The following is a 55,141-nucleotide window of genomic DNA, read 5'->3' as shown; positions in this document are numbered from 1 at the left end:
TCGAGGCGGCCGCCGCCGGCTTGTCCTCGAACTCCAGGAACAGCTCACGCCAGTCGGGCCCGAGCCGCTCCTCCAGCACGGCGTGCACCGTGCGCGTCGGCATCGGCGGAGCCGCTTCCTGAAGCTTCGTCAGCGCCGCCCGGTAGGGCCCGGCGACCTCCTCGGGGAGCGCCGACTCGAAGACGGACAGCGCCTGTCCGAACTTCATGGCCCCGCCCTTGAGCTCGCCGAGCACCTTGAACAGCTGCTCGGCGGTGCGCTGCTGGAGCTCGCGGGCGACCAGCTCCGCCGATCTGCCGCCGATCCGCTTGCCCAGGCCCCAGGTGGCCCGGCCCGCGAAGCCCAGCGGCAACGCGGCCAACTTGGCGGTCCGGGTGACCGCCTTCCGGGGAAGATCAGACATACGCCCCTCCAAAACCGAGCCTGCCGTGCCGCGCAGGGCCGTTACCCCGCCATTGTGTCGTGTGCGTCCGTCGCCGCCGAGGCGCGCACCCCCTCTCCGTCGCCCGCCGCGCCGCAGGGGCAGCCAGGATGGGGTCTCAGCCGCTCCGCCCGCCAGGCGAGGGACGGCAGCGACGCCTCCCACCGGGCGCCCGTGCTCGCCGGGAGGTCCCCGTCCAGGAAGGCCAGCGCGTGCGCGGCTGCCAGCCCGGCCACCGCCGTGGCGAGCCCCACGTCACAGGCGGGCAGCGGATGCGGGGCACCGGACCGCCACTGGGCCAGCATCCGGGGCGCCACCGGGTCCCGGTCCGTCCTCTCCTCCTGGAGGCACCGCGCGCAGGCCGTGGCACCGGGCAGCACGAGCGGGCCGACCACCCCGGTCGCCTCCAGCACGCCCGCGTACAGATGGGGGGTGCCCGTGGAGAGCCACGGCTCGGCGGGCAGCGGATCCGGGACGTACGCGCCGAGACCGTCCCGAGGCGTCACCACGACGAGTGAAAGGCCGGGCCCGCCGAGGCCGTCACCCGATCCGCCCGGGCGCCGGGCGCGGCCGGGCTCCCGGGCCCAGCGGCCCACCAGACGCCGGGCCGCCGTCGCCCGGCGCTCGCCGACGGAATCGGGCGGCAGTCCGCCCGGGGCCGTCTCCCAGGGCTCGACCCGGCCCTCGTCGAGGACCTCCACCGAGCCCACTCCGGCCGCCGCGAGCAGCGCCGCCACCGTCGCGCCGACCCGCCCCGCGCCCCGGACCCGGACGCGGTGGGCCCGCCGGGCCGCCAGGGTCCGGGCCGCCCGCTCCGGCTCGGGGTGGACCACCGAGAGCGAGGCCAGGTCCGCGCGGAGCGGATCGAGCCCCGCGTCCACCGCGCCCCCGGCCGGGCCCGCCCTCCCCGGCCGTCCGCTCGCGGCGTCCGTGAGCAGCCCGGCCGACGCCAGCCTGCCCAGGAGCGCGTCCAGGCGGCCGTCCGGCAGCCCGAGGGCGCGGGCCTCGGCCCGCAGCAGCGCCGTCCCGCGGGTGCCGTCGAGCAGTCCGAGCACCGCCTCCGTCGCGGGGTCGACCGGGTCGAGCACCACCGCGTGCGCGGGGGCGACGCCGAACTGGACGCACCGCAGACTCCGCCACGCCCGGCGCAGCGCCGGTTTCACCATCGGATGCATTTCCCCGCCCCCGTCCGTCCTCCGCAGGACCGCATTCATGATCGACAACGGCATTCCGTCGTCCCGTTGTGAGAATGCCCCGCCGCCGTGACGGCCGCCGAAAGTTGTCCACAGGCCCGGGGATTAGTCATTCGAATGCTGCGCGGAGGGGTCGGATCGTTCCCGAAACCACTCGGGAGGCGGGACTTCCCGCGGCGGCAACGGGTAACGTCGGGCCCGTGCCCGCCGACCCACAGCGCAGCGTGACCAGCGAACCGCCCCGCGGGGCGGGAACGAGTGCGGTCGAGGTCCGCCGAAGCCCACGGCGCAGGAGGACGGTGTCCGCCTACCGCGAGGGGGACCGGACCATCGTGCTCATCCCGGCCCGCATGTCGGAGGCGGAGGAGCGCCGCTGGGTCGGCGTCATGCTCGACAAGCTGGCCGCGCAGGAGAGCCGGAGCGTCCTCGGCGACCAGGAGCTCACCGAGCGGGCCCTGCGGCTCTCGGAGCAGTACTTCGGCGGCCGGGCCCGCCCCGGCTCCGTCCGCTGGGTGACCAACCAGAACACCCGCTGGGGCTCCTGCACCCCCTCCGAGGGCAGCATCCGCCTCTCCCACCGGCTCCAGGGCATGCCCGAGTACGTCGTCGACTACGTCCTCCTGCACGAGCTGGCCCACCTCCTCGTCCCCGGGCACGGCCCGCGGTTCTGGCAGCTCCTGGAGGCCTACCCCCGCACCGAGCGGGCACGCGGCTATCTGGAGGGCGTCGCCGCCGCCGGACGCCTGCCGCACCTGGACGCCGGCCGCGAGGAGTGACGGCGCTCCGCCCCGGGAGAACCGGTGCGGCCCCTCGCGGAGCGTGACGGGGTCGGTGCGCGGGTTTCCCGATTCCGTACCGAAAACGACCTGGCCTGTCTCAATGTCGTGCCCAGCGGTTAGCCTGTCGCGAGCATTCGCCATTCGGGATGGGGGACGGTCGTTACGCATGGCCAGGGAATTCCAACGCGGCCACAAGGCCAAGATCAGTGATCTGACCGCGGGAACCGATCTGTACGTCGGTGTGCAGATCGCGGCGCCCGGACTCACATTCGACATCAGCTGCTTCGGACTCGACGCGGACGAGCGGCTCTCCGACGACCGCTACTTCGTCTTCTTCAACCAGCCGAAGTCGCCCGAGGAGTCCATCCAGCTGCTCGGCGCGCAGTCCGGCGACACCGAGTCCTTCCGCGTCACGCTCGACCGCATCCCCGCGAACATCCACAAGCTGTCGTTCACCGCGACGATCGACGGCGCCGGCCAGATGTCCCAGGTCGGCCCCGGCCACCTGAGGATCGTGGCGGGCGGCGAGGAGGTCGCGCGCTACGCGTTCACCGGCGCGGAGTTCTCCACCGAGCGCGCGGTGATGCTCGGCGACTTCTACCTCAAGGACGTGTGGCGGTTCGCCGCCGTCGGCCAGGGCTTCGACGGAGGCCTGGAGGCGCTCCTGCGGAACTTCGGCGGCGAGGTCGCCGAGGAGGAGCCCGCCGCCCCGCAGCAGCAGGCCGCGGCCCCCGGCTTCGCCCCGCCGCCGCAGGCGACGGCGCCCCCGGCCTTCGGCGCGCCCGCCGCGCCCGCGCCGGCCCCCGCCTTCGGCGCGCCTCCGGCCCCGCCCGCGCAGCCGGTCCACACGGCGCCCACGCTGGTCGCGCCGCTGACCCCGACGGCCCCCGTGCCGCCGCCCGCCCCGGCCCCCGCCCCGTACGGGCAGCCGCCGCAGCAGCCGCAGTACGGCCAGGTCCCGGGACAGCCTCCGGCCCCGTACCCGGGCCAGGTGCCCGCCCCGTACCCCGGTCAGGGACAGCCGCCGCAGGCTCCCTACGGGCAGCCCGCCCCCGGCCCGTACGGACAGCAGCCTCCGGGACACGGGCAGCACCCCGGCGTCCCGCAGGGCGTCCCGGCCGGCGGAGCGGGGCTCGCCGCCGCGCTCGCGCCGTACAAGGAGACCGCCACCGGCGCCCGCTGGACCCCGCAGAACCAGCAGCTCATGCGGGTCGACCTCGCCATGGGCGGCACCCCCGTCCTCGCCCGGCAGGGCTCCATGGTCATGTACCAGGGCAAGGTCGACTTCGGCTACAAGGGCGCGGGCTTCGCCGGACGGATCGTCGGCAACGCCACCGGCCAGGAGATGCAGCTCATGCGCTGCACCGGCCGGGGCCAGGTCTTCCTCGCCGAGCAGGGCGCCCACCTGCACCCGATCGAGCTCCAGGGCGACGGCATCTGCGTCTCCGCGGAGAACGTCCTCGCCTTCGACGAGACCCTTCAGTACGAGGTCCGGCGCATCGAGGGGCACGGCATCCCCGGCGGGGCCCTGTTCACCATGCAGTTCCAGGGCACCGGCACGGTCGTCGTGAAGACCCACGGCGTCCCCGTCGTCCTGCCCGTCACGCCGACGACCTTCGCCGACTGCAACGCCGTCGTCGCCTGGTCGGCCGCGTCCCAGGTCATCCTCTCCAGCCAGGTGCGGCTCCGCCGCAACGCCTACCCGGGCCACAGCGGAGAGACCGTGAACCTCCAGTTCCGGGGCGCCCCCGGCAACTTCATCGTCGTCCAGCCCTACGAGGTCTGAGGGAGCCCGTCATGAACCAGCAACTCGCGGGCTACGCCCCGACCCCCGTCGCGGCCCGGATGGAGAACCACGGCCGGACCATGCTCAAGGTCGCCATGGCCACCGGGCAGGACCTGTACGCCCGGAGCGGCTCGATGGTCGCCTACGAGGGCTTCATCAGCTACGAGCCCAACCCGCCCGCCGTCCGCCAGGTCGCCCAGCAGTGGATGACCGGCGAGGGCGCGCCGCTCATGAAGTGCACCGGCGACGGGCTGCTCTACCTCGCCGACTACGGCGCCGACGTCGTCGTCATCAACCTCCAGAACGACTCGCTCTCCGTCAACGGCACCAACCTGCTCGCCTTCGACGCCCACCTCCAGTGGGGCGTCGAGCGCGTCAAGGGCCTCGCCAAGTTCGCCGGCCAGGGCCTGTTCAACGTGGAGATCGCCGGCACCGGCTGGGTCGCGCTCACCTCGCGCGGCACCCCGATCGTCGTCGACTGCGGCCGGGGCGAGGACGAGACGTACGTCGACCCGGACGCGCTCGTCGCCTGGTCGCCCGCGCTCAAGGTCAAGGGCAAGCGCAGCTTCAAGGCCTCCTCCCTCATCGGGCGGGGCAGCGGCGAGGCCTACCAGATGGCCTTCTCGGGCCAGGGCATCGTCGTCGTACAGCCGAGCGAGGACAGCACCGACCGCCTGCGGGTCCGGGGCTGAGGGGGAGCGAGAACACACCATGCAGAGCCCGCTTTTCAACCACGCCGAACAGCAGAGCCAGGAGCGGTACGTCATCCAGAACCCGCAGCTCCTGCGGGTCTCCCTGACCGGCCAGGACGACGTCCTCGCCCGCAAGGGCGCCATGGTCGCGTACCAGGGACTCGTCGACTTCGACGGCGAGTACAAGACGCCCAACCAGCGACGGGCCCAGGCCCGCACCGGTGAGGGACTCGACCTGATGCGCTGCTCGGGCCAGGGCACGGTCTACTTCGCCAACCTCGCCCAGCACGTCCACATCGTGGAGGTGGAGCAGGAGGGCCTGACCGTCGACAGCGCCTACGTCCTCGCGCTCGACTCGACCCTCCACACCGAGGTCATCGCCGTCGACAGCCAGTACGGCGTCTCCGGCACCGGCAAGTACCAGCTCAACATCTCCGGCCGGGGCAAGGTCGCCCTGATGACCTCCGGCCAGCCGCTGATGATGCAGGTCACGCCCGACAAGTACGTGAGCGCCGACGCCGACGCCATCGTCGCCTGGTCCACCGGACTCCGCGTCCAGATGCAGGCGCAGACGACGAACTCCAGCGTCCGCCACCGCCGGGGCAACACCGGCGAGGGCTGGGAGCTCAGCTTCCTCGGCCAGGGCTTCGCGCTCGTCCAGCCGAGCGAGGTCATGCCCCCGCAGAACGCCGCCATCGGCCAGGGCATCGCCGCCCAGTTCGGCGCCGGCCAGCACGGCTCCCACGCCCAGAACCAGAACAACGCCTGGAACTGAGCGGTCACGACCGAGGGGCGGCCTCCACCGGAGGCCGCCCCTCGCACGCGCCCGTCACGCCAGCCGTGCCAGCGTGCCCTTCAGCAGCTCGACCACCGACGTGTCGGCCACACCCGCCACGTCCTCGTACGCGAACCAGCGCAGGTCCAGCGACTCCTCGCTGATCTCCGCCACCGCGTCCGCCGGGGCCAGCGCCGCGTACTGCACGTCCAGGTGCCAGTGACAGGGCGCCGGGATCGGATGCCGGTCCAGCCGCACCGGACCGCCCGGCAGCAGCGTCAGACCCGACGCGATGCCCGACTCCTCGACCGCCTCGCGCAGCGCGGCCGCCTCCGGAGTCGGGTCGCCCTCCTCGCAGTGACCGCCCATCTGCAACCACATGCCCAGCTTCTTGTGCAGGGTCAGCAGCACGCGCCCGCGCGACGGGTCGACCACCAGCGCGCTGGAGGTCAGGTGACCGGCCCCGCAGGGCTTGTACATGCCGTCCGGATGCCGGGCGAGATGGTCCAGATAGACATCGCGCAGCTCCGGCTGGTCCTCGTACCCCTTCAGGACGAGGACCGCTTCGTCGTGCAGGCTCACTTCTCGTCGTCCCCGCTCTCGGGGCTCTCGGGGGCGTCGCCCTTGGCCGCCTCGCCGAGCATCTTGTCCAGCTCGGAGAAGTCCAGGTGCTCGCGGTGCACGAAGCCGTCCGGGTCGTCCAGGTCGGTCGCCGTCGGCAGCATGTCCGGGTGCTCCCACAGCCCGTCCCGGCCGTCGACGCCCCGCGCGTCGGTGAGCGAGGCCCACAGGCGCGCCGCGTCCCGCAGCCGGCGCGGACGCAGCTCCAGGCCGATCAGCGTCGCGAAGGTCTGCTCGGCGGGCCCGCCCGAGGCCCGGCGCCGGCGCAGCGTCTCGCGCAGCGCGTCCGCCGAGGTCAGCCGTGACTTCGCGGCCTCGTGGACCACCGCGTCCACCCATCCCTCGACCAGCGCGAGCGCCGTCTCCAGACGGGCCAGGGCCGCCTTCTGCTCCGGGGTGTCCTCCGGCTGGAACATGCCCTGCTGGAGCGCCTCCTGAAGCTGCTCCGGGTGCGTCGGGTCGAGCTGCCCGACGGCCTCCTCCAGCTTCGAGGTGTCGACCTTGATCCCGCGCGCGTACCCCTCGACCGCGCCGAAGAGGTGCGCCCGCAGCCACGGCACGTGCGCGAAGAGACGCTGGTGCGCGGCCTCGCGCAGGGCCAGGTAGAGCCGCACCTCGTCCGAGGGGACGCCCAGGTCCTTGCCGAAGGCCTCGATGTTCAGCGGCAGCAGCGCGGCGCGCCCGGCCGGTCCCAGCGGCAGGCCGACGTCCGTCGAGCCGACGACCTCACCGGCGAGCGCGCCCACGGCCTGCCCGATCTGCTGGCCGAACATGGCGCCGCCCATGGACCGCATCATGCCGATCAGCGGGCCGGCCATGGCCTGCATCTCCTCCGGCAGGACGTCGCCCATCGCCGAGCCGACCCGCTCGGCGACCGGGTCCACCAGCTGCTGCCACGCCGGCAGCGTCGCCTCGACCCACTCCGCGCGGCTCCACGCCACGGCCGTGTTCGCGCCCGAGGGCAGCGAGGTGACCTCGTCCAGCCACAGGTCCGCCAGGCGCACGGCCTCCTCGACCGCCGACTTCTCGGCCGGGCCCACGCTCGCGTCCTTGGTGCCGTCGGCGGTGCCCTGGGCGACCACCTGGCGCGCGATCTGCTTGGCCATGTCCCAGTTGACGGGGCCGCCCTCGTAGCTCAGCATCTGGCCGAGCTGCTGGAAGGCCGCGCCCAGGTCGTTGGGGTTCAGGGAGCCGAACATCGCGGCGAACGGATTGTCCGCGCCGGCGGGACCCCCCATCCCGGGCAGCCCGCCGAAGCCGAACGGGTTCGCACCGAACGGGTTGCCGCCGGACCCCTGGCCACCTCCGGCGGGGTCCTTCTTCTTGCCCTCGTCGCCGTTCTCCGGCTCCTCCGGCGGAAGGCCGAATCCGAATGGGGTGTCACTCACAGGTTTCCTCGGCTCGTAGGGCCGCCGGCCTCCTGCCGACGGCGACTGCCCGACCAGGGCCTGTCCAGACAGGCCCCGCACACCACCAGCGTAGGTGGTGCCCCGCCGGTCGGGCCGGGCTCGCGGTGTCCGGCACGCGGGCTCGCCGCGGGTGTCGTCGGTCGGCACGGCTCCGCCACGCCTCCCGCATCCGCCCCGCGCTCGCACGCACCCACACACCGCTCCCTGATCCGGCCCGACCGGCGGGGCACCCTCTGACATCCGGGCCGGATATGGGCTCGGTGCTCCGCCGGGCCGTGCCCTGCGGCAGGATGGACGCCACCTGGTCCGTACGCGTCATGCGCGTCCGTACTGAAGACAACCGCTGGAGACGCCCGGTGAGTTCCCCAGATCCACAGGTTCGCGGAGCGCGAAACCCCTCAACCCGGTCCGCCGCGCGCGGCCCCGTCGTCGCGGTCACCGGCGCCGCTTCCGGCATCGGCGACCTGCTGACCAGGCGCCTCGCGGCCTCCGACGAGATCAAGCAGGTCGTCGCCCTCGACGAGCGCCGGGGCGACGTCGCTGAGGCGCAGTGGCACATCCTCGACGTGCGCGACCCGGCCATCGCCGAGAAGCTGCGCGGCGCGGACGTCGTCGTGCACCTCGCCGTCGACCTCGACCTGGAGACCGACCCCGCCGCCCGGACGGCCTACAACGTGCGCGGCACCCAGACCGTCCTGACCGCCGCCGCCGCGGCCGGGGTGCACCGGGTGGTGCTCTGCACCTCCGCCATGGTCTACGGCGCCCTGCCCGACAACGACATCCCGCTCTCCGAGGACGCCGAGCTCAGGGCGACCGCCGAGGCCACCGGCGTCGGCGACCTGCTGGAGATCGAGCGCCTCGGCCGCCGCGCCCCCCGCGCCCACCCCGGTCTGCACGTCACCGTCGTCCGGCCCGCCGTCCTCGTCGGCGGCACGGACACGGCGCTCACCCGCTACTTCGAGTCGCCCCGGCTCCTCGTCGTCGCCGGATCCCGGCCCACCTGGCAGTTCTGCCACGTCGAGGACCTGGTGAGCGCCCTGGAGTACGCGGCCCTGGAGAAGGTCGACGGCGAGTTCGCCGTCGGCTGCGAGGGGTGGCTGGAGCAGGAGGAGGTCGAGGAGCTCTCCGGGATCCGGCGCATGGAGCTGCCCTCCGCGGTCGCCCTCGGCACGGCGGCCCGTCTGCACCGGATCGGGCTGACCCCGTCCCCGGCGGGCGACCTCGCCTACACCATGCACCCGTGGGTGGTGAGCGTCGGACGGCTGCACGACGCCGGCTGGCGCCCGAAGTGGACCAACGAGGAGGTCCTCGCCGCGCTCCTCGCGGAGGCCGAGGGCCGCCACACCGTCGCCGGACGACGCCTGGGCCGCAAGGACGCGACGGCGGCCGGCGCGGCCGGTGCGACGGTGGCCCTGCTCGGCACGGCGGCCCTGGTGCGGCAGATGCGGAAGCGGCGGGGACTGTAGCGCGCGGGACCGCTTGTAGGACCCTCCTACGGACGGTCTCGCGCACAGGTCGAAAGGTCCCTTACCGGATCCCGGAGCCGTGCGGCACCATGGGCCCATGGAGCAGACGCACGACCACCCCGGTGAGCACGCAGCGGACGACCCGATCAAGCTGCTCGCGATCCGTGACACCCCGCTCTCGGTCGACGAGGTCTTCCGGGCCGTCGGAGACGACGCCTCCGGCGGCACCACCCTCTTCGTCGGCACCGTGCGCAACCACGACGGCGGCGCCGACGTGGACGCGCTGGGCTACTCCTGCCACCCCACCGCCGACGCGGAGCTCCGCCGGGTCGCCGAGAAGGTCGTCGCGAACTACCCGGTCCGCGCCCTGGCCGCCGTCCACCGCGTCGGCGACCTGCGCGTCGGCGACATCGCGGTCGTCGTCGCCGTCTCCTGCCCGCACCGCGCCGAGGCCTTCGAGGCCTGCCGGAAGCTGATCGACGACCTCAAGCACGAGGTGCCGATCTGGAAGCACCAGACGTTCTCCGACGGCACCGAGGAATGGGTCGGGGCCTGCTAGGCGGTGTCGTGCCGATCTGGCCGGCTCGCCACGGCATCCCTAGAGGCTGTCGTGCGGGCGCAAGGCGACGCGCCGACGCGGCGTAGCCGAACGCCCGATTTGCGTAACCGCCCCCCGCGCGCGAGCGTTGGTCCCACAGATGACACAGTCTGCTGATCAACTCACTGGGGATGGGAGGTCGGGATGGCAGCGCTGGCCTGGTTGCTGATTCCGCTTTTCGCAGTCGTCGGCGCGGCGATATGGGGAAGCTGGGCTTCGAGGAACAAGACCATAGGTGACGTGGCGGAACTCGCCGGCTACGCCCGCTTCCGGGACGCCATGGAGCGGGCCCACACCACCACCGCCGACTCCGACCGCTTCCGGGACGCCATGGAGCGGGTGCACACCACCGCCGACCCCGCCCGCGCGGAGCGCGAACCGGCCGCGACGGCCTCCGCCGTCACCACCTCGCCCTCGGGCTGACGCGGGCCGCCCCGTACGGACCGCCCCAGGGGTGCACTCACAGTCGAGTCCCGTACTGTCGTTCCATGCCACGCCGCACCGCGACGATGCTCGCCTCCACCCTGGTCCTGATCTGTCTGCTCATCGCGGGCGTTCTGATCCCGGTGCCGTACGCGGAGATGAGCCCGGGCCCCACGGTCAACACCCTCGGCGAGGCCAGGGGAGAGCCGGTCCTCCAGATCTCGGGACGCAAGACCTACCCCACCGACGGCCACCTGAACATGACGACGGTCCGCGTCACCAGCGCGGACTACAAGATGAACGCCGTCGAGGCCGTCTACGGGTGGCTCGCCCACGACAACGTGGTGGTGCCGCACGACACGCTCTACCCGGACGGCAAGACCGAGGAGCAGTCGACCCAGGAGAACGCCGAGGAGTTCAGCCAGTCCCAGGAGAGCGCCAAGGTCGCGGCCCTCGGGGAGCTGGGCGTCCCGGTGGTCGCCCGGGTCGTCGTCGCGACGGTCGTCAAGGGCGCCCCGGCCGAGGGCAAGCTGCACGCCGGAGACGTGATCAAGGCCGTCGACGGCGTGCCGGTCGAGGAACAGAGCGACGTCGCCCGGCAGGTCACCAAGCGCAAGCCCGGCCAGGACGTCACGTTCACGATCGTCCCCGCCAAGGAGGCGGCCGCCGCCGAGAAGGCCCGCAAGGAGCCCACCGTCACCCGGAAGGTGGTCATCAGGACCACCACGTCGGAGGAGGGCGACCGGGCCGTCGTCGGCATCCAGGCGGGCACCGACCACGTCTTCCCGTTCACGATCGACATCAACCTGGCCGACGTCGGCGGGCCCAGCGCCGGCCTCATGTTCGCCCTCGGCATCGTCGACAAGCTGACCCCGGACAGCCTCACCGGCGGCCGGTTCATCGCCGGCACCGGGACCATCGACGACAAGGGCGAGGTCGGCCCGATCGGCGGCATCGAGATTAAGCTGGTCGGCGCGCGCGACGCGGGCGCCCGGTACTTCCTCACCCCGGCCGACAACTGCGAGGCCGCCGCGGCCGACACCCCGGACGGACTCACCCTGATCAAGGTCGACACCATCGGCGACGCCACGAAGTCCCTGGAGAAGCTCCGCAAGGGCGACACGGCGTCGCTGCCGAGCTGCTCCAAGAGCTGAGCCGGCCCGTACGGGGGATCCGTAGGCGCGATCGCCACGCGAGAGGGGCGCCCGGTCACCGACCGGGCGCCCCTCTCCTGGTGTCTCCTCGTGCCGGAGCAGTGTCTGCCCGTACCGGAGCGGCTCAGCTCTCGAAGGTGGCCGTCAGTGCCTCGGCGAGGCCCGGCACCAGGTCGGGGCCGGTCAGGACCTCGGTCGCGGAGTCCTTCTCGCGCAGCCGGATCGCGGCCTCGCGGGTGCCGTCCCGCAGCACCGCCACGGTCATCCGGACCTCCTGGCGGTCCGGGTGCGCGGCGACCCACTTGGCGAGCTGCTTCTCGCCCAGGCCCTGCGGGACCTGGGCCTCGGCCGACGGGGGCAGCATGAGCCGCTCCACGGTCAGGGCGCAGCCGGCCACGGCGGCGGGCCAGGCGATCGTGCCGAGGAACTCGTCGAGGGCCTTGCCGCGCGGCAGCTTGTCCTGCTCGATCGGGGTGTAGGCGGTGGCGTCGTCGCCCAGGCCGAGCTGGGAGGCGAGCTTGGGCTCCTGGGCGCGCAGCCGAGCGGTGTCGACCAGGGCGAACAGGCGGGCGGGCTGGTCCCAGCCGAGGCCCGAGGCGTACTCGTCGATCTCGAGCACCGCGCGGGTGAGGGGGCTCGCGGCCATGGCCGGGCCGGAGGGGGAAAGGTTGGACATGACCAACATCCTGCCTCCTCTTCCCCCGAAGGCGGGAACTAGGTAAAGCCTCAGTAAGTTGCATCAGTGGGCTCTACGATCGCGGGGCCTGCTTTCAGACGCATCAACATCGAGGGGCGCACGTTGGCTTTCCAGATGCCGGACCGTGGCCAAGGCCCGTCCGGGCCGAGGGTGAGAGTCGGCCGGCCGTCCCGGCGGGCCCGCACCCTGCTCATGACACTCGGGGTGCTGGCCGTCCTGGCCATGGCGTTCGTGATGTTCGCCGGGTTCTGGACGGACTGGCTCTGGTACCGCTCGGTCGAGTACTCGTCCGTGTTCACCACGACGCTGTGGACCAAGATCGGGCTCTTCGCGGTCTTCGGCCTGCTGATGGGGCTCGCCGTCGGCTTCAACATCTGGCTGGCGTACCGGCTGCGACCGCCGCTCAGCGCGATGTCGCTGGAGCAGCAGAGCCTCGACCGGTACCGGATGGGTCTCGCCCCCTTCAGGAAGTGGGTGCTCCTCGCGGTCACCACCCTGATCGCCCTGATCGCCGGCGCGTCCGCGTCGGGCCAGTGGCGCACCTGGCTCATGTGGGTCAACGGGGTGAAGTTCGGCCAGACGGACCCGCAGTTCGGTCTCGACGTGTCGTTCTTCGCCTTCGACCTGCCCTGGTACCGGTTCCTGCTGGCCTTCGGCTTCGCCGCCGCCGTGCTGTCGCTGATCGCCGCCGCGCTCACGCACTACCTGTACGGCGGGCTGCGGGTCACCAGCCCGGGCGCGCGCGCCACCGCCGCGGCCACCGGGCACCTCTCGGTGCTGCTCGGCCTCTTCGTCGCGCTCAAGGCCGTCGCGTACTGGCTCGACCGGTACGGCCTCGCGGTGAAGTCGAGTGACTTCAAGGCCACCGGCAACTGGACGGGTCTGCGGTACGTCGACGCCAACGCCTACCTGCCGGCGAAGACCATCCTCTTCTGCATCGCGATCATCTGCGCGCTGCTGTTCTTCGCGACGCTCTGGCGCCGCACCTGGCAGCTTCCGGTGATCGGCTTCGGCCTGATGGTCCTCTCCGCGGTCCTGATCGGCGGCCTGTACCCGGCGATCGTGCAGAAGTTCCAGGTCCAGCCGAACGAGCAGGCCAAGGAAGCGCAGTACATCCAGAAGAACATCGACGCGACCCGCAAGGCGTACGCGATCGACGGGACGAAGCCGGAGAACTACTCGGGCAAGTCGACGGTCAAGGCCAAGGAGAAGCTGCGGGAGGACGCCGACACGGCGGCCAGTTACCGCGTCCTCGACCCGAACATCGTCTCGCCGACGTTCCAGCAGCTGGAGCAGAAGCGGAAGTACTACCAGTTCCCGACGACCCTGGACGTGGACCGCTACAAGGGCAAGGACACCGTCGTCGGTCTGCGCGAGCTCAACATCAAGGGCATCCCGAAGCGGAACTGGATCAACGACCACTTCACGTACACCCACGGCTACGGCGCGATCATGGCCTCGGGCACGACGACGGACGCCAACGGCTCACCGGTCTTCACCGAGTCAGGACTGCCGACCACCGGCTTCCTGCCCACGTACCAGCAGCGGATCTACTACGGCGAGAAGACCGACCAGTACTCGATCGTGGGCGGCCCGCAGAAGGAGCTGGACTACGAGGAGAACGGCGAGAAGACCACCAGCTACAAGGAGAAGAGCGGCGTCAGCCTCTCCAGCACCTTCAACCGCGCCGCGTACGCGGTGGCCTTCAGCGAGCCGCAGATCCTCTACTCTGGAGCCATCGGCGACGGGTCGCGGATCCTGTACAACCGCACGCCCAAGGAGCGCGTCGAGGCCGTCGCGCCCTGGCTGACCATCGACGGCGACGCCTACCCGGCGGTCGTCGACGGCCGGATCCAGTGGATCGTCGACGCCTACACGACGACCAACGGCTACCCGTACGCCTCGCGCACCACGCTCGGCGACACCACGGCCGACTCGCTGACCGTCGGCAACCAGCAGCGCACGGTCGTCGCCCAGCAGAACCAGGTCAACTACATCCGGAACTCGGTGAAGGCCACCGTCGACGCCTACGACGGCACGGTGAAGCTCTACGAGTGGGACACCCAGGACCCGGTCCTGAAGACCTGGATGAAGGCCTTCCCCGGCACCGTCCAGCCGAAGTCCGCGATCAAGGGCGACCTGCTGGAGCACCTGCGCTACCCGCAGGACATGTTCAAGGTCCAGCGCGAGCTGCTCACCCGCTACCACGTCACCGACCCCGCGCAGTTCTACAGCGGCTCGGACGCCTGGCAGGTGCCGGACGACCCGACCAACAAGGACGGCAACGCGGTCCCGCCGTACTACCTGAGCATGAAGATGCCCGGGGACACGGCGCAGCGCTTCTCGCTGACGACGACGTTCACGCCCAACGGGCGGCCCAACCTGGGTGCCTTCATGGCGGTCGACGCCGACGCCACCAGCAAGGAGTACGGCCGGCTGCGACTGCTGCGGGTCACCGAGGACGTCCCGGGCCCGGCCCAGGTGCAGAGCAAGCTCAACGGTCTGCCCTCCGTGGCCACCTTCGTCCGGGACATGAAGGGCGCCGACTCGGACATCCAGTACGGCAACCTGCTGACCGTGCCGCTGGACGGCGGATTCCTGTACGTGGAGCCCGTGTACGCCCAGGGACGCAACGCGCTCTACCCGCTCCTGAAGAAGGTCGCGGTGTCGTACGTGGACGCGGACCAGCCGGACGGTGACACGACCAAGGACACCACGGTGTTCGAGGACAACCTCACCAAGGCGCTCAACGCGGTCTTCGGGGTGGAGGCGCCCACCGCGCCGACGACCCCGCCGGGCACCACGAAGCCGCCCGGCACGACCCAGCCCCCGGCGTCGAACGACGCCGCGCTCCAGCAGGCGATCGCCGACGCCCAGAAGGCGTACGACGCGGGCGAGACCGCGCTGCAGAAGGGCGACTGGACCGCGTACGGCAAGGCCCAGGAGGACCTCCAGGCGGCGCTGGAGCGGGCCGCCGCGGCCGGCGCCAAGCTGAAGACCCCGGGGTCAGGCGGCTGACCTGAGCTTTTCCGTCCCCGCGTCGTGATACTGTGGTTTCACCGACGCGGGGTGGAGCAGCTCGGTAGCTCGCTGGGCTCATAACCCAGAGGTCGCAGGTTCAAATCCTGTCCCCGCTACTCAGGACGAGGGCCCGGATCCATAAGGATCCGGGCCTTTGTCGTGTGTCGGCGTGCCGGGGGGTGCCGAAGAGCGGTAGGGAAGGGGCGAGTTGGCGTGAGTCGTGTTTGACTTGTCTCTCTGTGGGCAAGTCGACAAAACGCTGGGTGACCTCACTGGCTGCGGTATACCAGGTGTGCTCGGGTTGCGGGTGGTGCGACGATGGTATTTATGGGGGACAGGGCAACTCTGTTGGAGACAGGGCGGTTTGTGCAGCGGCACGCCAGAAACGCCGCAGATGAGATCATCGAGGCAGTAGGGGCCGTCGATGCGGCCGTCGACACCACCGCCGAGACCGACGCCGAGAACGAGACCGAGACCGAGGCCCGTCACCGGCGGGCCGCCGAGCGCGGCGACCTCGCCTCGATGAGCGCCCTCGGCGCGCTGCTGCTGCGCCGCGGTGACCTCGACGGCGCCGAGCCCTACCTGCGCGGCGCCACGGCCGAGGGGGACCGGGCCGCCGCCAACAACCTGGGTGTCCTGCTCCACCAGCGCGGATACGCCGAGGAGGCGGCCGGCTGGTGGCGGGTCGCCGCCGTCGCCGGCTCCGCGCCCGCCGCCCACGCCCTCGGCCGCCACCACCGCGAGCGCGGTGACGAGCCGGCCGCCGAGTACTGGCTGCGCCAGGCCGCCGAGCAGGGCCACGCCCTCGGCGCGTACGCCCTCGCCGACCTCCTGGAGCACCGCAGTGACGTTGGCGCCGAGCGCTGGCTGCGGGCCGCCGCCGAGCAGGGCCACCGCGAGGCCGCGTACCGCCTCGCCCTCGCCCTGGAGCGCCGCGCCACCGAGACCACCCGGGGACCGCACGAGACGGGCACCCGGCTCCGGGTCCCCGGCACCCGCGCGGTCGTCGCCCCCGGCGGCGTCCCGGCCGTCGCCGTGCCCGCGATCCCCGGACAGCCGGCCGGGCAGGCCACGGGAGAGGACGCCGAGGCAGAGCAGTGGTTCCGGCAGGCCGCCGCGCGCGGCCACCGCCGCGCCGCGCTTCACCTCGGCGCCATCCTGGAGCACCGCGGCGAGCTGAAGGAGGCCGGCCGCTGGTACCTCAGCTCCGCCAAGGAGGGCGAGGCGAAGGCAGCCTGCGCGCTCGGCTTCCTGCTCCGTGACGCGGGCGACGAGGAGAGCGCCGCCGTGTGGTGGCTGCGGGCCGCCCAGGACGGCGACGGGAACGCCGCCAACGCGCTGGGCGCCCTGCACGCCGCCCGGGGCGAGCAGCAGACCGCCGAGCGCTGGTACCGGGCCGCCATGGACGCCGGCGACGTGAACGGCGCCTACAACCTCGGGCTGCTCTGCGCCGCCCAGGACCGCATCACACAGGCCGAGCAGTGGTACCGGCGGGCCGCCTACGCGGGCCACCGCGAGGCCGCCAACGCGCTCGCCGTGCTGCTCCTCCAGGCCGGCGACGCCAACGGCGCCGAGCCCTGGTTCTCCAAGGCCGCCGAGGCCGGCAGCGTGGACGCCGCCTTCAACCTCGGCATCCTGCACGCCGGCCGCGACGACGACCGCACGGCCCTCGTCTGGTACGAGCGGGCCGCGGCCGCCGGGCACACCGAGGCCGCCCTCCAGGTCGGCATCGCCGCCCTGCGCGACGGCGACGAGCAGACGGCCGAGCGGCACCTGCGCTGCGCGGCGGGCGGCGGCAGCGCCGAGGCCGCCTTCCGACTGGCCTCCGTGCTCGACGCGCGCCGCCCCGAGCCCGGCCCCGCCGTGCTCGGCGCGTCCCGCGAGGAGAAGTCGGAGTGCGAGGAGTGGTACGAGCGAGCCGCCCAGCAGGGGCACCGGCGCGCCCAGGTGCGGGTCGGGATGCTCGCCGCCGGGCGCGGCGACCTCGCCGAGGCCGACCGCTGGTACCGCGAGGCCGCCGAGGCGGGCAGCCGCAACGGCGCCTTCAACCTCGGGCTGCTCCTCGCGCGCGAGGGCAGCGAGCGGGAGGCCGCGCTCTGGTGGACCCGGGCGGCCCGGGCCGGCCACGGTCGTGCCGCGCTCCGGCTGGCCCTGCTCGCCGCGCGGCGGGGGGAGCTCGCCGAGGGGCGCCACTGGTGCGACCGCGCGGTGGAGCTGGGCCCGGCGGAGGTGGCCGAGCGGGCGGCCCGGCTGAGCGAGGCGCTGCACCAGGAGCTGACGGCGTAGCCGTGGTGCGGCGGCCCTATGGATTTGCGCTGGTGACGGGGGTCCCGTAGAGTCGTGTTTACCGACGCGGGGTGGAGCAGCTCGGTAGCTCGCTGGGCTCATAACCCAGAGGTCGCAGGTTCAAATCCTGTCCCCGCTACTCAGTAGCAAGCGAAGGCCCGGATCCGTTCACTGGATCCGGGCCTTCGTCGTGTGCGCATGTGCGGGTGCACAGCACGTGAAAAAGGCCCCCGCCGGAGCGGGGGCCTCTTCCGTGCGGTCGTCAGGCCGTCGTGGCGCAGCTGGGGCAGAGGCCCCGGTAGGTGACCTCGACGTTCGAGATGGTGAAGCCGAAGCGCTCGGCGTCGGGCAGGTCCGCCAGCGGGTCGCCGACCGGGTGCACGTCACGGATGGCGCCGCAGCGCGCGCAGACCAGGTGCTGGTGGGGCCGGTGGGCGTTGGGGTCGTACCGCTTGGCGCGGCCGTCGGTCGCGACCTCCATGACCTCGCCGAGGGTGACCATCTCGCCGAGCGTGTTGTACACGGTGGCGCGCGAGATCTCGGGCAGCTTCGCCACGGCGCGCGCGTGGACCTCGTCGGCGGTCAGGTGCACGTGGTCCCCGTCGAGGACCTCGGCCACGACGCGCCGCTGCGCGGTCATCCGCCAGCCGCGGCCGCGCAGTCGTTCCAACAGGTCACTCATGAGGGTCAGCCTAACAGTCGGGGGTGGGCTTCCGAACCGGTGTGACTTTAGAAGTTCACTTGACTTAGACATTGTCCATTGTAGGATTTGAACCGGCACTGGCGAGCGTCCCACGAGGGCCTCGGCAGAAGGACAGGACACGCAGGACAGGACGCAGGAGGCGCACGTGACGCAGGGACCGCTCACCACGGAGGCCGGGGCTCCGGTCGCCGACAACCAGAACAGCGAGACCGCGGGCGTCGGCGGTCCGGTCCTGGTCCAGGACCAGCTCCTGCTGGAGAAGCTCGCCCACTTCAACCGCGAGCGCATCCCGGAGCGCGTCGTCCACGCGCGCGGCGCGGGCGCGTACGGCACGTTCACGGTGACCCGTGACGTCTCGCGGTGGACGCGCGCCGCGTTCCTCTCCGAGGTCGGCAAGGAGACCGAGACCTTCCTGCGCTTCTCCACCGTCGCGGGCAACCTCGGCGCGGCGGACGCCGTGCGCGACCCCCGCGGCTGGGCGCTGAAGTTCTACACCGAGGAGGGCAACTACGACCTCGTCGGCAACAACACCCCGGTGTTCTTCATCAAGGACGCCATCAAGTTCCCGGACTTCATCCACACCCAGAAGCGCGACCCCTACACGGGCTCGCAGGAGGCGGACAACGTCTGGGACTTCTGGGGCCTCTCCCCGGAGTCGACCCACCAGGTCACGTGGCTCTTCGGCGACCGGGGCATCCCCGCCTCGTACCGCCACATGAACGGCTACGGCTCGCACACGTTCCAGTGGAACAACGAGGCCGGCGAGGTCTTCTGGGTCAAGTACCACTTCAAGACCGACCAGGGCGTCAAGAACCTCACCCAGGACGAGGCCAACCGCCTCGCCGGCGAGGACCCGGACTCGCACCAGCGCGACCTGCGCGAGGCCATCGAGCGCGGCGACTTCCCGACCTGGACCGTGCAGGTCCAGATCATGCCGGCGGCCGACGCGGCGACATACCGCTTCAACCCGTTCGACCTCACCAAGGTGTGGCCGCACGAGGACTACCCGCCGATCGAGATCGGCCGCCTGGAGCTCAACCGGAACCCGGAGAACATCTTCGCCGAGGTCGAGCAGTCGATCTTCAGCCCCGCGCACTTCGTGCCGGGCATCGGCCCCTCCCCGGACAAGATGCTCCAGGGCCGGCTCTTCGCGTACGGCGACGCCCACCGCTACCGCGTCGGCATCAACGCCGACCACCTGCCGGTGAACCGCCCGCACGCCACCGAGGCCCGCACCCACGCGCGGGACGGCTTCCTCTACGACGGCCGCCACAAGGGCGCGAAGAACTACGAGCCGAACAGCTTCGGCGGCCCGCACCAGACCGACCGGCCGCTCTGGTCCGGCTCGGCCGTCACCGGGACGACCGGTGACCACGCCGCGCCCTCGCACGCCGAGGACAGCGACTTCACGCAGGCGGGCGACCTCTACCGACTGATGTCCGAGGCCGAGAAGGGCCGTCTCGTCGAGAACCTGGCGGGCTTCATCGCCAAGGTCTCGCGCGACGACATCGCCGAGCGGGCGATCGACAACTTCCGCCGGGCGGACGGAGACTTCGGCAAGCGGCTGGAGGCCGCGGTCCAGGCCCTGCGCGGCTGAGGGCGCTTGCCGAAAGAGAGGGCGGGCCGGACTTCCGTACGGAGTCCGGCCCGCTCTCGCGTGCTCAGCCGGCGACGCTGTGCACCGGGATCCAGCAGCGGATGATGTCGCGCACGGAGACGATGCCGACGGGCCCCAGGTCGTCGAGGACGACGAGGTGGCGGAAGGCGCCGCGCGTCATGGCCTCGGCCGCCTCCGCCAGGGTCCAGGTGGGCGCGGCGAAGACGACGTCACGGGTGGTGTGGGAACCGGCGGTCTCCCGGTCCGGGTCCTGGTCGCGGGCGAGGGAGTTGAGGATGTCGCGCTCGGTGAGGATCCCGAGCCCGCCGGCGTCGGTGTCGAGGACGACGGCGGCGCCGACGCGGCGCGCCGACATCAGCCGGGCCGACTGCCGGAGGGTGTGGGCGGGGCCGATGGTGAGGACCACCGTGCTCATGGCGTCACGGACGAGCATGGACGGAGCCACCTCCTTGGTGAACCCTTCTCGCCTGCTACGAGAAGGAATTCACAAGTTCACAAGTGGGGGAGCTCCCAGAGTGGCACCGGGGGAGGGGACCGACAAGGGGGCGCGCGAGGCTCCCCCGGGCGTACGACGGGGCGCTCGGCGCGCTGGGAGTTCTCCCGGTCCGGGGGCGGGCGCGCACGGGCGCTCGGCCTCGGAGGCCCCCGGCCCGGCGGTGGCCGGGTGCGCGGGCCCGGACCCTCTCCCGGTCCGGGGGTAGGTGCCCGGGCGCTCGGTCCCGGACCCTCTCCCGGTCCGGCGTCGGCCGGGTGCTCGGGCCCCCGGATCCTGCGTCCGGTCGGCGGCCGGGTGCTCAGTCCCGGGCATTCTCCTGGTTCAGATAGCCGAGGAGCTCGCCGTGCAGCAGGCCGTTCGACGCCGCCGCGTTGCCGCTGTGCGGGCCGTGCCGGCCGTCGAGGCCCGTGTACGTGCCCCCGGCCTCCTGGACCACGATCGCGACCGCGGCCATGTCCCACAGCGAGAGCTCCGGCTCCGCGCAGAGGTCCACGGACCCCTCGGCGACCATCATGTACGGCCAGAAGTCGCCGTACGCCCGGGTCCGCCAGCACGCGCGCGTGAGGTCGAGGAAGCCGTCGAGGCGGCCCTGCTCCTCCCAGCCGCTCAGCGAGGAGTACGCGAAGGAGGCGTCCGACAGGGACGCGACCTTCGAGACGCCGAGCCGGGTCGCGGAGGCCAGGCTGCGGCCCGTGTACGCGCCGAGCCCCTTCGCCGCCCACCAGCGCCGGCCGAGGGCCGGGGCGGACACCACCCCCACCACCGGCTGGAAGCCGGTCTCCCCGGCCTCCATCAGCGCGATCAGGGTCGCCCAGACCGGCACGCCGCGCACGTAGTTCTTCGTGCCGTCGATCGGGTCGATCACCCAGCGGCGCGGGCCGGTGCCCTCCACGCCGTACTCCTCGCCGAGGATCGCGTCGCGCGGCCTCGCGCGCTGGAGCTGACCGCGGATCAGCTCCTCCGCCGCCTTGTCCGCCTCGCTCACCGGCGTCATGTCCGGCTTCGTCTCGACCTGGAGGTCGAGCGCCTGGAATCGGTCCATGGTGGCCGCGTCGGCGGCATCCGCGAGGACGTGGGCGAGACGCAGATCATCGTGGTAGTCGGCCATGCCCGGAACTCTATCCCCGAGCCGGGAGGCCGCGCGGAACCGTCCACGCCCCGACGCCCCGGACGCTCCGTGCCCGCCCCTTGACAGGCCGTGGCCGTCCTGTCGACGCTGGGCGGTGAACCGTTCCCTCCCGGAGGTGAGGATGGCGAACGCCCGCGAGGCCCTGCTCGACGCCGCGCTCGCCGAGCTCGCGCACCGCCCCTGGTCCGCCGTGCGGATGGCCGACCTGGCCGCCGCCGCACGGGTCTCCCGGCAGACCCTCTACAACGAGTTCGGCTCCAAGGACGGGCTGGCCCGCGCGCTCGCCCGGCGGGAGGCCGACGCCTATCTCCAGGGCGTCCGGCGCCTGCTCGCGGCGCCCGCCCCGCCGGAGCGGAACCTCGTCGCCGTCGCCGAGTGGATCGTCGCCCGCGCCGCCGTCCGCCCCCTCCTCCGGGCCCTGCTGACCGGCGACTGGAACGAGCGGCTGCCCCACCCCCGTCCGGCCCGTCCCGGCGCCCGGCCCGCCCCCGTACCCGCCCAGCGGCGCGCCGACCTGGGGCCGCCCGCGCCCGGCGAGCTGGTGGCCCAGACCGCGGCCTGTGCGGGGGAGGGCTGGGCGACCGGCTGCGAACTCGCCGTGCGCGTCGCGCTCAGCCACGTCGTCGCACCGGCCCTGCCGGGCGACGCTCAGTGCGCCGAACCGGAGAGCTGGAGCCCGATGACGCCCGCGATCACCAGACTGATCGAGACGATCTTGAGCGTCGAGACCACGTCGCCGAGGAAGACCATGCCGTAGATGGCGGTCCCGGCCGCGCCGATGCCCGTCCACACCGCGTAGGCCGGGCCGACGTCGAGCTTCCGCAGCGCCAGCGTGAGGAGGCCGAAGCTGCCCAGGGCGAAGGCCGCGAAGGCGATCGTCGGCCACAGCCGGGTGAAACCGTGCGAGAGCTTCAGGCAGACCGCGAACCCCGTCTCCAGGACCCCCGCGATCACCACCAGCAGCCACGCCATCGTCAGTGCCTCCCACGCCGTCGGTGACTGCTTCGTCGCACTTGGTGCGATTATGCCCTTGCCTGCGGCGCGTGGGCGTACACGCCGACGGCTCAGTCGCCCTCGCGTCGCTCCCGCGTCGCGAGCAGCCGCCGCAGCGAGAACAGCCGCGCCGGATCGGCGTGCCCCTCCGCCACGAACGCGTCCAGCGCGCAGTCCGGCTCGTCATGGCTGCATGCGCGCGGGCAGTTCTCCGTGCCCGGCACGAGATCGGGGAAGGCGAGGATCACCCGGGACGGGTCGACGTGGTGGAGGCCGAAGGAGCGCACGCCCGGGGTGTCGATGACCCAGCCGCCCTCCTTGTCGTTCAGCGGCAGCGCGAGCGCCGAGGTCGTGGTGTGCCGGCCCCGGCCCGTGACCGCGTTGACCACCCCCGTGGTGCGCCGCCGGTCGGGCGGGACCAGTGCGTTCACCAGGGTCGTCTTGCCGACGCCGGAGTGACCGACGAACGCGGTGGTGCGGCCCTTGAGGTGCTCGTGGACCCGCTCGGCGGCGACCCCGTCGACGAACTCGTCGCGGGTGGTCACCACATGGGGGACGCCCAGCGCGCCGTACATCTCCAGCAGCTCGTCCGCCGGGGCCAGGTCCGACTTGGTCAGCACGAGCAGCGGGGAGAGCCCGCCGTCGTACGCCGCCACCAGGCAGCGGTCGATCAGCCGGGGGCGCGGCTCCGGGTCGGCGAGCGCGGTGACGATGGCCAGCTGGTCGGCGTTGGCGACGACCACCCGCTCGTACGGGTCGTCGTCGTCGGCGGTGCGCCGGAGCACCGAGCTCCGCTCGCCGATCCGCACGATCCGGGCCAGCGTGTCCCTCTCGCCGGAGAGGTCGCCGACGAGGGAGACCCGGTCGCCGACGACGGCGGCCTTGCGGCCCAGCTCGCGCGCCTTCATCGCCGTCACGGCCCGGTCGTCGACGAGGCACGTCAGCCGGCCCCGGTCGACGGTGAGGACCATGCCCTCGACGGCGTCCTCGTGCTTCGGGCGGATCGTGGTGCGGGGACGGGTGCCCTTGCGGTTGGGCCGCTGGCGGATGTCGTCCTCGTCGGTGTGCTTGCCGTAGCGCCGCATGGTTCAGACCCCGAGCATTTCGGTCCACATCGTCGGGAAGTCCGGCAAGGTCTTCGCCGTCGTCGCCACGTCCTCGATCTCCACGCCCTCGACCGCGAGGCCGATGATCGCGCCCGCCGTCGCCATGCGGTGGTCGTGGTACGTGTGGAAGACGCCGCCGTGCAGCGGGCGCGGGCGGATGTGCAGACCGTCCTCGGTCTCCGTCACGTCGCCGCCGAGTTCGTTGATCTCCTTGGTGAGCGCCGCGAGCCGGTCCGTCTCGTGCAGCCGCAGGTGCGCGACCCCGCGCAGGGTCGAGGGGGAGTCGGCAAGGGCGGCGACCGCCGCGATGCCGGGGGTGAGCTCGCCGACCTCGCCCAGGTCCACGTCGATGCCGTGGATCCGGCCCGTGCCGGTGAAGGTGAGGCCCGCGTCGGTGAGTTCGCAGGAGCCACCCATTTCGGTGAAGATGCGGCGCAGCTCGTCGCCCGGCTGGGTGGTCCGCGCCGGCCAGTCGGGGACCGTGACCCGGCCGCCGGTCACCAGGGCGGCGGCCAGGAACGGCTGCGCGTTCGACAGGTCGGGCTCGACGACGAGGTCGCGGCCGCGCAGCGCCGAGGGAGCCACCCGCCACACGTTCGGCTCGCCGCCGTGCTCCGGCTCGTCGACCCGGGCGCCGACCGCGCGCAGCATGTCGACCGTCATCCGGATGTGCGGGAGCGAGGGGAGCCGGCTGCCCACGTGCCGCACCTCGACGCCCTGGTTGAAGCGGGGCGCCGAGAGCAGCAGGGCGCTGACGAACTGGGAGGACGAGGAGGCGTCGATCTCGACCGTGCCGCCGTCGAGGCCGCCGGAGCCGTGCACGGTCAGGGGGAGCGCGCCGCGCCCCTCGTCGTCGATCCGGGCGCCGAGCGCGCGCAGCGCGTCGATCACCCCGTGCAGGGGGCGCTCGTGGGAGCGGGGGTCGCCGTCGAAGCGCACCGGGCCGTCGGCGAGGGCCGCGACCGGGGGCAGGAAGCGCATGACCGTGCCGGCGTTGCCGACGTCGACCGTGGCGGGGCCGCGCAGCGGGGAGGGGATGATCCGCCAGGCCTCGCCGGAGCCGTCGGGGCCGACGCCCTCCTCGATCCGCACGCCGAGGGTGCGGAGGGCCTCGGCCATCAGGAGGGTGTCGCGGGAGCGCAGCGGGCGGCGCAGCCAGCCGGGCTCGGACGCCAGCGCGGCGAGGACCAGAGCGCGGTTGGTGACCGACTTCGATCCGGGCACGGTGACGGTCGCGTCGACGGCGCCGCGGGCATACGGAGCGGGCCAGAGGTCGGCGGGCGGGTCGGAGTGCGCGGAAGCTGCTGCGGTCATGGAATCACTGTACGGGGGAGTCAGAAGCCCAGGAGCCAGCGCCCGCCGCCGATCAGGGCGGATATCGCGACCGTGTGGAAGAAGAGGAGCCACACCCCGGCGGGCACGTGGGTGAGCCGGGAGAGCTGGTCCGCGTCCGAGTCGGGGGTGCCGCCGTGGCGGCGCTTCGCCTGGAGCTCGAAGGCGGGCCGGACGCCGCCGAGGAGCAGGAACCAGACCACGGCGTACGCGAAGACGGACTGGACCTCGGGGCCGGTCAGCCAGGAGACCAGGAGGAAGGCGGCGCCGGTGAGGAGGACGGTGAGGACGCCGTAGGCGTTGCGGACCATCACGAGGAGCGCGAGCAGCAGCCCGGTCGCGATCCACAGCAGCAGGGTGACGCGGCCGGTGCCGAGCAGCGCGGCGCCGCCGAGTCCGAGCAGCGGGGCCGCCGGGTAGCCGGCGGCGAGGGTGAGGACCACGCCGAGGCCGGTCGGGCGGCCCCGGGTCACCGTCAGGCCGCTGGTGTCCGAGTGGAGCCGGATCGCCTCCAGACGGCGGCCGGAGAGGAGGGCCACGAGCCCGTGGCCGCCCTCGTGGGCGATGGTGATCGCGTTCCGGGCCGGGAGCCAGAGCCGCCGGAAGGCCACCAGGGCCAGCGCGCAGGCGCCGGTGAGCCAGACGGTCCAGTCGGCCGGGGCGGCCTGCGGGTGGAGGAGGTCGATCGCGAAGTCCATCTTTCGGGCCGCTCCTCGGGAGCTCGGGGATCGTGGCAGTGTGGCACGTATGTGCGGACGGTATGCATCGAGTCGGCGTCCCGAGGACCTCGTGGGTCTCTTCGGGATCGAGAAGTGGGAGCCGGAGGAGACCCTGGCCCCCGACTGGAACGTGGCCCCCACCAAGGAGGTCTGGGCCGTTCTGGAGCGTCCTCTGAAAGACGCCGGATCCCCGCGCCCGGTTCGCCAGCTGCGCGCCCTGAAGTGGGGACTGGTGCCCTCCTGGGCGAAGTCGCCGGAGGGCGCCGCCCGGATGATCAACGCGCGCGCGGAGACCGTGGACGAGAAGCCCTCCTTCAAGCGGGCCTTCCAGTCGCGCCGGTGCATCCTGCCCGCCGACGGCTATTACGAGTGGGTGACCGGGGCCGCCGAGCGCGACCTGGAGGTCGAGGGGAAGAAGAAGCGGGCCAGGAAGCAGCCGTACTTCGTGACCCCGGCGGACGGCTCCGTCTTCGCGATGGCCGGGCTCTACGAGTTCTGGCGGGACCGGACCCTGCCCGACGGGCACCCCTCCGCCTGGTGGGTGACCTGCTCGGTGGTCACGACCGAGGCCGAGACCGGACCGCTGGGCGTCGCCCCGGCCGAGGGCCCGGGCTCGCTCGCCGACATCCACCCCCGGATGCCCCTGATGCTGACCGAGGACCGCTGGGACGCCTGGCTCGACCCGGCGCGCACCGGCGCGGAGGAGCTGAGCGGCCTGCTCGCGCCGCCGCCCGGGGGCCTGATGCGGGCCTACCCGGTGGCGACCGCCGTCAGCAACGTCCGCAACAACGGTCCCGAGCTCCTGGAGGAGCTGTCGGGACCCGAGGTCGGCACGCTGTTCTGACCCGCGGGGCCGGTGGGGCGGCAGGATGGGGACGTGACACAGACCGAGACCGTCCCCACCGACACCGGTGAGGCGCGCATCACGTGGTACGCCGGGGCGAAGCCCCGGGCCGTCCTCGCCCTCGGGCACGGCGCCGGAGGCGGCGTCGAGGCCCGCGACCTCCAGGCCCTCGCCGGGGCCCTGCCCGCCGAGGGCGTGACCGTCGCGCTCGTCGAGCAGCCCTGGCGGGTCGCCGGCAAGAAGGTCGCGCCCGCGCCGAAGACCCTCGACACCGGCTGGCGCGGCCTCTGGCCGGCGCTCGCGAAGCCCGGCCTCCCGGTGATCGCGGGCGGCCGCAGCGCCGGTGCCCGGGTGGCCTGCCGCACCGGCCGGGAGCTGGGCGCCATCGCGGTCCTCGCCCTGAGCTTCCCGCTCCACCCGCCGGGCAGGCCCGAACGGTCCCGCGCCGGGGAACTGCTCTCCACCGGTCTGCCCACGCTCGTCGTGCAGGGCGGCAACGACCCGTTCGGACGGCCCGAGGAGTACCCGGAAGGGCCGTACGGGCTCGTGGAGATTCCGTACGGGGACCACGGCTTCGCCGTCCCCAAGCGGGCGCCGCTCGGCCAGGACGAGGCCCTCGCCCTCCTCGTGGACGGCGTCACCGAGTGGATCTCCGGACTGCGCTGATCTTCCCGCCGTTCCCGGGAATGTTGCGCGGGGGACCACGGTTGTGGAGAGCGTCGGTGTGAGAGCAAGGAAAGAGGAGTCCGTCGTATGGGTATGACCATCTGCCCGGAGCGTGCGCAGGCCGCTGACCTCGACTGGACCGTGCTGCCCGCGCCCAAGGCCGCCCCGATTCGGGCGGCGGGCGGAGCGGTTCCTCGTCTATCCTCCGAAACGAGCGGGTCCGCCCCCGGGCTCGCCGCCGCGCTGGAGGAGGTGGGTCCGGTCACTGGGACCGACACAGGGACCGACGACGGCCCCGAGGAGACGACCGAGGAGCGCAACGCGCGCTTCGAGCGGGACGCCCTCGGCTTCCTCGACCAGATGTACTCGGCCGCGCTGCGCATGACGCGCAACCCCGCGGACGCGGAGGACCTGGTGCAGGAGACCTACGCCAAGGCGTACGGATCCTTCCACCAGTTCCGTGAGGGCACGAACCTCAAGGCCTGGCTCTACCGCATCCTCACCAACACCTTCATCAACTCGTACCGCAAGAAGCAGCGCGAGCCCCAGCGCAGCGCCGCCGAGGAGATCGAGGACTGGCAGCTCGCCCGCGCCGAGTCGCACATGTCGACCGGGCTGCGGTCCGCCGAGTCGCAGGCGCTCGACCACCTTCCGGACTCCGACGTGAAGGCAGCGCTCCAGGCGATTCCCGAGGAGTTCCGCATCGCCGTCTATCTCGCCGATGTCGAGGGCTTTGCGTACAAGGAGATCGCGGACATCATGGGGACACCCATCGGTACGGTGATGTCCCGACTGCACCGGGGCCGCCGCCAGCTGCGCGGCATGCTCGAGGACTACGCTCGCGACCGCGGGCTCGTTCCCGCGGGCGCCGGAGAGTCGAACGATCTGAAAGGCTCGGGCTCATGAGCTGCGGAGAGCCGCACGAGACGGACTGCTCAGAGGTCCTCGATCATCTCTACGAGTTCCTCGACAACGAGATGCCCGACACGGACTGCACCAAGTTCGAGGTGCACTTCGAGGAGTGCTCCCCGTGCCTGGAGAAGTACGGCCTGGAGCAGGCGGTGAAGAAGCTCGTCAAGCGCTGCTGCGGCAGTGACGACGTCCCCACCGACCTGCGCGCCAAGGTCATGGGCCGGATCGACCTGATCCGCGCCGGCCACGTGGTGCCCGAGCAGGACATCACGGTGAGCTCCCCGACGACACCGGCGCCGCAGGAGTAACACCCCTTCCCGCACCGGGCCGTGGACGGCCGCCGCGAGGTCTCGCGGCGGCCGTCGCGCATACATCAGCTTGTATCACCCGATGGTGCGAATCGCTCGGACCGCGCCGCCCCCGGACGCCCCACTCGCTAGCGTGACTCGCGTGATGGGCGTGAAGGGCATTCCGCGAGCGGCCCGCGTGTACATCGGCTGCGCCCTGCTCGGCGCCGGGGCCTGCGTCCTGCCCGCGCTGCGCCCCGGAGCCGCCGTCCCCTGGAGCACCGTCGCGCTCCTCGCCGTCCTCTACGCGCTCTGCGAGCTGCCCGCCCGCTGCCGGCTCATCGGCCGCGCCCTCGGCACCGCCGTCCCCCCGGGCAGCGGCTCCTTCTTCCCCGTCCTCCTGGCCGCCGCGCTGCTCCTGCCGCCCGCCGCCGCCGCGCTCACCGCGATCCCCGGCGGGATCCTCGCCCGCGTCGACGAACCCCCCGCCGCCCCCCGCCGCGCCTGGCGGGCCGCCGCCACCGCCCTCGCCGTCTGGGCCGCCGCCCTGACCGCCGGCGCGCTCGACGCCCCCGCCGCCCTCGGCCGGGGCCCGGACGTCGCCGACCTGCCCCACGCGCTGCTGCCCGCGGGCGCCGCCGCCCTCGCCTTCTGCCTGGTCCTCACCGCCCTCGACGGCGGCATCCGCGCCACCGCCGGAGGACTCTCCCCGCGCACCGCCTGGCGCGGCCTCCTCGGCCGGTCCCTCGCCCCGCACGCCGTCCACGGCCTCGCCGGACTGATGATGGCCGTGCTCTGGCGGAGCACGTACGGGCCCGTCGCCGCGCTCTTCGTCCTCCTCCCCATGTACATCTCCTGCTGGGTCTTCGCCCAGTACCACCGCGAACGCGCCGCCCACCAGGCCACCATCCGCGCCCTCGTCCAGGCCGTCGACCTCAAGGACCGGTACACCCGGGGCCACAGCGAACGCGTCGGCCACGCCTCCGTCCTGATCGCCCGTGAGCTCGGCATGACCGGGGACCGCCTCGACGTCGTCCGCTTCGCCGGCATCCTGCACGACGTCGGGAAGCTCGGCGTGCCCACCCGGGTGCTCCGCAAGGACGGGCCGCTCACCCCCGAGGAACGCCGGATCATCGAACTGCACCCCGAGTACGGACACGAGATGGTCCGCGGCATCGGCTTCCTCGGCGAGGCGCGGTCCGCGATCCTCCACCACCACGAGCGCATGGACGGCAGCGGCTACCCCTACGGGCTCCACGGCGCGGAGATCCCCGAGTTCGCCCGGGTCGTCGCCGTCGCCGACGCCTTCGACGCCATGACCTCCACCCGCTCCTACAGCCGGGCCCGCCCGGTCCCCACCGCCCTCGCCGAACTGGAGCGCTGCGCCGGCACCCACTTCGACCCCCGGATGGTCACCGCCCTCGTCCAGGCCCTCGACCGGCACGGCTGGCAGCCCGCCGTGACCGCCGACGAGCCGGCCGGGGCGGCCACCCCGCGCTCCGAACAGGTGCCCCCGCCGCGCGAGCCCCGCTCCGCCCCCGACAGGGAGCACGCGTGAGACCCGGGGCGGTCACCGTCGGCTCCGTGCGCGCCGCCGCCCTCCTCCTCGGCCTCACCGGCTTCGCCGGCACCCTCTGGCACGGCATCGACGAACCCGCCAACGCCCTCGCCTTCGGCGCCCTCGTCGCCCTCGGGGAGCTCGCCCGCGGCGGCGCCGCCCCCGACGACCGCGAGCCCGCGCCGCTCGCCACCGCGGGAGCCCTCGCCTACGCCCTGCTCGGCACCAGCGCCGGCACCGCCACCACCCACGGCGTCCTCCAGACCGTCGCCGTCGTCGTCGCGGCGGGCCTCGCCGGGATCGTCCCGCACATCGCCCGCGGCCGGGGCCCCGGCCTCGACCGGTTCGCCCGCCGCGTCCTCACCGTCGGCTTCGCCGCGCTCTGCTTCCAGCCCCTCTACAACGCGGGCGCCGTCACCCAGCACCTCGGCCGGGGTCCCGCGTACGCCCTCCTCCTCCTGCTCCTGCTCGCCCTGACCGCCCTCTGCGACGCCGTCCTCGCCGCCCTCGTGCTCCGCGCCCGCACCGGGTTCCCGTACGGCCCCCTCCTGCGCGACGAACTCCGCGCCCTCCTCGGCATCGGCTCCGCCGTCTGCGCCACCGGCACCGTCATGGCGCTCGGCGTCGCCGCCGCCGGACTGTGGGCGCTGCCCGTGCTCGCCGTCCCGCTGCTGCTCACCCAGGTCTCCTTCCGGCGGTACGCGGCCGTCCGGACCGTCAACCGGCAGACCATCGCCTCCCTCGCCCGCGCCACCGAGATCGCCGGCTGCACCCCGCCCGGCCATGCCCACCGGGTCGCCGCCCTCAGCACGGCCGTCGGACGCGAGCTGGGCCTCTCCGGGACCGAGCTGACCGTCCTGGAGCACGCGGCGCTCATGCACGACATCGGCCAGCTCTCCCTCGTCGACCCGGTCGAGGGCGGCGCCACCGCCCTCCTGCCCGCCGAGGAACAGCGCCGCATCGCCCACCTGGGCGGCGAGGTCGTCCGCAGGACCGGGGTCCCCGAGGCCGTCGCCCTCGTCGTGGAGCGGCAGGCCGACCCGTACCGCGAGCAGCCGCCCGCCGCCCGGATCGTCCGCGCGGTGAACGCCTACGACGACCTCGCGGGCGACGGGGCGGGCGCCGCCCTCGGCGCCCTGGAGCGGCTGCGGCTCGGCACCGCCCGGGACTATCACCCGGATGTCGTCGAAGGCCTGGCCAGAGTCCTGGCACGGGGCGGAGCCGCTGGGGTGACCCCGGCCGTCCCTGGGTAACCCATGGGTAATGAGCGCGCGTCCGACCGGGCATGGTTGGATGCGAACAAGAGGGTGAAGCGACCGGCAGGCGGGAATCGTGAAGATCTTCGGGAAGGTACGGCATCGGCCCTCCGCCTCATGGCGGCAGGCCACGGACCGCGCGTTCACGCTGATCGGCGACGGCCGGTACGAGGACGCGGGCGCGCTCCTGACGCGTGCGGCGGACCTGGAGCCCTGGCTCTCGGAGTCCTGGTTCAACCTGGCGCTCCTGCACAAGTTCCGGCACGACTGGGAGCAGGCGCGGGCCGCCGGGCTGCGCGCCGTCGCCCTGCTCGACAAGGAGACCGGCGCCCCCGACTGGTGGAACGTCGGCATCGCCGCCACCGCCCTCCAGGACTGGCCGCTGGCCCGCCGCGCCTGGCAGGCCTACGGACTGAAGGTGCCCGGCGCCGCCGCGGGCACCGGCGAGCCCGCCGGGATGGATCTGGGCAGCGCCGCCGTCCGGCTCTCGCCCGAGGGCGAGGCGGAGGTCGTGTGGGGCCGCCGGCTCGACCCGGCCCGCATCGAGGTCCTCTCCATCCCGCTGCCGTCCTCCGGCCGCCGCTGGGGCGAGGTCGTCCTCCACGACGGCGTGCCGAACGGCGAGCGGACCACCACCGCGGGCCCCTCCTACCCCGTCTTCGACGAGATCGAGCTGTGGGCGCCCTCACCCGTCCCCACCTGGGTCGTCCTCCTGGAGGCCGCCACCGAGGCCGACCGGGACGCCTTGGAGCAGCTCGCCGCGGAAGCCGGTTTCGCCGCCGAGGACTGGTCGTCCTCCGTGCGGCTGCTCTGCCGGGCCTGCTCCGAGTCGACCATGCCGAGCGCCGAGGGCGAGGGCGAGCACTCCGACCCGCACGACCACAGCGAGCCCGGCCACCCCGGGCCGCTCGGCCACCGCTCGCCGGGCGAGCTGTGGGTCCCCGAGCGGGAGTGCGGCATCGCGGCCCCGCCCGGCCTGGTGCGGGGGCTGCTCGACGGCTGGGTGGCGGACAGCCCGGACTCCCGGGAGTGGCGTGATCTCGAAGAGGTCTGCTGAGCCCCCGGCCGGGGCCCCGTAGGCTGTCCTCCGACGGAATCGGGTTTTCAGGAAGGCGCGGCCGGACATGGCGCAGCAGGACACGGACGAGCAGACGCAGATCGACGACGGGTTCGTCGTCGACACGGAGGACTGCGAGGCGCGCGAGCTCGCGCACCGCGAGCGGGGCACCTCGCGTCCGATCACGGTCGTCGGCAACCCCGTGCTCCACCGGGAGTGCAAGGACGTCACCGAGTTCGGCGACGAGCTGGCGCAGCTGATCGACGACATGTTCGCCAGCCAGAAGACCGCCGAGGGCGTCGGCCTGGCCGCGAACCAGATCGGCGTGGACCAGAAGGTCTTCGTCTACGACTGCATGGACGACGAGGGCGTCCGGCACGTCGGCCACGTGGTCAACCCGGTCCTCCAGGAGCTGCCGGCCGAGCTCCGCCACCTCGACGAGTCCAACGAGGGCTGCCTCTCCGTGCCCACCGCGTACGCCGAGCTGGCCCGCCCGGACTACGCCGAGGTGCACGGCCAGGACTCCCAGGGCAACCCGATCAAGGTGCGCGGCACCGGCTACTTCGCCCGCTGCCTCCAGCACGAGACGGACCACCTGCACGGGTTCCTGTACATCGACAAGCTGTCGAAGCGCGACCGCAAGGACGCCCTGCGCCAGATGGAAGAGGGCACCCCGCGCTACCCGGTCGTCGCGAACGACTGACCCCGCGCCCACGCCGAAGGGCCCCGCTCCTCTCCGGGAGCGGGGCCCTCGCGCGTACGGACGGTTCCTAGAAGTCCTCGTCCAGGTCCACCGAGCCCTCGACCGCCACCTGGTAGGCGGACGGGCGGCGCTCGAAGAAGTTGGTCAGCTCCTGGACGCCCTGGAGCTCCATGAAGGAGAACGGGTTCTCCGAGCCGTACACCGGCGGGAAGCCGAGGCGCTGGAGGCGCTGGTCGGCGACGCACTGGAGGTACTCGCGCATCGACTCGGTGTTCATGCCCGGCAGGCCCTCGCCGCACAGGTCGCGGCCGAACTGCAGCTCCGCCTCGACGGCCTCCTTCAGCATGTCCGTGACCTGCTGCTGGAGGGCGTCGTCGAAGAGCTCCGGCTCCTCCTTGCGGACGGTGTCCACGACCTCGAAGGCGAAGTTCATGTGCATCGTCTCGTCGCGGAAGACCCAGTTGGTGCCGGTCGCCAGGCCGTGCAGCAGGCCGCGCGAGCGGAACCAGTAGACGTACGCGAAGGCGCCGTAGAAGAACAGGCCCTCGATGCACGCCGCGAAGCAGATGAGGTTCAGCAGGAAGCGGCGGCGGTCGGCGGCCGTCTCCAGCTGGTCGATCTTCTCGACCGAGTCCATCCACTTGAAGCAGAACTGCGCCTTCTCGCGGATCGACGGGATGTTCTCCACCGCGTCGAAGGCCGCCGCGCGGTCGTCCGGGTCGGGCAGGTAGGTGTCCAGGAGCGTCAGATAGAACTGGACGTGGACCGCCTCCTCGAAGAGCTGACGGCTCAGGTAGAGCCGCGCCTCCGGGGAGTTGATGTGCTTGTAGAGCGTCAGCACCAGGTTGTTCGCCACGATCGAGTCGCCCGTCGCGAAGAACGCGACCAGCCGGCCGATCATGTGCTGCTCACCCGGCGTGAGCTTGGCGAGGTCGGCGACGTCCGAGTGGAGGTCGACCTCCTCCACGGTCCAGGTGTTCTTGATGGCGTCCCGGTAGCGCTCGTAGAAGTCGGGGTAGCGCATGGGCCGGAGCGTCAGCTCGAAGCCCGGGTCGAGGAGGTTCTTCTTGTCGGTCGAGCTCATTACTGGCAGGCCTCGCAGGACTCGGGGTTCTCAAGGGAGCAGGCGACGGCGTCGGCGTCGGGGGCCGCCTGCTGGACGGGGATCGGGGCGGCGGCCTGCGCCGCGCGCGCGATCCGGGTCGCCGGACGGGAGCGCAGGTAGTAGGTCGTCTTCAGACCCTGCTTCCAGGCGTACGCGTACATCGACGACAGCTTGCCGATCGTCGGCGTCTCCAGGAACAGGTTCAGGGACTGGCTCTGGTCGAGGAACGGGGTCCGCGCCGCCGCCATGTCGATGAGGCCGCGCTGCGGGATCTCCCAGGCCGTGCGGTAGAGCTCGCGCACCTCGGCCGGGACCCAGGTGAAGCCGGCCACCGAGCCGTTGGAGTCGCGCAGCGCCTCACGGGTCTGCGCGTCCCACACGCCGAGCTTCTTCAGCTCCTCGACGAGGTACGAGTTGACCTGGAGGAACTCGCCGGAGAGCGTCTCGCGCTTGAACAGGTTGGAGACCTGCGGCTCGATGCACTCGTAGACGCCCGCGATGGAGGCGATGGTCGCCGTGGGGGCGATGGCGAGGAGGAGGCTGTTGCGCATGCCGGTGGTGGCGATGCGCGCGCGCAGCGCCGTCCAGCGCTCCGGCCAGTTCAGCTCCACGTCGTAGTGGTCCGGGTGCAGGACGCCCTGGGCGGTGCGGGTGTCCTCCCAGGCGGGGAGCGGGCCGGAGCGCTCGGCGAGGTCGGCGGAGGCCTCGTACGCCGCGAGCATGATCCGCTCGGCGATCTTCGTCGAGAGCGCGCGCGCCTCGGCGGAGTCGAAGGGCAGCTTCAGCTGGAAGAAGACGTCCTGGAGGCCCATCGCGCCCAGGCCGACCGGGCGCCAGCGGGCGTTGGAGCGGCCGGCCTCCTCGGTCGGGTAGAAGTTGATGTCGACGACGCGGTCGAGGAAGGTGACGGCCGTGCGGACGGTCTCGTCCAGGCGCTCCCAGTCGATGTCCGAACCGACGACGAACGAGCCGAGGTTCACGGAGCCCAGGTTGCAGACCGCGGTCTCGCCGTCGTTCGTGACCTCGATGATCTCCGTGCACAGGTTCGAGGAGTGGACGACGGTGCCGGGCACGGCGGTCTGGTTCGCGGTCCGGTTGGAGGCGTCCTTGAACGTCATCCAGCCGTTGCCGGTCTGCGCCAGCGTCCGCATCATCCGGCCGTACAGGTCGCGGGCCGGCATCGTCTTGCGGGCCAGGCCCGCCGCCTCGGCCTTGCGGTAGGCGGCGTCGAACTCCTCGCCGTACAGGTCGACGAGCTCGGGCACGTCCGCCGGGGAGAACAGCGACCACTCGGCGTCGGCGTTGACCCGGCGCATGAACTCGTCCGGGATCCAGTGCGCCAGGTTCAGGTTGTGCGTGCGGCGCTGGTCCTCGCCCGTGTTGTCGCGGAGCTCCAGGAACTCCTCGATGTCCGCGTGCCAGGTCTCCAGGTAGACCGCGGCGGCGCCCTTGCGGCGGCCGCCCTGGTTCACGGCGGCGACGGAGGCGTCCAGGGTCTTCAGGAACGGCACGATGCCGTTGGAGTGCCCGTTGGTGCCGCGGATGAGGGAACCCCGGGCGCGGATGCGGGAGTACGAGAGGCCGATGCCGCCCGCGTGCTTCGAGAGACGCGCGACCTGGTGGTAGCGGTCGTAGATGGAGTCCAGCTCGTCCTGCGGGGAGTCCAGCAGGTAGCAGGAGGACATCTGCGGGTGGCGGGTGCCGGAGTTGAAGAGCGTCGGGGATGAGGGGAGGTAGTCCAGGCGGCTCATCAGGCCGTACAGGGACGCCACTTCGTCCAGGGCGCGGACGCTGTCGTCCTCGGCCAGGCCGCAGGCGACGCGCAGCATGAAGTGCTGCGGGGTCTCGATCACCTTGCGGGTGATCGGGTGGCGGAGCAGGTAGCGCGAGTAGAGCGTGCGCAGGCCGAAGTAGCCGAAGCGGTCGTCGGCGGCCTGGTCGATCGTCGCGTCGAGGCGGTCGGCGTGCAGGGCGGCGAAGGCGGCGGTCCGGTCGGCGATGAGGCCCTCGCGGTGGCCGACGGCGACCGAGGCCGAGAAGCACACGGCTCCCTGGCCGGCCGCCTCGGCGGCGATCGTCAGGGTGAGGAGCCGGGCGGCGAGCCGGGAGTACGCGGGGTCCTCGGCGATCAGGCCGGCGGCGGCCTCGGTGGCCAGCTCGCGCAGCTCCGCCTCGTCCGACCGGGCACTGCGGCCGCGGAGCGCGGCGGCGGCCACCTTGCCGGGGTCGGTGTCCGGGAGGTCGGCGGTGAGATCGGTCAGGGTCCGCAGGAGTACGGTCCCGGGGCCGTCGTTCTCGATCGCTGCGGCCGGATCGGCGGGCGCGATGGTCACGTGGGGGCTCTCCCTCGCTCGGCTCGGGGCCAGGGCGGGGGAGGCGGGCAGGCGGGCACCCGTACGCGCGGGCGCGCCGCGTCCACCGGCCCACTCCGCGAGGCCCGGACGTCTGTGGCACCCGGAACGGACGGACCGGGCGCGCTGTCGGCAGGTCCTCGGACTCACTCCGTACGAATCCGCACGTAGCACACCGTTGCGGGACAGTTCCGGATTCGCGCCGGATTCCCCTGCGTCGACAGCGAGGTCGAGCATACATGTGGGGGGCGCCCCTTCGAGCACCCCCCACATGTTGTGTCGGTCCCGGAGTTACAGTTCGAGTGCGTACGTCCGCAGAGCGTGCTCGGGGAGGGGGTTCCAGTCCCGCTCGGGCGTGCGGACGAAGCCCATCCGCTCGTAGATCCGGTGCGCGGAGACCATCTTGGCGTCCGTGGAGAGGACGAGCCGCGCGCAGCCGTCCAGGGCCCGCGCCCGGTCCAGGCAGGCGCGCACGAGGGCCTCTCCGACGCCCCTGCCGCGGGCCGCCGGGGCGACCACCAGCATCCGGAACTCGGCCTCGCCGGGGACGGCGATGTCGGCCCACGGGGTGCCGCCGGCGGCGAAGGTCACCCCGCCGATGACGGTGTCGTCGGCGTCGGCGGCGACGAGCACCTCGCTCTCGCGGGCCCGCCGGGCCGTGTCGCGCAGCACGTCCAGGTAGAAGTCGTCCTCGCCGTGCAGCAGCAGGCCGTCGTTCAGATAGGTGAGCCCGGTGAGGTCACCGAGCCGCTCGTACTCCTCGGGCCGTACCGCCCTGATCGTGAAGTCCATGCCCGCCAGTCTGCCGCCCGGCGCGCGGAAGGGGCCCGGGAGGTCCCGGGCCCCTTCCGCGCGCGTGGCCGTGGCTCAGTGGGTCGGGGTGCCGACCTTCGGGAGCTCGGTGCGGACGCCGGCGTCGCCCGCGTCCGCCGTGTAGTCCTCCGGGGAGGTCTCGTCGACGCCCTCGGGGGCCTTGACGGCCTTGAGGACGAAGGTCAGGACGACCGTGACGACGACGTTCAGGACGAAGGCGGTGAGGCCGATGTAGCCGATCTCGCCGATGCCCGGGATCTCGGCGGCGGAGCCGCCGAAGTGCTTCTGGGTCGGGCTGGCGACACCGTAGGCGGCGGCCGTGCCGTAGATCATGCCGACGGCCCAGCCGGCGAGCAGCGCCCAGCGGTGGAACCAGCGGGTGAAGAGACCGCCGACGAGCGCCGGGAAGGTCTGGAGGATCCAGATGCCGCCGAGCAGCTGGAAGTTGATCGCGACCGTCTTGTCCATGGTGAGGACGAAGACGAGCGCGCCGACCTTCACCAGGAGCGAGACCAGCTTGGAGACCTTGGTCTCCTGCGCCGGGGTGGCGTCGGGCTTGAGGAAGTCCTTGTAGATGTTGCGGGTGAAGAGGTTGGCCGCGGCGATCGACATGATCGCGGCCGGGACGAGCGCGCCGATGCCGATGGCGGCGAAGGCGACGCCCGCGAACCAGTCCGGGAACATGGTCTCGAAGAGCTGCGGGATGGCGAGCTGGCCGTTCGTGACCTTGATGCCGGCGGCGATCGCCATGAAGCCGAGCAGCGCGAGCAGGCCCAGCATCAGCGAGTACAGCGGCAGGATCGTGGTGTTGCGGCGGATGACCTCACGGCTCCGGGACGACAGGGTCGCCGTGATGGAGTGCGGGTACATGAAGAGCGCGAGCGCCGAGCCGAGCGCGAGCGTCGCGTACGTCCACTGTCCGGCCTCGCCGGGGGCGAGCGTGCCGCGCGGCTTCCCGGTCGCCGGGTTGGTCTGCGCGTACGCCTCGCCGGCCTTCGCGAAGATCTCGTCGAAGCCGCCCAGCTTGATCGGGATGTAGATGATCGCCACCGCGATGACGAGGTAGATCAGGGTGTCCTTGACGAAGGCGATGAGCGCGGGGGCGCGTAGGCCCGAGGAGTACGTGTACGCCGCGAGGACGCCGAAGGCGATCAGCAGCGGCAGGTCCTTGACGAACCAGTGGGTGTTCTCGCCGCCGCCGACGCCCATCACGTCCAGGACGGCCTGGATGCCGACGAGCTGGAGCGCGATGTACGGCATGGTGGCGAGGATGCCGGTGACCGCCACCGCCAGCGACAGGCCCTTGGAGCCGAAGCGGCCGCGCACGAAGTCCGAGGTGGTGACGTATCCGTGCTTGTGCGAGACCGACCAGAGGCGCGGCAGGAAGGTGAAGATCAGCGGGTACACCAGGATCGTGTACGGCACGGCGAAGAAGCCGGCCGCGCCCGCCGCGTAGATCGCCGCGGGCACGGCGACGAAGGTGTACGCCGTGTAGAGGTCGCCGCCGAGCAGGAACCAGGTCACCCAGGTGCCGAACGACCGGCCGCCCAGGCCCCATTCGTCGAGGCTCTGCTCGTTGTCGGCCCTGCGCCAGCGCGCGGCCAGGAAGCCCATGACCGTGACGGCCACGAAGAAGAAGACGAAGACGCCGAGCGCCACGCCGTTCACGCCGTCCTTCATCGCGCGTCACCTCCCTTGCGGGCACGCTGGTCCAGCTGCCACAGCTTGTACGCGATCATGGTGAGGGCCGTGGAGATGAGCACCCAGAGCATCTGGTACCAGTAGAAGAACGGGATTCCGGCGAAAAGCGGTTCGGTCTTCGCATAGGAGCTCACCCAGAGCATCGCCACGAACGGGGCGATCAGGCAGAGTGCGATCACCACCCGCAGGGGAGTGATGGTCGGTTGTTTCCCTTGTGTCGCATCTGGCGTTTCTGACATGGCGATTCCCGTCCCCTCGCTGATCACCTCGGTAATGCTGGGGAAATCTAGGGGACGGTACCCCTCCAGGGAACCCCTGTCCGCATAACGGATGCGACTTTGTCAGAGCCATCCCGATAACGGACGGGAATTCTCAGAGCCAGCCCTCTTTCGCCGCCCGTACGCCCGCCTCGAACCGGCTGCGCGCACCCAGTCGGTTCATCAGTTCGGAGCTCATCCGGCGGACGGTCCGCAGCGAGACCCCCAGCCGGCGGGCCGCGATGTCGTCGGTGCAGCCGATGCCGAGGAGCATCAGCAACTCCCGCTCCTGCGGCGAGAGGTCGTGCGCGTCGCGGCGCGGGGCCTCGCCGAAGGGGGTGCCCGCGTCCCACAGCCGGTCGAAGAGCACCACGAGCGCGTGGACCAGGCCGGGGCTGCGGACCTCCAGCGCCCCGGCGCGCCCGTCCGCCGGGTCGACGGGGACGAGCGCGGCCTCCCGGTCGACGATCACCATGAGCATCGGGACGACGGGCACGGTCCGCGCGTCGCCGCCGAGGTCGCAGTACCAGCGGACGTACTCGACGGTCGGCGGGTCGTTCCGGAAGCTCTCCTGGTAGATCGAGCGGATCTTCACCCCGCGCTCCAGGGCGAGCTGGTCGAGCGGCTGGCTCGCGTCCATCGTGTCGGGGAGCTGGGCGCCGCCGGGCAGCAGCGAGAGGCACTCGGTGCGGGCGTTCGCCGCCAGGTCCTCCAGGCGCTCGCGGACCTGGTCGAGACCCGTGATCCGGTCCACGAGGTCGTGCCGGACGCCCGGTTCGGGGCAGTCCGCGTACGAGGCGAGGATCCCGGCCACCGCGCGCCCGGCCTGCTCGACCTGGCGCTTGCGCTTGCTCAGTTCGGCCTCGGCGCGGGAGAGCAGGAACGAGAATCCGACGTCCGGGTTGAAGGGTTCGACCTCGCCCGAGGAGTCGTCCATGAGGACGAGCTTGAGGTCCGCGAGGCAGGCGAGCGCCTCGCGGACCTCCGGCTCGGGGCGGCCCAGATGGGCCGCCATCTCCGCCACGTCGTACTCCGGCCGCTCCAGGAGCAGGCGGTAGACGGCCTCCGTCGACTCCTTTATGCCGAGCGCCTCCAGCATCAGGTATCTCCCCCTCGTCACCTTCCGTGGCGCGACCGGTCGGACTCGTGATCGCGGTCGTCGATGCTAGAGGGGAGGGGCGGTCTAGGTCTAGACCAATTATGACGAACTCCTGGGTGCGCCCCCGTCCACGCGCCCGCCACCGCGCCCGCCGCGAACCCGGTCACAAGGAGCGCCAGTTCCACCTGCGGTCCGATCCCCACCGCGAGCACCGCCAGCGCGCCCGCGCCCGCCGCCACCCGCCCCGCCCGTCCCGGCCCGCCCGCCGCCGAGGCCGCCGACCCCTCCAGCGCCACGCAGAACGCGAACGCGCCCACCACCAGCGGCACCCAGCCCGTCACCGCCCCGGTCCCCGCCGGGCCCCACTGCCACACCACCACCAGCGACCCCACCGAGGCGGCCGCCGCGAGCAGCCCGCCCAGCACCGCCCGCGCCGCCGGGCCGCGCCGCAGCCGCCGGGCGAGCACCGCGAAGGCCGCGAGGGCCGCCCCGGGGACCGCGTACGGCAGCAGCCCGTACACCCCGTCCACCAGATCGCGGTCCACCACACCCGAACCGCCCACCAGGGCGCCCGTGTCCGCGAGCGCCGACCGCAGCGCCGTCACCGTCGCCGCGCCCCCCGCCGTCATCGGCTCCTCCACCGGAACCACCACGACCAGTGCCGTCCCCGGACGCCGCCAGCCGGGAGGCGCCGCCGCCAGCCGCACCCCCGGCACCCGCGCCGCCCGCGCGGCCACCTCCGCCGCGTCCGCGCCCCCGGGCACCAGCACCTCCAGCGGGTTCAGCACCCCCGACGGCACCCCGGCCGCCGCGAGCCGGTCGAGACCGTCCCGCGCCGGACCGCTCGCCACCAGGGCCCGCGCCTCCGGGTTGCCCACCCGCAGCTGCGCCGCCGCACCGGCGAGGAGGACCAGAAGGACCAGCCCGAGCACGGACAGGGCGCCGTGCGGGGCCCGGGCCCCGCGCACGGGAGCCGGCCGCGCCACCGACCGCAGCACCGGCGTCAGCGTCAGCGCCGCCGCCGCGCCCACCGCGCCCACCGCGAGACCCGCAACCCCCACCGACCGGAGGAACGCGGCCGGGAAGAGCGCCAGCACCGCGCAGGCCGCCGCACCCGCCGCACCGCCCGTCACCGCGGACCGGGCGGCGGCCGGACCCGCCGGCCGCGCCCAGCGGTGCACCGACACCACCAGCGCCAGCACCGGCACCAGGTACACCACGACGAAGCCGATCTCGGTGAACCCCGCCACCGCCTCCACCAGGAGCAGCGCCCCCACCGAGGTCACGGCCGCGAGCAGCAGCGGCGCCAGCACCCCGGACGGCGAGCGGAAGGCCAGGACCAGCACCAGCAGCAGCCCCAGCGCGCAGGCCGCCTTCGCCGCCAGTGCCACCGGGCCCGGCCCCGCGAGCGCGCTGTCGTGCTGGAGCGGCAGCACCCCCGTCACCTCGGCCCGGACCCCGGGCAGCCGTGCCCGCAGCTCCGCGCGCAGCGCCACCGCGGCGTCCTCGACCGCCGCCAGACCCGCCAGGTCCGGCCGCCCCGCCGCCGGGTACACCAGGGCGTACGCGGTGCGGCCGTCCGCGCCGAGGAAGCCCTCGTCGCCCGTCGCCGCGTACGAGACCGTCCGCGCGCCCGGACCCGCCGCCCGGTCCAGGACCTCCGCGAGCCGGGTGTCCCCGGCCCGCGCGTCCGTCCCCGCCGGCCAGGTCACGACCGCCACCAGCGGCGCGACCGCCGCCCCGTTCCCGTACCGCTCCTGGACCGCGCGGTTCGCCGCGAACCCCGGCCCGCCCGAGGCGGTGAACGACTGGTCCAGGCGCCCCAGGCCGAGCAGCGCCGCCGCCCCGCCGAGCACCAGCACCAGCAGCCACACCGCCCCGACCGCCGCCCGGTGCCGCACCGCCGCCCCGGCCACCCGCTCAGTCCACATCGTCGAGCCGCTTCCTGAGCTCGTCGTCCAGCCGCAGCCCCACCGCGCCCAGCGCCTCGTCCAGCTGCCCCGGCGCACTGGCCCCGATGACCGGCAGCACCGGCACGGCGCCGCCCAGCGCCCAGGCCAGCACCACCTGGTTCGCGGTCACCCCCAGCTCCGCCGCCACCTCGGCGAGCACCTTCAGGCGCCGCTCCGAACCCGGGTGCCGGTACTGCTCCGGCACCTCCTTGCCCGGGTCGGTGTACGCCCCCGTCAGCTGCGTCGTGTACGCGGTGAACGTCAGCTCCGGCCGCGTCGCCAGATAGTCGAGCAGCTCCTCCGAGGCGTGCGGGTTCACCCCGAACTCCGCCCCGGGACGCGGCCGGAGATACGTGTACCGCTGCTGCACCGCCGCGTAGTCCGGCACGCCGGCGGCGGCCGCCGCGCCCCGCGACTCCTCGATCCGCCAGGCCGCGAAGTTCGAGCAGCCCGCCCGGCCGATCTTCCCCACGTCCACCAGCTCGCCGAAGGCGCCCATCGTCTCCGCGACCGGCGTCCTCCGGTCGTCGATGTGCGCGTAGTACACGTCGATCCGGTCCGTGCCCAGATTCCGCAGGCTCTCCTCCACCTGACGGCGGATCACCGGAGCCGACAGGCCCTCCGCGCACTCCGGCCACGCCGACCCCGGCGGGTCCGGCAGCGCGCCGACCTTCGTCGCCAGCACCATCTCGTCCCGCACGCCCCGGCTGCGCAGCCACCGCCCGATGAGCAGCTCGCTCTCCGCGCCGGTCGCCCCCGGCTCCCAGAAGGCGTACGTGTTCGCGGTGTCGATGAAGGTGCCGCCGGCCTCGTGGAACCGGTCCAGGACCGCGAAGGCCGCGGCCTCGTCGATCCGGGTGCCGAAGGGCAGGGTGCCCAGGCACAGCGTGGACACCCGCGGACCCTCGGGTCCGCCCAGGTTCGTGTACTCCATGATGTCGTTCCTCTCTCTCATACGGTGACGGTCAGCTCCTGGACCAGGTGGTCCGAGAGTCCCTCCGCGGCGCGGAAGCGGTACGAGCCCACCCGCGCGCCGCCGCCGGTGAACGCCCAGTCGATCCGCCACAGCCGCAGCCGGGCGCGGGCGTTCCAGCTGGCCGGCAGGACCGCGCGGCAGGCGCCGATCGCGTCGCGCAGCGACCGGGGCATCCGCCGGATGTCCCCGATGGCGGCGCTGGTGTTGAAGTCCCCGGTCACCAGGACCGGATGCGGGTTGCCCCGCAGGTCGGCGACGAGCGCCGCGTACTCCCGGTCACGCGCCGCCGCCCGGCGCCGCATGTCCCGGAGGAAGGCCGGCCGCAGCGGGTTCATGACCGTGAGCTGCACCGGGATGTGCACGTTGTACGTCGACAGCACGCGCCCCCCGGCCCGCAGGTCCACCCGCAGCGAGCAGGCGCCGACCGGCACGGGCGGCCCGGCGGGCGGGAACCGGGACAGCGTCACAGAGTGGTTGCCGACCGCCAGGTGGTGGCGGGGGAACGCGGCCCGCAGCCGCTCCTCGTCGTCGATGTCCCAGACCTCGCCGCCCTCGAAGCCGTTCAGGTACTCCTGGAGGACGTACACGTCGGCGTCGAGCGCGCGCAGGAAGGCGTAGAAGCGGTCCGGGTCGCCGCCCTGGTTCCAGTGCTGGGTGTTCCAGGACACCAGCCGCAGACCGACCTCCCCGGAGCCCCGCGCGAGGAGCCCCCGCAGGTTGATCCCGTTCTGCGGCCACGCCACCAGGAGGCAGCCGGCGGCGAGCGCCGCCGCGAGGCCGTCGCCGGTGACCGAGGCGGCGCCGAGCAGGACCAGCGGGACGAGGGCGAGCGCGACCGGCGGCAGCAGCGAGACCGCGAGCCACGGCCACCAGCGGCCGTTGAGCACCAGGTGCAGGGCCAGGAACACCGCCCAGACGAGGGCGCAGGACAGGACCATCGCCGTCATCCGCTCCCCGGCAGCGACACCCACAGGTCCTGCACGGCGTGGTCGGACAGCTTCTCCGGCGCCCCGAACACGTACCGCTCGGCCCGCGCCCCGTTCCCGGTGAACGCCCAGTCGGTCCGCCAGAAGGGCTTCCAGCCGCCCTCCTCCCAGCTCGTCGGATACGGGTCGGTGCTCACCTCCGCCGCGTCGTCGAGGCGCTCCCGCAGCGGGTCGAGGTCCGACATCGCGGCCGTCGCGTTGAAGTCGCCGGCCACCACCACCGGGTTGCGGTTGGCGGCCAGGTCGGCCTCCAGGCCCTCGTACTGAGCCCGGCGCGGGGCGAACCGCTCCCGCATGTGGCGGTAGAAGGCGGCGGAGAGGAGACCGTCCGGCATGCTGTTCCACACCGGCATGTGCACGTTGTAGAAGGACACCGCCCGCCCCCCGACCAGCACGTCGGTCCGCAGCACCTTGTTCTCGCGGTACTCCGTCGCCCAGTCGGCGCCCGGCGGCACCGCGCGGGCCGGGCCCACCGCGGGCTGCCGCAGGATCGGGAAGCGGGAGAGCGTCACCAGCTCGCCGCGCACCGCCACCTGGTAGCCGGGGAACTCCCGGCGCAGCCGCGCCAGGTCGTCGACCGGCAGCTTGCCCTTCCGGTCGGCGGTGACGTGCTGGTACTCGTGCAGCAGGTACACGTCCGCGTCCTTCGCCCGCAGGAAGGCGTAGAAGTGGTCCTGGGTGCCGAGGAGCTGGTTCCACGAGTTGGTGTTCCAGGCGAAGACCCGCACCGCGTCCGGGCCCGGCCTCGGCTCCGCCCGCCACAGCGCCGCCGGGTCGAAGCCGGACTGCCCGAAGCCCAGGACCAGCGCGAGCCCGGCGGCCGCGAGGCTCCGCCACCGGGCCGCGCCCCGGGCGAGCGGCGCGAGGGCCGCGAGCCCGAGCGGCACCAGGGCGAAGACGGCCGGCGGCACGATGCCGACCAGGTGTCCCAGCCAGATCCGGCCGTCCGCCGCCCACTCGACCAGGAGCAGGACGAGCCAGGCCAGGGCGGCGGCGGGCACCAGCCGGTCGCGGCGGCGACGGGGCGGGGCGGGGGTCCCGGTGGCGCGCTCCGGCGGCGCGAGCGTGTCAGCCACGGTCGGCGCCCGCGGTCGCCCGCGCGAGGTCCGGACGCGGCTGCGGGTCGTACAGGTGCCGGAACCGCTTCGAGCCGAGCCACTGGACGCCCGCGACCCCGATCGCCGCGAACACCGTCAGGTTCACCAGGAAGTTGACCGCCACGAAGTACCCCAGGAACAGCCGTCCCCGGTGCCGCCGCACCTCCCGGTACATGTCCAGGTCGCCCCAGACGGCCAGCAGGAACAGGGCGAGCGGCAGCAGCGCCCATCCGGCCCCCCACAGGACCGGCGCGGCCAGCGCGGCGACCGTCAGGGGCGCGGCCAGGCTGGCGCCGGCGCGCGGTCCGGTGACGAAGCCGCCCTGGAGGTGCCGCCGGCCGAGGATGAGCGGGACCGCGAGCCGGGCCCGGGCGAAGACCTTGCCGAGGACGATCCGCACGGTGTCGTCGTGGTCGTGGCGGCCCCGCACCTCCAGGGAGCTGAGCACCGTGTACCGCTCGGAGATCCGGCGCCCGTAGTCCTGGTCCTCGGTGTGCCGCAGGATCGGGTTGAACGGCCCCACCTCGTCGAAGACCCGCCGGGGCATCGCCATGATCGCGGTGTGGACGGTCGTGATCGGGCCCTCCGACTTCAGCAGCAGGTAGTACTGCTGGAGCGAGCGGTACTCCTCGACGAGGCTGTCGCGGATGAGCGGCTCGGGCTCGTAGGTGCCGCAGATCGCGCCGTACCCCTGTCCGGAGGCGAGGAGTTCGACGGACCGGGCGACCGCGTCGGGGTGCATGGCGACGTCGGAGTCCAGGAAGACCAGGATCTCGCCGGAGGAGAGCTCGGCGCCCAGGTTGCGGGCGACCGCGACCCCGCTGTTGACGCCGGTGGAGACGACCCGCGCGCCGGCCGCCGCGGCGATCGCCGCGGAGTCGTCGGTGGAGCAGTCGTCGACGACGACGACTTCGACGTGCGGGTACGTCTGGGCGAGGGCGGCCTCGACGCACAGGCCGATCGAGCGGCCGTAGTTGTAGTTGGGGACGATGACGGAGACCAGGGGGAGGGACATGATCGGGGTGCTCCTAGAAGAGGACCTTGGCGAGGGAGAGGGCTCCCTGCCGCCACGGTTCGACGCTGGTGACGCCCTCGCTCTTCTTCGCGGGGCGGGCGCCGGCGGTGCGCTGCTGCTCGCGCCACCAGGCGTAGGTGCGCAGGATCGCGTCCTGGTTGGAGTGCTTCGGCCGGAAGCCGAGGACGTCCCTCGCCTTGTCGGTGGAGACGAAACTGTCGTCGAGGAGCTTGTGCAGCAGGCGCCCGTAGACGGGAGAGAGTCCGGAGCGCTGGAGCAGGCTGAGCGCGGCGAGCGCGGGCCGCGCGGGCAGCGAGCGGACCCGCTTGCCGTGCCCGGCGGCGTCCAGGACGGCCTGGAAGTCCTCGCGTAGCGTGCCGAACTCGGTGGCGCCGAGGTTGAAGGTGTCGTCGGCCCGCTCGGCGGGCGCCTCCATGGCGGTGACGACGGCGTCGACCAGGTCGGCCACGTCGAACATCTGGATGCGGACGTCGCCGCGCCCGAGGACCGGGAAGTTCCGGCCCTCCTCGGCCCACTCGAAGAGCATCGCGAAGAGCCCCATCCGGCCCGGCCCGAGGAAGGTCTTCGGCCGCAGGATCGGAAGGCACATCCCCCGGCCCCGGAAGCGCTCGGCGACCTCCTCGGCCTCCGCCTTGGCCGCGCTGTACGTGTCGACGGGCTCGCGGGGGTACTCCTCCGGCGTCGGCACCACCTTCGGGAGTCCGTAGACGGCGGTCGAGGAGATGTGCACGACCCGGGGCACGGCATTCGCCTCGGCGGCCGTCAGGACCGCCTCCGTGCCGCCGACGATCACCGAGCGGATGGTGTCGGCCGGGTAGCTGGGCAGGGCGGCGGCGCAGTGCACCACCGCGTCGGCGTCCGCCGTGACCCGCTTCATCGTGACGGCGTCCCGGACGTCCGAGACCGTGTGCGTGAGGTGCGGGTGCTCCGTGCGCGGGGCCCGCAGGTCCACGCAGTGCACCTGCCGGCCCTCGTCGAGCAGCCGCTCGATCAGGGTCGATCCGAGCATTCCGGCACCGCCGGTGACCACGATGCGCTCTACCACAGCGACGACACCTTCTCCTTGACGAAACGGGTGAGCAGACGGGGCAGACCCTGGGCCAGGGTCTTGTCGAGGCAGTCCAGGAAGAACTCGACCTCGTGCGGCTCGGCGACCAGCGAGGGCGCGACCATCAGCGGGTTGTCGCCGTTGAGCGTGTAGTACGTGTAGATGCCGTGGTCCCGGTAGAGGGCGTTGACCACCGACGAGGTGATGAGCTTGGTGCGGAAGCGCGGGTCCTTCGTCATCGCGCCCGGCACCAGCTTCGTCACCAGCTCCAGGATCTTCGGGCCCTTGTGCAGGAAGACGCCGTGCAGCGCGCCGTGGCCGCGGACCTCCGCCACCACGTCCGGGTACTCCTTCGCGATCCGCTCCAGACCGGGGGCGAGGATCCGCTCGATGTCCCGGGCGCGGGCCGGATAGTCGTCCTCGACGGCCACGTTGACCGCCTCGATCGCGGTGACCGCCTCCTCGCCGAAGCCGTAGTACGTGGTGGACGTCGACTGGAGGAGGGCGTCCGTGAGGTTGTCGTAGGCCTTGCGGAAGACCGGCTCGCGGGCGACGAAGGCGGAGATGGAGGACTTCCCGCCGCCGAAGGACTTCGAGGTGGTGAGGATGTCGGGGACCAGGCCCTCGTACCGCATGAAGTGGAAGAGGGTGCCGGTCTTGCCCCAGCCGGTGTAGATCTCGTCGAAGAGCAGCACGATGTCCTCGGCCGTGCACAGCTCCCGCAGCCCGCGCAGGAACTCCTCCGAGCACTCGTTCATCGTCGACGCCGACAGCGGCTCGATGAGGATCGCGTACACGTCGGACTCGCCCTTGTCGGTGCGCAGTCCGGCCACCAGCTTCCGGACCGAGTCCAGGTCCCCGTAGCGGAAGATCTCCACGCCGGGGATGCCGGGGAACTGGAACCCGGACTGGTTCTGGCCGGTCAGGCTGCCCGAGCCGAGCAGCTTGCCGTGGAAGGAGATGTCCGACCGCAGCACCCGGGAGCGCCGGCCGCCGTGGTACTTGTACGCCAGCTTGACCGCGCCCTCGACCGCCTCCGCGCCGGAGTTGGGGAAGAACGACATGTTCAGGTCGCCGGGCAGCAGCTCCGCCAGGTTGTGGCCGAGGGCCGCGACGTACGGCGAGAAGTAGGTCTTGTGGACCTCCATGCTCCTGCGCTCCTGGAAGCGCTGCCGGGCGGCGAGGATCCGGGGGTGGTTGTGGCCGTGGTTGAGGACGCCGACGCCGCCGGTGAAGTCGAGGACGCGGCGGCCGTCGCGCTGGGTGATCCAGACGCCCTCGGCGCTCTCCACGAGCTCCTGGCCGAAGCCGAAGGAGGTCATCAGGGAGACCTGGCTCTTGTTGACGTGGTCCTTGTACAGGCCGTGGACCTGCTTGGTCGTCAGCGACTCGCAGTCGTCGACGCTGTAGAGGGAGGTCATGCGCGTTCCTTCGGGTCGGTGGGGGAGCGGCGGGGAAGGGTCAGCAGGAGGGCGGCGCCGCCGACGAGGACCTCGCTGAGGGTGCAGACCACCCGGCTGGCGACGGTCACGGCGGTGGCCTCCTGCCAGGGCAGGACGGCGGTCAGGGCGAGCAGCAGCAGGGCCTCCCGGGCGCCCCAGCCGTCCGGCAGGACCACCACGAGGCTGGCGGCGGCCGTGGCGAGGGCGAAGCCGCCGACGCAGACCGGCAGGGCGGTCAGCGGCGGGGCGCCCAGCATCACGGCGAGCGCCCACAGGTGGAGTCCGCCGACCGCCCAGGAGCCGGTCGCGGAGGCGAGGGCCCGGCGCATGCCCCGGTCGCTCGCCCGGGTGGCCGGCGCGGTCCTGCGGGCCAGCCGCGCGGCGGACGCGGCGAGGCGGTGGAGCAGTTCCGGCCGGACGGCGAAGGCGAGGGTGACGGCCCCCGGCAGCACCAGCCACCAGGCTGCGGCGCCGATGGTCCAGGGCGCGGCGACCGGGCCGACGGCGAGGCCGGTGAGGACGGCCACGATCAGGTTGAGCAGGAAGACGGCGAGCACGACCGGCGCGGGCACTCCGGCCGCTCCGCCCATCCGCAGCTGGGCGAGGACGCCCCAGACGGCGCCCGGCACGTACTTGCCGAGGTAGGAGGTGAAGTAGATCCGGGTCGCGGTCCGGCCGGGCACCCGCGGCCCCAGGTCGGACAGGAGGGTCCGCCAGGTGGCCATGGAGAGCAGCACGGCCCCGGCGTTGGCGGCGAGCGCCGCGAGCAGGTACGGGACCGAGTCGGGCCGCAGCACGAGCGCGGCGAGCTCGCCGGCCCGGTCGTACAGGGCGAATCCGATGCCCGTGACGACGGCGACGGGGAAGAGGACGGACAGGGCGCGGCGGAGCCGGCCGCGCGGGGCGGGTGCCTCGGCGGGAGCCGGGGGCGCGGCGGCGGTGAGCGTCATGGAGCTCATGCCCCCAGGCGGCCGAGCAGCCAGGCGCCGGCGAGCAGCGCCGCCCAGAGCAGGGCGTTGGAGACGGTCATCCGGTCGCTGAACAGGGCCCGGGACGGGTTCCCGCCGCCCGCGTCGACGACGATCAGCTGGAGGTAGCGGGCGAGCCCGAAGAGCGCGAACGGCGCGCTGAGGACCGCGACGAGCGGGCCGTGCACCCCGAAGACCGGGCTGCCCTGGACCTGGAGGACGTAGCTGACCGCCGTGAGGACCGCCATGAAGGCGAGCAGCTGGTCGAGGAAGCCGAGGGTGTAGCCGCGCAGCGCGGGCCGGTGCAGCACCCCGCCGACCGCCATCTCGTGGCGCCGCTTGCCCAGGATGAGCAGCAGGCACAGCGAGAAGACGCAGAGCGCGAGCCAGCTCGGCACCGGGTTCCCGGTGGCCAGGCAGCCCTGGGCGAGACGCAGCACGAAGCCGAGGGCCACGATGAAGACGTCGAGCAGCGGGACGTGCTTGAGCCCCTTGCTGTACGCGGCGTTGAGCGCGACGTAGGCGGCGACCGGCCACCAGTCCGCGGGCGCGGCGGTGCCGGTGAGCGCGGTGAGGCCGACGGTCGTGACGAGGAGGGCGGCGAGCACGGCGGCGAAGGACACGGCGGTCCCGACGCCGATCCGGCCGGCGGCGATCGGACGGTGCCGCTTCTCCGGGTGGCGGCGGTCGCGGTCCCGGTCGCCGATGTCGTTCACCAGGTAGATCAGCGCGGACGCGAGGGTGAAGACGGCGACGGCGGCGACGGCGCCGCCGAGCGCGCCGCCGTCGAGACGGGGGGCACCGAGCAGGCCGAGGGGGACGACGACCAGGTTCTTCGTCCACTGTCCCGGGCGGACGAGGGCGGTGAGGTCGGCGAGGCGACTGGGCGGACGGGAGGCCGGCGGACGGGCCGTCGGCGCCTCTCGGCCGGTGAGCGTGGGCGTGGCCATGGACGTACTCCTGTGGGGAGGGTCGTACGGGCGGTCATACGGAGGTGGTGGGGGCGGCGGCGGTGTCGGCGGCCCGGCGGCGCACGCTCGGGCCGAAGTCGGGCTCGGTGAGCCAGCGGACGGTGCCCCGGGCGGCGCCGAGGACGATCGCCTGGTGCAGCACGAAGTGCACGGCGGTGAAGTAGAGGAGGAAGCCCGGACCCCGGGTGCGCAGCGCGAAGGCGCTCAGGCCCGGATCGGCGCAGGCGAAGAGCAGCGCGCACAGGGCGGGGACGAGCAGCAGCCAGGGGGAGAGCAGGCCGAGGAGCAGGGTGGGCAGGGTCAGCGCGGCGGCGAGGACGCCGAGCGGCCGGTTGGCGGTGAGGCCGCCCTCCCGCATCTGCCCGAGCGCCGCGATCAGCAGCTGGGAGCGCCGGTACTGCTCCGAGAGCATCGCCCCGAGCCGGTCCACGTCGTCGTGGCGGCCGCGGATGGCCTCGGTCATCAGGATCCGGTGGGAGCGGACGAGCCGGCCGCTGTACTCGACGTCCTCCGAGTCCCGGAGGTTCTCGTCGAAGGGGCCGGTCGCCTCGAAGACCTCCTTGCGGATCGCGCCGAGGGCGAAGAAGGCGGTGCGGACCTCGCCGGCGGCGCGGCGGCGCCAGAAGTGGGCGTGCAGGGCGTGGTAGCGCTCCACGGGTCCGTCGTCGAAGAGCGGTTCGGGGTCGAGGACGCCGTGCGCACAGCCGAGGCCCGGGTCGTCCCGGAGCAGGTCGGCGGCGTGGGCGAGGGCCTCGGGGTGGAGGGCGGTGTCGGAGTCGAGGAAGAAGAGGACCTCGCCCCGGGCGGCGGCGGCGCCCAGGTTCCGGGCGGCGGACACCCCCCGGTTGTGGGGGTTGGCGATGAGGACCACGTCGAACTCGCGGGCGATGTCCCGGGACCGGTCCGTGCTGGCGTCGTCCACGACGATGACGTCGAGCGGGGCGTGGGTCTGCGCGAAGACCGAGGCGAGGCAGGCGCGCAGGGTCTTCTCGTAGTTGTAGTTGGGGATGATGACGGACACGCTGGGACGGGCCCTGGGCATGGGGGTTCCTTGGGTTCCTGCGCGGTGGGGCTCCCCGGGCGGTGGGGGTTCAGAGGAGCCGGAAGTCCGCGATGCGGTGGCGGGAGAGCTCGGGGGAGTGGCCGAGGAGGAGCCGGCAGAGCCGCAGCGCGTGGCCGACGGCCTCGATCTCGTCGGGGCCCCGGATGTACAGGGCCAGCCGGACCGTGCGGTCGAGGACCAGTGCCCGGGCGGACTCGAAGCGGTCCTGCGGCCGGGCGACGCGGTGCAGCGTCTCGACGAGTCGTGCGGCGGACGGGGCCGGTGGGGGGTCGGCGTCCGGTGCGGGGTCGTCGTCCGGTTCCCTCATCGAGATGCCGATGAGGTAGATGGGATCAGCCCCAGGAGAAGCCGTCGTTGGAGTCGGTGGGCTGGGCGGCCGAGGTGTCGGCCGTGCCGGAGGCGGTGACGGCGGCGGGTGCGGCGGCCGGGTCGGCGGGTGCCGGCTGCGCCGCGAGGACGAGGGTCAGCGCGGCGGCGGCGGGGACGGTCAGGGCGACGGCTGCACGGAGCTGAATGCGGGCGAAGGTGGCGAAACGGGCGCTGCTGGACATGGCGGGGCTGCCTTCCGGGACGGTGCGGAGTGGGGGTCGCGGGGGTGGCCCCCCGGGGCCGCTCCCGGGCTCTGCGGGGCGGCTTCGACAGGTCCAAGACTGGCCCGCCCGGGGGGCCCTGTCACCGCAGAACGGCTGGCGCCAACCGCGTGGCCGTTAGGGGCCAGTGCGCTCCGCGGATCTCCGCGCGCCGGCGACCAGGGGGTTTCCCGGAGGCGTCACGTTGCTGCCAGGCGGAAGGTGCCGGGGGGCCGTCACGTCCCCGTACGGGCCGCCCGGGCAGGGAAGCGGCCGTTCCGTTCGGAGGGCGCGGTTCCCGGCGCCTTCCCGGTGCCTTCCCGGTGCCGGGCAGTCCTGCGGCCGACGCTCGCGGGGGCTCCGGGGTGCCCTTCCCGTACCGCCCTCGCCGCCCCCTCCGCACCGCCTCCGTCATCGGCGGTCCCGCCACCCCTCCCGTACCGCCCCCTCCCGTACCGCCCCCGAAAACGCCGGACGGCCGCACCCCCCGCCAGGGGTGCGGCCGTCCGTTCGGTGCGCTTGCTCAGCCGTTGGGGCGCTTGAGGCGCGCCACGAACTTGTACCGGTCGCCTCGGTAGACGGACCGGACCCACTCCACCGGCTCGCCCTGGGCGTCCAGGGAGTGGCGGGAGAGCATCAGCATCGGCAGGCCCACGTCCGTACCGAGCAGCCCGGCCTCGCGCGGGGTGGCGAGGGAGGTCTCGATGGTCTCCTCGGCCTCGGCGAGGTGCACGTCGTAGACCTCGGCGAGCGCCGTGTAGAGCGAGGTGTACTTCACCAGCGAGCGGCGCAGCGCGGGGAAGCGCTTCGCCGACAGGTGGGTGGTCTCGATCGCCATCGGCTCGCCGCTGGCCAGGCGGAGGCGCTCGATGCGGAGCACCCGGCCGCCGGCGGAGATGTCGAGCAGCCCGGCGAGGGTGTCGTCGGCCGTGACGTACCCGATGTCGAGGAGCTGCGAGGTGGGCTCCAGGCCCTGCGCCCGCATGTCCTCGGTGTACGAGGTGAGCTGGAGGGCCTGCGAGACCTTGGGCTTGGCCACGAAGGTGCCCTTGCCCTGGATGCGCTCCAGGCGGCCCTCGACGACCAGTTCCTGGAGGGCCTGGCGCACGGTGGTGCGGGACGTGTCGAACTCGGCGGCGAGCGTACGCTCGGGCGGGACCGGGGTGCCGGGCGGCAGGGTCTCCGTCATGTCGAGCAAGTGTCGCTTCAGTCGGTAGTACTTGGGCACGCGCGCAGTGCGGGTGGGTGTCCCGCTCTCTGTCTCCGTGCTGCCCGCGTCCGTGGCCATGGCCTGCCTTCCCGACTCCTGTGCTGCTGCCGTCACCGGCTCCTCCGTCTGTCGCGGCTCACATGGTGGCACGGACCGGTCACGGGTCGTCGCCCTCCCTCAGGTGTCGGTCCGATAACGGACGCGACTGCCCTTCTTATACACCCTTGACACCCCTAAAGGTCTAGGCCAAGCTCCGGGTACTGGTCTAAACCATTAAAGACCAGGTCCCAGCCCCACGAGCACTACCTGACGTATGTCTTCGCGCGGTGGGCAGGGGTTGCAGGCATCCCTGAGGAGGGTGGCGTGAAGCGCAAGCTCATCGCGGCGATCGGCGTCGCAGGCATGATGGTCTCCATCGCTGCGTGTGGTTCGGACAGTGACAGCGGCAAGGACGGCGGCAAGGCCACGGCCGGCGGCAACAAGAACCTGACCGTCTGGGTCATGGACGGCTCCGCGCCGGACGCCTGGATGGCCGAGGTGAACAAGGCCTTCGAGGCCAAGCACCCGGGCGTCAAGGTCAAGGTCGAGAAGCAGATCTGGAACGGCATCCAGGAGAAGGTCACCACCGCCCTCTCCGAGGACACCCCGCCGGACGTCCTGGAGCTCGGCAACACGCAGACCGCCGGCTACGCGGTCACCGGCGGCCTCGCCGACCTGTCCGGCGACAAGGCCAAGCTCGGCTACGACGCCTGGAACAAGGGCATGGTCGCGTCCAACGAGCTGGACGGCAAGCTCTACTCCGCCCCGTGGTACGCCGCCAACCGCGTCGTCGTCTACGACAAGGCCGCCTTCAAGAAGGCCGGAGTCACCCCGCCCAAGACCCGCGCCGAGTGGATCGAGGGCCTGAAGAAGCTCAAGGCCTCCGACCCGAAGTCGCAGGCGATCTACCTGCCGGGTCAGTCCTGGTACGTCCTCGCCGGCCTCATCTGGGACGAGGGCAGCGACCTCGCGGTCAAGGACGGCGACAAGTGGAAGGGCAACCTGTCCTCCCCCGAGGCCGTCAGCGCCATGAACTTCTACAAGGAGCTGGCGTCCTACTCCACCGCTCCGAAGGACAAGGACGAGGCCACCCCGCAGCAGTCCACCGACATCGTTCCCAAGGGCGGCGTCTCGTCCTGGATCGGTCTCGGCTGGGAGGCCGGCGGCGCCATCGACGCCATCAAGAAGGCCGGCAAGACCGCCGACTTCGGCTACTTCCCGATCCCGGGCAAGACGGCCGACAAGCCGGGCTCCGTCTTCCTCGGCGGCTCCAACCTCGCCGTCGCCGAGCGGTCCCAGAACAAGGACCTCGCGAAGGAGTGGCTGGCGCTCGCCGCCGGCAAGGACTTCATGACGAAGTACGCCGCCGCCACCGAGGGCGCGCTGCTTCCGAACACCGACGCGGCGCAGTTCAAGCCGGCCGCCGGCTCCTTCGCCGAGGCCATGGCCGCTTCCTCCGCCTCCGGCAAGGTCACCCCGGTCACCCCGGGCTGGGCCAACGTCGAGACCGCCCCGAACCCGATCAAGGACTACATGACCAAGGTCCTGAAGGGTGAGGACGCCAAGAAGGCCGGCGAGGCGGCCGACAAGGTCATCAACGAGCGCATCAACCAGCAGTAATCCGTAGCCCCGGTGGTGGGGGCGGGGGGGCCCCCCCCCCCCCCCCCGCGGGGGGGCGGGCTGCAGGGTTAAGCGGCCCCCCCCCCCCCGCCCGGCCCCCGGGGGGGCGGGGGCCCCCGAACCGCCAGGCCAGACACC

General features: G+C 72.9%; 52 protein-coding genes, 2 tRNA genes and 1 riboswitch (1 of these 55 running past the window's edge). Of the genes, 23 read left to right on the top strand and 31 right to left on the bottom strand.

From position 1 onward, the window contains the following. Together ACFYXU_RS02425 and ACFYXU_RS02420 are read right to left on the bottom strand one after the other, a co-directional pair. Nucleotides 1-403: the 5' end (the start) of an ABC1 kinase family protein gene (locus tag ACFYXU_RS02425; protein WP_389408013.1), read on the bottom strand. Its footprint begins 989 nt before the window's first position; only the first 403 of its 1,392 coding nucleotides appear in the window; it begins with the start codon at nucleotides 401-403; its stop codon lies beyond the left edge, outside the window. A 41-nt stretch (nucleotides 404-444) separates the two neighbouring features. Then, nucleotides 445-1,596 carry a TOMM precursor leader peptide-binding protein gene (locus ACFYXU_RS02420; protein WP_389408014.1) on the bottom strand — a complete coding sequence of 384 codons (1,152 nt, stop codon included), beginning with the start codon at nucleotides 1,594-1,596 and terminating at the stop codon, nucleotides 445-447. A 218-nt stretch (nucleotides 1,597-1,814) separates the two neighbouring features. Between ACFYXU_RS02420 and ACFYXU_RS02415 the strand changes: the two genes are divergently transcribed. From ACFYXU_RS02415 to ACFYXU_RS02400, 4 genes are all read left to right on the top strand, one after another. Further along, nucleotides 1,815-2,390 carry a M48 family metallopeptidase gene (locus tag ACFYXU_RS02415; protein ID WP_329851744.1) on the top strand — a complete coding sequence of 192 codons (576 nt, stop codon included), beginning with the start codon at nucleotides 1,815-1,817 and terminating at the stop codon, nucleotides 2,388-2,390. Nucleotides 2,391-2,559: 169 nt separating this feature from the next. After that, nucleotides 2,560-4,179: a TerD family protein gene (locus ACFYXU_RS02410; protein WP_389408015.1), complete on the top strand. Its 1,620-nt coding sequence runs from the start codon at nucleotides 2,560-2,562 to the stop codon at nucleotides 4,177-4,179. Nucleotides 4,180-4,190: 11 nt separating this feature from the next. After that, nucleotides 4,191-4,871 carry an AIM24 family protein gene (locus ACFYXU_RS02405; protein WP_329851741.1) on the top strand — a complete coding sequence of 227 codons (681 nt, stop codon included), beginning with the start codon at nucleotides 4,191-4,193 and terminating at the stop codon, nucleotides 4,869-4,871. A gap of 19 nt (nucleotides 4,872-4,890) precedes the next feature. Then, on the top strand, nucleotides 4,891-5,646 hold the full coding sequence (locus ACFYXU_RS02400; protein ID WP_361401938.1) for an AIM24 family protein: 756 nt from the start codon (nucleotides 4,891-4,893) through the stop codon (nucleotides 5,644-5,646). 54 nt (nucleotides 5,647-5,700) lie between these two features. On the opposite strand, the gene ACFYXU_RS02395 is transcribed toward ACFYXU_RS02400, so the two are convergent. Together ACFYXU_RS02395 and ACFYXU_RS02390 are read right to left on the bottom strand one after the other, a co-directional pair. Further along, nucleotides 5,701-6,228 carry an NUDIX hydrolase gene (locus ACFYXU_RS02395; RefSeq protein WP_361401941.1) on the bottom strand — a complete coding sequence of 176 codons (528 nt, stop codon included), beginning with the start codon at nucleotides 6,226-6,228 and terminating at the stop codon, nucleotides 5,701-5,703. Next, nucleotides 6,225-7,655, bottom strand: a complete 1,431-nt coding sequence (locus ACFYXU_RS02390; RefSeq protein ID WP_376517642.1) for a zinc-dependent metalloprotease — start codon at nucleotides 7,653-7,655, stop codon at nucleotides 6,225-6,227. Before ACFYXU_RS02390 ends, ACFYXU_RS02395 begins: the two co-directional genes overlap by 4 nt. A gap of 377 nt (nucleotides 7,656-8,032) precedes the next feature. Between ACFYXU_RS02390 and ACFYXU_RS02385 the strand changes: the two genes are divergently transcribed. From ACFYXU_RS02385 to ACFYXU_RS02370, 4 genes are all read left to right on the top strand, one after another. After that, nucleotides 8,033-9,142 carry an SDR family oxidoreductase gene (locus ACFYXU_RS02385; RefSeq protein WP_376517640.1) on the top strand — a complete coding sequence of 370 codons (1,110 nt, stop codon included), beginning with the start codon at nucleotides 8,033-8,035 and terminating at the stop codon, nucleotides 9,140-9,142. 97 nt (nucleotides 9,143-9,239) lie between these two features. Then, nucleotides 9,240-9,701 (top strand): molybdenum cofactor biosynthesis protein MoaE, encoded by a 462-nt coding sequence (locus ACFYXU_RS02380; RefSeq protein WP_389408016.1) that lies wholly within the window; start codon nucleotides 9,240-9,242, stop codon nucleotides 9,699-9,701. A gap of 279 nt (nucleotides 9,702-9,980) precedes the next feature. Further along, the gene (locus ACFYXU_RS02375) at nucleotides 9,981-10,163 is read left to right on the top strand and encodes a hypothetical protein (RefSeq protein ID WP_389408182.1); all 183 of its coding nucleotides are present in this window, start codon (nucleotides 9,981-9,983) and stop codon (nucleotides 10,161-10,163) included. Between the two features lie 65 nt (nucleotides 10,164-10,228). Further along, nucleotides 10,229-11,317: a PDZ domain-containing protein gene (locus ACFYXU_RS02370; RefSeq protein WP_389456261.1), complete on the top strand. Its 1,089-nt coding sequence runs from the start codon at nucleotides 10,229-10,231 to the stop codon at nucleotides 11,315-11,317. Between the two features lie 124 nt (nucleotides 11,318-11,441). Here the strand turns inward: ACFYXU_RS02370 and ACFYXU_RS02365 are convergent, their stop codons facing one another. Beyond that, nucleotides 11,442-11,993: a PPA1309 family protein gene (locus ACFYXU_RS02365; protein ID WP_329851732.1), complete on the bottom strand. Its 552-nt coding sequence runs from the start codon at nucleotides 11,991-11,993 to the stop codon at nucleotides 11,442-11,444. A gap of 135 nt (nucleotides 11,994-12,128) precedes the next feature. On the opposite strand from ACFYXU_RS02365, the gene ACFYXU_RS02360 reads away from it, so the two are divergent. The 4 genes from ACFYXU_RS02360 to ACFYXU_RS02345 all read left to right on the top strand — a co-directional run bounded on the left by ACFYXU_RS02360 (nucleotide 12,129) and on the right by ACFYXU_RS02345 (nucleotide 17,460). Next, entirely contained in the window at nucleotides 12,129-15,032 is a 2,904-nt protein-coding gene (locus ACFYXU_RS02360; protein ID WP_376513936.1) for a UPF0182 family protein, read from the top strand. Nucleotides 15,033-15,077: 45 nt separating this feature from the next. Continuing rightward, nucleotides 15,078-15,151, top strand: a tRNA-Met gene (locus ACFYXU_RS02355). Between the two features lie 202 nt (nucleotides 15,152-15,353). After that, nucleotides 15,354-17,321 (top strand): tetratricopeptide repeat protein, encoded by a 1,968-nt coding sequence (locus ACFYXU_RS02350; RefSeq protein ID WP_376513934.1) that lies wholly within the window; start codon nucleotides 15,354-15,356, stop codon nucleotides 17,319-17,321. Between the two features lie 65 nt (nucleotides 17,322-17,386). Further along, a tRNA-Met gene (locus ACFYXU_RS02345) sits at nucleotides 17,387-17,460 on the top strand. Between the two features lie 123 nt (nucleotides 17,461-17,583). Here ACFYXU_RS02345 and ACFYXU_RS02340 read toward each other — a convergent pair. Further along, nucleotides 17,584-18,003, bottom strand: coding sequence for a Fur family transcriptional regulator (locus ACFYXU_RS02340; protein WP_361401961.1), 420 nt, complete (start codon nucleotides 18,001-18,003; stop codon nucleotides 17,584-17,586). Nucleotides 18,004-18,169: 166 nt separating this feature from the next. Between ACFYXU_RS02340 and ACFYXU_RS02335 the strand changes: the two genes are divergently transcribed. After that, nucleotides 18,170-19,621, top strand: coding sequence for a catalase (locus tag ACFYXU_RS02335; RefSeq protein WP_329851726.1), 1,452 nt, complete (start codon nucleotides 18,170-18,172; stop codon nucleotides 19,619-19,621). Between the two features lie 64 nt (nucleotides 19,622-19,685). Here the strand turns inward: ACFYXU_RS02335 and ACFYXU_RS02330 are convergent, their stop codons facing one another. After that, a complete protein-coding gene (locus ACFYXU_RS02330; RefSeq protein WP_329851724.1) occupies nucleotides 19,686-20,075 on the bottom strand; it encodes a CBS domain-containing protein in 390 nt (129 codons plus the stop codon). A gap of 361 nt (nucleotides 20,076-20,436) precedes the next feature. Further along, the gene (gene hisN, locus ACFYXU_RS02325) at nucleotides 20,437-21,246 is read right to left on the bottom strand and encodes a histidinol-phosphatase (RefSeq protein ID WP_329851722.1); all 810 of its coding nucleotides are present in this window, start codon (nucleotides 21,244-21,246) and stop codon (nucleotides 20,437-20,439) included. Nucleotides 21,247-21,388: 142 nt separating this feature from the next. On the opposite strand from hisN, the gene ACFYXU_RS02320 reads away from it, so the two are divergent. Then, the gene (locus tag ACFYXU_RS02320; RefSeq protein WP_376513931.1) at nucleotides 21,389-22,024 is read left to right on the top strand and encodes a TetR/AcrR family transcriptional regulator; all 636 of its coding nucleotides are present in this window, start codon (nucleotides 21,389-21,391) and stop codon (nucleotides 22,022-22,024) included. Here ACFYXU_RS02320 and ACFYXU_RS02315 read toward each other — a convergent pair. From ACFYXU_RS02315 to ACFYXU_RS02300, 4 genes are all read right to left on the bottom strand, one after another. Then, entirely contained in the window at nucleotides 21,916-22,239 is a 324-nt protein-coding gene (locus ACFYXU_RS02315) for a multidrug efflux SMR transporter (protein WP_329851720.1), read from the bottom strand. The two genes, ACFYXU_RS02320 and ACFYXU_RS02315, sit on opposite strands and share 109 nt — an antisense overlap. Nucleotides 22,240-22,331: 92 nt before the next feature. Next, entirely contained in the window at nucleotides 22,332-23,345 is a 1,014-nt protein-coding gene (gene rsgA, locus ACFYXU_RS02310; RefSeq protein WP_361401973.1) for a ribosome small subunit-dependent GTPase A, read from the bottom strand. A 3-nt stretch (nucleotides 23,346-23,348) separates the two neighbouring features. Then, nucleotides 23,349-24,680 (bottom strand): 3-phosphoshikimate 1-carboxyvinyltransferase, encoded by a 1,332-nt coding sequence (gene aroA, locus ACFYXU_RS02305; protein WP_376513929.1) that lies wholly within the window; start codon nucleotides 24,678-24,680, stop codon nucleotides 23,349-23,351. A 20-nt stretch (nucleotides 24,681-24,700) separates the two neighbouring features. After that, the gene (locus ACFYXU_RS02300; protein ID WP_361401980.1) at nucleotides 24,701-25,396 is read right to left on the bottom strand and encodes a M50 family metallopeptidase; all 696 of its coding nucleotides are present in this window, start codon (nucleotides 25,394-25,396) and stop codon (nucleotides 24,701-24,703) included. Between the two features lie 49 nt (nucleotides 25,397-25,445). Between ACFYXU_RS02300 and ACFYXU_RS02295 the strand changes: the two genes are divergently transcribed. The 8 genes from ACFYXU_RS02295 (at nucleotide 25,446) to def (ending at nucleotide 32,700) form a co-directional block, all read left to right on the top strand. Beyond that, nucleotides 25,446-26,261: an SOS response-associated peptidase gene (locus tag ACFYXU_RS02295; protein ID WP_389456258.1), complete on the top strand. Its 816-nt coding sequence runs from the start codon at nucleotides 25,446-25,448 to the stop codon at nucleotides 26,259-26,261. A gap of 33 nt (nucleotides 26,262-26,294) precedes the next feature. After that, on the top strand, nucleotides 26,295-26,927 hold the full coding sequence (locus tag ACFYXU_RS02290; RefSeq protein ID WP_389456256.1) for an alpha/beta family hydrolase: 633 nt from the start codon (nucleotides 26,295-26,297) through the stop codon (nucleotides 26,925-26,927). A 252-nt stretch (nucleotides 26,928-27,179) separates the two neighbouring features. After that, the gene (locus ACFYXU_RS02285) at nucleotides 27,180-27,833 is read left to right on the top strand and encodes a sigma-70 family RNA polymerase sigma factor (protein WP_329851816.1); all 654 of its coding nucleotides are present in this window, start codon (nucleotides 27,180-27,182) and stop codon (nucleotides 27,831-27,833) included. After that, nucleotides 27,830-28,147, top strand: a complete 318-nt coding sequence (gene rsrA / locus ACFYXU_RS02280; protein ID WP_329851714.1) for a mycothiol system anti-sigma-R factor — start codon at nucleotides 27,830-27,832, stop codon at nucleotides 28,145-28,147. Before ACFYXU_RS02285 ends, rsrA begins: the two co-directional genes overlap by 4 nt. 151 nt (nucleotides 28,148-28,298) lie before the next feature. Then, nucleotides 28,299-29,684, top strand: coding sequence for an HD-GYP domain-containing protein (locus ACFYXU_RS02275; protein ID WP_389456729.1), 1,386 nt, complete (start codon nucleotides 28,299-28,301; stop codon nucleotides 29,682-29,684). After that, nucleotides 29,681-30,937 carry an HD-GYP domain-containing protein gene (locus ACFYXU_RS02270; protein ID WP_389456254.1) on the top strand — a complete coding sequence of 419 codons (1,257 nt, stop codon included), beginning with the start codon at nucleotides 29,681-29,683 and terminating at the stop codon, nucleotides 30,935-30,937. Before ACFYXU_RS02275 ends, ACFYXU_RS02270 begins: the two co-directional genes overlap by 4 nt. A 79-nt stretch (nucleotides 30,938-31,016) precedes the next feature. Beyond that, nucleotides 31,017-31,997 (top strand): hypothetical protein, encoded by a 981-nt coding sequence (locus ACFYXU_RS02265; protein WP_329851711.1) that lies wholly within the window; start codon nucleotides 31,017-31,019, stop codon nucleotides 31,995-31,997. A 67-nt stretch (nucleotides 31,998-32,064) separates the two neighbouring features. Then, nucleotides 32,065-32,700, top strand: a complete 636-nt coding sequence (def, locus tag ACFYXU_RS02260; protein ID WP_329851709.1) for a peptide deformylase — start codon at nucleotides 32,065-32,067, stop codon at nucleotides 32,698-32,700. Nucleotides 32,701-32,767: 67 nt separating this feature from the next. Here the strand turns inward: def and ACFYXU_RS02255 are convergent, their stop codons facing one another. From ACFYXU_RS02255 to ACFYXU_RS02165, 19 genes are all read right to left on the bottom strand, one after another. Then, on the bottom strand, nucleotides 32,768-33,784 hold the full coding sequence (locus tag ACFYXU_RS02255; protein WP_361401994.1) for a ribonucleotide-diphosphate reductase subunit beta: 1,017 nt from the start codon (nucleotides 33,782-33,784) through the stop codon (nucleotides 32,768-32,770). Beyond that, nucleotides 33,784-36,138, bottom strand: coding sequence for a ribonucleoside-diphosphate reductase subunit alpha (locus tag ACFYXU_RS02250; protein ID WP_389456252.1), 2,355 nt, complete (start codon nucleotides 36,136-36,138; stop codon nucleotides 33,784-33,786). The genes ACFYXU_RS02255 and ACFYXU_RS02250 overlap by 1 nt, the downstream gene beginning before the upstream one ends. A 131-nt stretch (nucleotides 36,139-36,269) precedes the next feature. Further along, nucleotides 36,270-36,410: riboswitch (cobalamin riboswitch) on the bottom strand. A 37-nt stretch (nucleotides 36,411-36,447) separates the two neighbouring features. After that, nucleotides 36,448-36,948, bottom strand: coding sequence for a GNAT family N-acetyltransferase (locus ACFYXU_RS02245; protein ID WP_361402000.1), 501 nt, complete (start codon nucleotides 36,946-36,948; stop codon nucleotides 36,448-36,450). Between the two features lie 75 nt (nucleotides 36,949-37,023). Continuing rightward, nucleotides 37,024-38,649 (bottom strand): monocarboxylate uptake permease MctP, encoded by a 1,626-nt coding sequence (gene mctP, locus ACFYXU_RS02240; protein WP_389408020.1) that lies wholly within the window; start codon nucleotides 38,647-38,649, stop codon nucleotides 37,024-37,026. Continuing rightward, a complete protein-coding gene (locus ACFYXU_RS02235; RefSeq protein WP_361402181.1) occupies nucleotides 38,646-38,909 on the bottom strand; it encodes a DUF3311 domain-containing protein in 264 nt (87 codons plus the stop codon). The genes mctP and ACFYXU_RS02235 overlap by 4 nt, the downstream gene beginning before the upstream one ends. Before the next feature lie 133 nt (nucleotides 38,910-39,042). After that, nucleotides 39,043-40,026 (bottom strand): LuxR C-terminal-related transcriptional regulator, encoded by a 984-nt coding sequence (locus ACFYXU_RS02230; protein ID WP_329851703.1) that lies wholly within the window; start codon nucleotides 40,024-40,026, stop codon nucleotides 39,043-39,045. 17 nt (nucleotides 40,027-40,043) lie between these two features. Further along, a complete protein-coding gene (locus tag ACFYXU_RS02225; RefSeq protein WP_389456250.1) occupies nucleotides 40,044-41,957 on the bottom strand; it encodes a hypothetical protein in 1,914 nt (637 codons plus the stop codon). Next, a complete protein-coding gene (locus tag ACFYXU_RS02220) occupies nucleotides 41,947-42,912 on the bottom strand; it encodes an aldo/keto reductase (RefSeq protein ID WP_389456248.1) in 966 nt (321 codons plus the stop codon). Before ACFYXU_RS02220 ends, ACFYXU_RS02225 begins: the two co-directional genes overlap by 11 nt. 17 nt (nucleotides 42,913-42,929) lie before the next feature. Beyond that, the gene (locus tag ACFYXU_RS02215; RefSeq protein ID WP_361402009.1) at nucleotides 42,930-43,901 is read right to left on the bottom strand and encodes an endonuclease/exonuclease/phosphatase family protein; all 972 of its coding nucleotides are present in this window, start codon (nucleotides 43,899-43,901) and stop codon (nucleotides 42,930-42,932) included. Continuing rightward, entirely contained in the window at nucleotides 43,898-45,016 is a 1,119-nt protein-coding gene (locus ACFYXU_RS02210) for an endonuclease/exonuclease/phosphatase family protein (RefSeq protein ID WP_376513909.1), read from the bottom strand. Before ACFYXU_RS02210 ends, ACFYXU_RS02215 begins: the two co-directional genes overlap by 4 nt. After that, the gene (locus ACFYXU_RS02205; protein WP_376513907.1) at nucleotides 45,009-46,052 is read right to left on the bottom strand and encodes a glycosyltransferase family 2 protein; all 1,044 of its coding nucleotides are present in this window, start codon (nucleotides 46,050-46,052) and stop codon (nucleotides 45,009-45,011) included. The genes ACFYXU_RS02210 and ACFYXU_RS02205 overlap by 8 nt, the downstream gene beginning before the upstream one ends. 13 nt (nucleotides 46,053-46,065) lie before the next feature. After that, nucleotides 46,066-47,118 carry an NAD-dependent epimerase/dehydratase family protein gene (locus ACFYXU_RS02200; RefSeq protein ID WP_376513905.1) on the bottom strand — a complete coding sequence of 351 codons (1,053 nt, stop codon included), beginning with the start codon at nucleotides 47,116-47,118 and terminating at the stop codon, nucleotides 46,066-46,068. Then, nucleotides 47,112-48,542, bottom strand: a complete 1,431-nt coding sequence (locus ACFYXU_RS02195) for an aspartate aminotransferase family protein (RefSeq protein WP_329851696.1) — start codon at nucleotides 48,540-48,542, stop codon at nucleotides 47,112-47,114. The genes ACFYXU_RS02200 and ACFYXU_RS02195 overlap by 7 nt, the downstream gene beginning before the upstream one ends. Continuing rightward, nucleotides 48,539-49,522 carry a lysylphosphatidylglycerol synthase domain-containing protein gene (locus ACFYXU_RS02190; protein ID WP_376513903.1) on the bottom strand — a complete coding sequence of 328 codons (984 nt, stop codon included), beginning with the start codon at nucleotides 49,520-49,522 and terminating at the stop codon, nucleotides 48,539-48,541. Before ACFYXU_RS02190 ends, ACFYXU_RS02195 begins: the two co-directional genes overlap by 4 nt. Further along, nucleotides 49,519-50,481, bottom strand: coding sequence for a UbiA prenyltransferase family protein (locus tag ACFYXU_RS02185; RefSeq protein WP_376513901.1), 963 nt, complete (start codon nucleotides 50,479-50,481; stop codon nucleotides 49,519-49,521). The genes ACFYXU_RS02190 and ACFYXU_RS02185 overlap by 4 nt, the downstream gene beginning before the upstream one ends. Before the next feature lie 34 nt (nucleotides 50,482-50,515). Beyond that, entirely contained in the window at nucleotides 50,516-51,544 is a 1,029-nt protein-coding gene (locus ACFYXU_RS02180; protein ID WP_361402030.1) for a glycosyltransferase family A protein, read from the bottom strand. 49 nt (nucleotides 51,545-51,593) lie between these two features. Further along, nucleotides 51,594-51,872 carry a hypothetical protein gene (locus ACFYXU_RS02175; RefSeq protein WP_329851692.1) on the bottom strand — a complete coding sequence of 93 codons (279 nt, stop codon included), beginning with the start codon at nucleotides 51,870-51,872 and terminating at the stop codon, nucleotides 51,594-51,596. 25 nt (nucleotides 51,873-51,897) lie between these two features. Beyond that, a complete protein-coding gene (locus ACFYXU_RS02170) occupies nucleotides 51,898-52,116 on the bottom strand; it encodes a hypothetical protein (RefSeq protein ID WP_389456245.1) in 219 nt (72 codons plus the stop codon). A 541-nt stretch (nucleotides 52,117-52,657) separates the two neighbouring features. Beyond that, nucleotides 52,658-53,422 carry a GntR family transcriptional regulator gene (locus ACFYXU_RS02165; RefSeq protein ID WP_053649500.1) on the bottom strand — a complete coding sequence of 255 codons (765 nt, stop codon included), beginning with the start codon at nucleotides 53,420-53,422 and terminating at the stop codon, nucleotides 52,658-52,660. A 285-nt stretch (nucleotides 53,423-53,707) separates the two neighbouring features. Here ACFYXU_RS02165 and ACFYXU_RS02160 point away from each other — a divergent pair, with 285 nt between their 5' ends. Continuing rightward, entirely contained in the window at nucleotides 53,708-55,003 is a 1,296-nt protein-coding gene (locus ACFYXU_RS02160; protein ID WP_361402036.1) for an extracellular solute-binding protein, read from the top strand. Nucleotides 55,004-55,141: the final 138 nt, after the last annotated feature.

Origin of the sequence: Streptomyces sp. NPDC002232 (assembly GCF_042890295.1) — a bacterium.
In the GTDB taxonomy this organism is placed as follows: domain Bacteria; phylum Actinomycetota; class Actinomycetes; order Streptomycetales; family Streptomycetaceae; genus Streptomyces.
Note: the sequence above shows the minus strand (reverse complement) of the source record. Positions and strands in the feature narration are given on the sequence as shown.

Excerpts from the sequence above, each read along its gene's own strand:
- ACFYXU_RS02295 (WP_389456258.1), top strand. The coding sequence starts at position 25,446 with ATGTGCGGACGGTATGCATCGAGTCGGCGTCCCGAGGACCTCGTGGGT.
- ACFYXU_RS02170 (WP_389456245.1), bottom strand. The coding sequence starts at position 52,116 with ATGTCCAGCAGCGCCCGTTTCGCCACCTTCGCCCGCATTCAGCTCCGT.
- ACFYXU_RS02215 (WP_361402009.1), bottom strand. The coding sequence starts at position 43,901 with ATGACGGCGATGGTCCTGTCCTGCGCCCTCGTCTGGGCGGTGTTCCTG.
- ACFYXU_RS02205 (WP_376513907.1), bottom strand. The coding sequence starts at position 46,052 with ATGTCCCTCCCCCTGGTCTCCGTCATCGTCCCCAACTACAACTACGGC.
- ACFYXU_RS02400 (WP_361401938.1), top strand. The coding sequence starts at position 4,891 with ATGCAGAGCCCGCTTTTCAACCACGCCGAACAGCAGAGCCAGGAGCGG.
- ACFYXU_RS02380 (WP_389408016.1), top strand. The coding sequence starts at position 9,240 with ATGGAGCAGACGCACGACCACCCCGGTGAGCACGCAGCGGACGACCCG.
- ACFYXU_RS02230 (WP_329851703.1), bottom strand. The coding sequence starts at position 40,026 with ATGCTGGAGGCGCTCGGCATAAAGGAGTCGACGGAGGCCGTCTACCGC.
- ACFYXU_RS02360 (WP_376513936.1), top strand. The coding sequence starts at position 12,129 with ATGCCGGACCGTGGCCAAGGCCCGTCCGGGCCGAGGGTGAGAGTCGGC.
- ACFYXU_RS02370 (WP_389456261.1), top strand. The coding sequence starts at position 10,229 with ATGCCACGCCGCACCGCGACGATGCTCGCCTCCACCCTGGTCCTGATC.
- mctP (WP_389408020.1), bottom strand. The coding sequence starts at position 38,649 with ATGAAGGACGGCGTGAACGGCGTGGCGCTCGGCGTCTTCGTCTTCTTC.
- ACFYXU_RS02190 (WP_376513903.1), bottom strand. The coding sequence starts at position 49,522 with ATGAGCTCCATGACGCTCACCGCCGCCGCGCCCCCGGCTCCCGCCGAG.
- ACFYXU_RS02220 (WP_389456248.1), bottom strand. The coding sequence starts at position 42,912 with ATGGAGTACACGAACCTGGGCGGACCCGAGGGTCCGCGGGTGTCCACG.
- ACFYXU_RS02315 (WP_329851720.1), bottom strand. The coding sequence starts at position 22,239 with ATGGCGTGGCTGCTGGTGGTGATCGCGGGGGTCCTGGAGACGGGGTTC.
- ACFYXU_RS02195 (WP_329851696.1), bottom strand. The coding sequence starts at position 48,542 with ATGACCTCCCTCTACAGCGTCGACGACTGCGAGTCGCTGACGACCAAG.
- ACFYXU_RS02180 (WP_361402030.1), bottom strand. The coding sequence starts at position 51,544 with ATGCCCAGGGCCCGTCCCAGCGTGTCCGTCATCATCCCCAACTACAAC.
- ACFYXU_RS02350 (WP_376513934.1), top strand. The coding sequence starts at position 15,354 with ATGGTATTTATGGGGGACAGGGCAACTCTGTTGGAGACAGGGCGGTTT.
- ACFYXU_RS02410 (WP_389408015.1), top strand. The coding sequence starts at position 2,560 with ATGGCCAGGGAATTCCAACGCGGCCACAAGGCCAAGATCAGTGATCTG.
- ACFYXU_RS02420 (WP_389408014.1), bottom strand. The coding sequence starts at position 1,596 with ATGCATCCGATGGTGAAACCGGCGCTGCGCCGGGCGTGGCGGAGTCTG.
- ACFYXU_RS02320 (WP_376513931.1), top strand. The coding sequence starts at position 21,389 with ATGGCGAACGCCCGCGAGGCCCTGCTCGACGCCGCGCTCGCCGAGCTC.
- ACFYXU_RS02255 (WP_361401994.1), bottom strand. The coding sequence starts at position 33,784 with ATGAGCTCGACCGACAAGAAGAACCTCCTCGACCCGGGCTTCGAGCTG.
- rsgA (WP_361401973.1), bottom strand. The coding sequence starts at position 23,345 with ATGCGGCGCTACGGCAAGCACACCGACGAGGACGACATCCGCCAGCGG.
- def (WP_329851709.1), top strand. The coding sequence starts at position 32,065 with ATGGCGCAGCAGGACACGGACGAGCAGACGCAGATCGACGACGGGTTC.
- ACFYXU_RS02165 (WP_053649500.1), bottom strand. The coding sequence starts at position 53,422 with ATGGCCACGGACGCGGGCAGCACGGAGACAGAGAGCGGGACACCCACC.
- ACFYXU_RS02245 (WP_361402000.1), bottom strand. The coding sequence starts at position 36,948 with ATGGACTTCACGATCAGGGCGGTACGGCCCGAGGAGTACGAGCGGCTC.
- ACFYXU_RS02340 (WP_361401961.1), bottom strand. The coding sequence starts at position 18,003 with ATGAGTGACCTGTTGGAACGACTGCGCGGCCGCGGCTGGCGGATGACC.
- ACFYXU_RS02405 (WP_329851741.1), top strand. The coding sequence starts at position 4,191 with ATGAACCAGCAACTCGCGGGCTACGCCCCGACCCCCGTCGCGGCCCGG.
- hisN (WP_329851722.1), bottom strand. The coding sequence starts at position 21,246 with ATGGCCGACTACCACGATGATCTGCGTCTCGCCCACGTCCTCGCGGAT.
- ACFYXU_RS02225 (WP_389456250.1), bottom strand. The coding sequence starts at position 41,957 with ATGTGGACTGAGCGGGTGGCCGGGGCGGCGGTGCGGCACCGGGCGGCG.
- ACFYXU_RS02175 (WP_329851692.1), bottom strand. The coding sequence starts at position 51,872 with ATGAGGGAACCGGACGACGACCCCGCACCGGACGCCGACCCCCCACCG.
- aroA (WP_376513929.1), bottom strand. The coding sequence starts at position 24,680 with ATGACCGCAGCAGCTTCCGCGCACTCCGACCCGCCCGCCGACCTCTGG.
- ACFYXU_RS02330 (WP_329851724.1), bottom strand. The coding sequence starts at position 20,075 with ATGCTCGTCCGTGACGCCATGAGCACGGTGGTCCTCACCATCGGCCCC.
- ACFYXU_RS02365 (WP_329851732.1), bottom strand. The coding sequence starts at position 11,993 with ATGTCCAACCTTTCCCCCTCCGGCCCGGCCATGGCCGCGAGCCCCCTC.
- ACFYXU_RS02300 (WP_361401980.1), bottom strand. The coding sequence starts at position 25,396 with ATGGACTTCGCGATCGACCTCCTCCACCCGCAGGCCGCCCCGGCCGAC.
- ACFYXU_RS02235 (WP_361402181.1), bottom strand. The coding sequence starts at position 38,909 with ATGTCAGAAACGCCAGATGCGACACAAGGGAAACAACCGACCATCACT.
- rsrA (WP_329851714.1), top strand. The coding sequence starts at position 27,830 with ATGAGCTGCGGAGAGCCGCACGAGACGGACTGCTCAGAGGTCCTCGAT.
- ACFYXU_RS02185 (WP_376513901.1), bottom strand. The coding sequence starts at position 50,481 with ATGGCCACGCCCACGCTCACCGGCCGAGAGGCGCCGACGGCCCGTCCG.